Annotated in this window: 52 protein-coding genes and 1 riboswitch (1 of these 53 running past the window's edge); of the genes, 25 read left to right on the top strand and 27 right to left on the bottom strand. The window is 48.8% G+C overall.

What is annotated here, in order from left to right; translation table 11 throughout:
* The 3 genes from trkA to OEY58_15830 all read left to right on the top strand — a co-directional run.
* A protein-coding gene (trkA, locus tag OEY58_15840; GenBank protein ID MDH5326930.1) for a Trk system potassium transporter TrkA crosses the window boundary here: on the top strand, positions 1-1,235 show its 3' portion. It extends 139 nt beyond the left edge of the window; the window shows 1,235 of its 1,374 coding nt (coding positions 140-1,374); its start codon lies beyond the left edge, outside the window; its stop codon occupies positions 1,233-1,235.
* 122 nt (positions 1,236-1,357) lie between these two features.
* Positions 1,358-2,809, top strand: a complete 1,452-nt coding sequence (locus OEY58_15835) for a TrkH family potassium uptake protein (protein ID MDH5326929.1) — start codon at positions 1,358-1,360, stop codon at positions 2,807-2,809.
* A gap of 6 nt (positions 2,810-2,815) precedes the next feature.
* Positions 2,816-3,355: a class I SAM-dependent methyltransferase gene (locus OEY58_15830; GenBank protein ID MDH5326928.1), complete on the top strand. Its 540-nt coding sequence runs from the start codon at positions 2,816-2,818 to the stop codon at positions 3,353-3,355.
* A gap of 149 nt (positions 3,356-3,504) precedes the next feature.
* On the opposite strand, the gene OEY58_15825 is transcribed toward OEY58_15830, so the two are convergent.
* Complete coding sequence (locus OEY58_15825; protein MDH5326927.1) at positions 3,505-4,437, bottom strand: LysR substrate-binding domain-containing protein; 933 nt, start codon at positions 4,435-4,437, stop codon at positions 3,505-3,507.
* Between the two features lie 263 nt (positions 4,438-4,700).
* Between OEY58_15825 and OEY58_15820 the strand changes: the two genes are divergently transcribed.
* The gene (locus OEY58_15820; protein MDH5326926.1) at positions 4,701-5,453 is read left to right on the top strand and encodes a sel1 repeat family protein; all 753 of its coding nucleotides are present in this window, start codon (positions 4,701-4,703) and stop codon (positions 5,451-5,453) included.
* Positions 5,454-5,477: 24 nt separating this feature from the next.
* Here the strand turns inward: OEY58_15820 and OEY58_15815 are convergent, their stop codons facing one another.
* Positions 5,478-6,350, bottom strand: a complete 873-nt coding sequence (locus tag OEY58_15815) for a lysophospholipid acyltransferase family protein (GenBank protein MDH5326925.1) — start codon at positions 6,348-6,350, stop codon at positions 5,478-5,480.
* 179 nt (positions 6,351-6,529) lie between these two features.
* Between OEY58_15815 and OEY58_15810 the strand changes: the two genes are divergently transcribed.
* The 3 genes from OEY58_15810 (at position 6,530) to aroG (ending at position 11,898) form a co-directional block, all read left to right on the top strand.
* On the top strand, positions 6,530-6,949 hold the full coding sequence (locus tag OEY58_15810; GenBank protein MDH5326924.1) for a rhodanese-like domain-containing protein: 420 nt from the start codon (positions 6,530-6,532) through the stop codon (positions 6,947-6,949).
* A 165-nt stretch (positions 6,950-7,114) separates the two neighbouring features.
* Positions 7,115-10,783 carry a methionine synthase gene (metH, locus tag OEY58_15805; GenBank protein MDH5326923.1) on the top strand — a complete coding sequence of 1,223 codons (3,669 nt, stop codon included), beginning with the start codon at positions 7,115-7,117 and terminating at the stop codon, positions 10,781-10,783.
* A gap of 59 nt (positions 10,784-10,842) precedes the next feature.
* A complete protein-coding gene (gene aroG, locus OEY58_15800) occupies positions 10,843-11,898 on the top strand; it encodes a 3-deoxy-7-phosphoheptulonate synthase AroG (protein ID MDH5326922.1) in 1,056 nt (351 codons plus the stop codon).
* 71 nt (positions 11,899-11,969) lie between these two features.
* On the opposite strand, the gene OEY58_15795 is transcribed toward aroG, so the two are convergent.
* Positions 11,970-12,854: a phosphate ABC transporter substrate-binding protein gene (locus tag OEY58_15795; protein MDH5326921.1), complete on the bottom strand. Its 885-nt coding sequence runs from the start codon at positions 12,852-12,854 to the stop codon at positions 11,970-11,972.
* A gap of 313 nt (positions 12,855-13,167) precedes the next feature.
* On the opposite strand from OEY58_15795, the gene OEY58_15790 reads away from it, so the two are divergent.
* Together OEY58_15790 and OEY58_15785 are read left to right on the top strand one after the other, a co-directional pair.
* Positions 13,168-13,701 (top strand): TIGR02281 family clan AA aspartic protease, encoded by a 534-nt coding sequence (locus OEY58_15790; protein ID MDH5326920.1) that lies wholly within the window; start codon positions 13,168-13,170, stop codon positions 13,699-13,701.
* A gap of 238 nt (positions 13,702-13,939) precedes the next feature.
* A complete protein-coding gene (locus OEY58_15785; GenBank protein ID MDH5326919.1) occupies positions 13,940-14,746 on the top strand; it encodes a hypothetical protein in 807 nt (268 codons plus the stop codon).
* A gap of 45 nt (positions 14,747-14,791) precedes the next feature.
* On the opposite strand, the gene OEY58_15780 is transcribed toward OEY58_15785, so the two are convergent.
* Positions 14,792-15,682, bottom strand: coding sequence for a formyltransferase family protein (locus OEY58_15780; GenBank protein MDH5326918.1), 891 nt, complete (start codon positions 15,680-15,682; stop codon positions 14,792-14,794).
* A gap of 480 nt (positions 15,683-16,162) precedes the next feature.
* Positions 16,163-16,585 carry a hypothetical protein gene (locus OEY58_15775; GenBank protein ID MDH5326917.1) on the bottom strand — a complete coding sequence of 141 codons (423 nt, stop codon included), beginning with the start codon at positions 16,583-16,585 and terminating at the stop codon, positions 16,163-16,165.
* A 155-nt stretch (positions 16,586-16,740) separates the two neighbouring features.
* Here OEY58_15775 and zapE point away from each other — a divergent pair, with 155 nt between their 5' ends.
* Both zapE and OEY58_15765 read left to right on the top strand, forming a co-directional pair.
* Complete coding sequence (gene zapE, locus OEY58_15770; protein MDH5326916.1) at positions 16,741-17,814, top strand: cell division protein ZapE; 1,074 nt, start codon at positions 16,741-16,743, stop codon at positions 17,812-17,814.
* Between the two features lie 221 nt (positions 17,815-18,035).
* Positions 18,036-18,461 carry a tetratricopeptide repeat protein gene (locus OEY58_15765; protein ID MDH5326915.1) on the top strand — a complete coding sequence of 142 codons (426 nt, stop codon included), beginning with the start codon at positions 18,036-18,038 and terminating at the stop codon, positions 18,459-18,461.
* A 92-nt stretch (positions 18,462-18,553) separates the two neighbouring features.
* On the opposite strand, the gene soxZ is transcribed toward OEY58_15765, so the two are convergent.
* From soxZ to OEY58_15745, 4 genes are all read right to left on the bottom strand, one after another.
* On the bottom strand, positions 18,554-18,940 hold the full coding sequence (gene soxZ / locus OEY58_15760; protein ID MDH5326914.1) for a thiosulfate oxidation carrier complex protein SoxZ: 387 nt from the start codon (positions 18,938-18,940) through the stop codon (positions 18,554-18,556).
* Positions 18,941-18,945: 5 nt separating this feature from the next.
* Complete coding sequence (gene soxY, locus OEY58_15755) at positions 18,946-19,410, bottom strand: thiosulfate oxidation carrier protein SoxY (GenBank protein ID MDH5326913.1); 465 nt, start codon at positions 19,408-19,410, stop codon at positions 18,946-18,948.
* Between the two features lie 102 nt (positions 19,411-19,512).
* Positions 19,513-20,232: a response regulator transcription factor gene (locus OEY58_15750; protein MDH5326912.1), complete on the bottom strand. Its 720-nt coding sequence runs from the start codon at positions 20,230-20,232 to the stop codon at positions 19,513-19,515.
* Positions 20,229-22,106: a HAMP domain-containing histidine kinase gene (locus OEY58_15745; protein MDH5326911.1), complete on the bottom strand. Its 1,878-nt coding sequence runs from the start codon at positions 22,104-22,106 to the stop codon at positions 20,229-20,231. The genes OEY58_15750 and OEY58_15745 overlap by 4 nt, the downstream gene beginning before the upstream one ends.
* A 473-nt stretch (positions 22,107-22,579) precedes the next feature.
* Between OEY58_15745 and OEY58_15740 the strand changes: the two genes are divergently transcribed.
* Positions 22,580-22,957: a hypothetical protein gene (locus OEY58_15740; GenBank protein ID MDH5326910.1), complete on the top strand. Its 378-nt coding sequence runs from the start codon at positions 22,580-22,582 to the stop codon at positions 22,955-22,957.
* A 113-nt stretch (positions 22,958-23,070) separates the two neighbouring features.
* On the top strand, positions 23,071-23,862 hold the full coding sequence (locus OEY58_15735) for a response regulator (GenBank protein MDH5326909.1): 792 nt from the start codon (positions 23,071-23,073) through the stop codon (positions 23,860-23,862).
* 9 nt (positions 23,863-23,871) lie between these two features.
* Here OEY58_15735 and folA read toward each other — a convergent pair whose 3' ends face one another.
* The 4 genes from folA to OEY58_15715 are packed head-to-tail and all read right to left on the bottom strand — an operon-like array spanning position 23,872 to position 27,320.
* Positions 23,872-24,363, bottom strand: coding sequence for a type 3 dihydrofolate reductase (gene folA, locus OEY58_15730; protein MDH5326908.1), 492 nt, complete (start codon positions 24,361-24,363; stop codon positions 23,872-23,874).
* A gap of 19 nt (positions 24,364-24,382) precedes the next feature.
* Positions 24,383-25,177: a thymidylate synthase gene (locus tag OEY58_15725; GenBank protein MDH5326907.1), complete on the bottom strand. Its 795-nt coding sequence runs from the start codon at positions 25,175-25,177 to the stop codon at positions 24,383-24,385.
* Positions 25,177-26,064 (bottom strand): prolipoprotein diacylglyceryl transferase, encoded by an 888-nt coding sequence (gene lgt, locus OEY58_15720; GenBank protein ID MDH5326906.1) that lies wholly within the window; start codon positions 26,062-26,064, stop codon positions 25,177-25,179. The genes OEY58_15725 and lgt overlap by 1 nt, the downstream gene beginning before the upstream one ends.
* Positions 26,065-26,123: 59 nt before the next feature.
* Positions 26,124-27,320 carry a class I SAM-dependent rRNA methyltransferase gene (locus tag OEY58_15715; GenBank protein MDH5326905.1) on the bottom strand — a complete coding sequence of 399 codons (1,197 nt, stop codon included), beginning with the start codon at positions 27,318-27,320 and terminating at the stop codon, positions 26,124-26,126.
* A 122-nt stretch (positions 27,321-27,442) separates the two neighbouring features.
* Between OEY58_15715 and OEY58_15710 the strand changes: the two genes are divergently transcribed.
* Positions 27,443-29,524 (top strand): thioredoxin domain-containing protein, encoded by a 2,082-nt coding sequence (locus tag OEY58_15710; GenBank protein MDH5326904.1) that lies wholly within the window; start codon positions 27,443-27,445, stop codon positions 29,522-29,524.
* A 46-nt stretch (positions 29,525-29,570) separates the two neighbouring features.
* On the opposite strand, the gene OEY58_15705 is transcribed toward OEY58_15710, so the two are convergent.
* The 7 genes from OEY58_15705 to gcvT form a co-directional block, all read right to left on the bottom strand.
* Positions 29,571-31,280 (bottom strand): diguanylate cyclase, encoded by a 1,710-nt coding sequence (locus OEY58_15705; protein MDH5326903.1) that lies wholly within the window; start codon positions 31,278-31,280, stop codon positions 29,571-29,573.
* Positions 31,281-31,470: 190 nt separating this feature from the next.
* Positions 31,471-32,403: a carbohydrate kinase family protein gene (locus tag OEY58_15700; GenBank protein ID MDH5326902.1), complete on the bottom strand. Its 933-nt coding sequence runs from the start codon at positions 32,401-32,403 to the stop codon at positions 31,471-31,473.
* A 14-nt stretch (positions 32,404-32,417) separates the two neighbouring features.
* Positions 32,418-32,777 carry a diacylglycerol kinase gene (locus tag OEY58_15695; GenBank protein MDH5326901.1) on the bottom strand — a complete coding sequence of 120 codons (360 nt, stop codon included), beginning with the start codon at positions 32,775-32,777 and terminating at the stop codon, positions 32,418-32,420.
* Positions 32,778-32,793: 16 nt separating this feature from the next.
* Entirely contained in the window at positions 32,794-34,257 is a 1,464-nt protein-coding gene (gene gcvPB, locus OEY58_15690) for an aminomethyl-transferring glycine dehydrogenase subunit GcvPB (GenBank protein ID MDH5326900.1), read from the bottom strand.
* A 20-nt stretch (positions 34,258-34,277) separates the two neighbouring features.
* Entirely contained in the window at positions 34,278-35,642 is a 1,365-nt protein-coding gene (gene gcvPA / locus OEY58_15685; protein ID MDH5326899.1) for an aminomethyl-transferring glycine dehydrogenase subunit GcvPA, read from the bottom strand.
* 33 nt (positions 35,643-35,675) lie between these two features.
* Positions 35,676-36,071: a glycine cleavage system protein GcvH gene (gcvH, locus tag OEY58_15680; protein MDH5326898.1), complete on the bottom strand. Its 396-nt coding sequence runs from the start codon at positions 36,069-36,071 to the stop codon at positions 35,676-35,678.
* 44 nt (positions 36,072-36,115) lie between these two features.
* Positions 36,116-37,201, bottom strand: a complete 1,086-nt coding sequence (gene gcvT, locus OEY58_15675) for a glycine cleavage system aminomethyltransferase GcvT (GenBank protein ID MDH5326897.1) — start codon at positions 37,199-37,201, stop codon at positions 36,116-36,118.
* 207 nt (positions 37,202-37,408) lie between these two features.
* Positions 37,409-37,545: riboswitch (glycine riboswitch) on the bottom strand.
* 529 nt (positions 37,546-38,074) lie between these two features.
* Here gcvT and OEY58_15670 point away from each other — a divergent pair.
* The 10 genes from OEY58_15670 to OEY58_15625 all read left to right on the top strand — a co-directional run bounded on the left by OEY58_15670 (position 38,075) and on the right by OEY58_15625 (position 50,075).
* Entirely contained in the window at positions 38,075-40,789 is a 2,715-nt protein-coding gene (locus OEY58_15670) for a hypothetical protein (protein ID MDH5326896.1), read from the top strand.
* A 57-nt stretch (positions 40,790-40,846) separates the two neighbouring features.
* Complete coding sequence (locus tag OEY58_15665) at positions 40,847-41,617, top strand: outer membrane beta-barrel protein (protein MDH5326895.1); 771 nt, start codon at positions 40,847-40,849, stop codon at positions 41,615-41,617.
* 29 nt (positions 41,618-41,646) lie between these two features.
* Entirely contained in the window at positions 41,647-42,270 is a 624-nt protein-coding gene (locus OEY58_15660) for an outer membrane beta-barrel domain-containing protein (GenBank protein MDH5326894.1), read from the top strand.
* 61 nt (positions 42,271-42,331) lie between these two features.
* The gene (locus OEY58_15655; protein ID MDH5326893.1) at positions 42,332-42,832 is read left to right on the top strand and encodes a TlpA family protein disulfide reductase; all 501 of its coding nucleotides are present in this window, start codon (positions 42,332-42,334) and stop codon (positions 42,830-42,832) included.
* Positions 42,833-42,834: 2 nt separating this feature from the next.
* The gene (locus OEY58_15650; GenBank protein MDH5326892.1) at positions 42,835-43,080 is read left to right on the top strand and encodes a DUF4266 domain-containing protein; all 246 of its coding nucleotides are present in this window, start codon (positions 42,835-42,837) and stop codon (positions 43,078-43,080) included.
* Positions 43,080-44,285, top strand: coding sequence for a DUF3570 domain-containing protein (locus OEY58_15645; GenBank protein ID MDH5326891.1), 1,206 nt, complete (start codon positions 43,080-43,082; stop codon positions 44,283-44,285). Before OEY58_15650 ends, OEY58_15645 begins: the two co-directional genes overlap by 1 nt.
* A gap of 68 nt (positions 44,286-44,353) precedes the next feature.
* A complete protein-coding gene (locus OEY58_15640) occupies positions 44,354-44,899 on the top strand; it encodes an AraC family transcriptional regulator (GenBank protein ID MDH5326890.1) in 546 nt (181 codons plus the stop codon).
* Positions 44,900-44,929: 30 nt separating this feature from the next.
* Positions 44,930-46,801, top strand: a complete 1,872-nt coding sequence (locus OEY58_15635; protein MDH5326889.1) for a tetratricopeptide repeat protein — start codon at positions 44,930-44,932, stop codon at positions 46,799-46,801.
* 41 nt (positions 46,802-46,842) lie between these two features.
* The gene (locus tag OEY58_15630) at positions 46,843-49,761 is read left to right on the top strand and encodes a tetratricopeptide repeat protein (GenBank protein MDH5326888.1); all 2,919 of its coding nucleotides are present in this window, start codon (positions 46,843-46,845) and stop codon (positions 49,759-49,761) included.
* Positions 49,762-49,775: 14 nt separating this feature from the next.
* Positions 49,776-50,075 carry a hypothetical protein gene (locus tag OEY58_15625; protein MDH5326887.1) on the top strand — a complete coding sequence of 100 codons (300 nt, stop codon included), beginning with the start codon at positions 49,776-49,778 and terminating at the stop codon, positions 50,073-50,075.
* Positions 50,076-50,105: 30 nt separating this feature from the next.
* On the opposite strand, the gene OEY58_15620 is transcribed toward OEY58_15625, so the two are convergent.
* The 4 genes from OEY58_15620 to OEY58_15605 all read right to left on the bottom strand — a co-directional run bounded on the left by OEY58_15620 (position 50,106) and on the right by OEY58_15605 (position 54,497).
* On the bottom strand, positions 50,106-51,674 hold the full coding sequence (locus OEY58_15620) for an iron ABC transporter permease (protein ID MDH5326886.1): 1,569 nt from the start codon (positions 51,672-51,674) through the stop codon (positions 50,106-50,108).
* Between the two features lie 83 nt (positions 51,675-51,757).
* Positions 51,758-52,759 carry an extracellular solute-binding protein gene (locus tag OEY58_15615; GenBank protein ID MDH5326885.1) on the bottom strand — a complete coding sequence of 334 codons (1,002 nt, stop codon included), beginning with the start codon at positions 52,757-52,759 and terminating at the stop codon, positions 51,758-51,760.
* A gap of 95 nt (positions 52,760-52,854) precedes the next feature.
* A complete protein-coding gene (locus OEY58_15610) occupies positions 52,855-54,090 on the bottom strand; it encodes a sodium:proton antiporter (GenBank protein ID MDH5326884.1) in 1,236 nt (411 codons plus the stop codon).
* Positions 54,091-54,212: 122 nt separating this feature from the next.
* Complete coding sequence (locus OEY58_15605) at positions 54,213-54,497, bottom strand: hypothetical protein (GenBank protein MDH5326883.1); 285 nt, start codon at positions 54,495-54,497, stop codon at positions 54,213-54,215.
* Between the two features lie 251 nt (positions 54,498-54,748).
* Here OEY58_15605 and OEY58_15600 point away from each other — a divergent pair, with 251 nt between their 5' ends.
* Complete coding sequence (locus tag OEY58_15600) at positions 54,749-55,159, top strand: cupin domain-containing protein (GenBank protein ID MDH5326882.1); 411 nt, start codon at positions 54,749-54,751, stop codon at positions 55,157-55,159.
* Here the strand turns inward: OEY58_15600 and OEY58_15595 are convergent.
* From OEY58_15595 to OEY58_15585, 3 genes are all read right to left on the bottom strand, one after another.
* Positions 55,125-55,571, bottom strand: coding sequence for a hypothetical protein (locus OEY58_15595; protein ID MDH5326881.1), 447 nt, complete (start codon positions 55,569-55,571; stop codon positions 55,125-55,127). The genes OEY58_15600 and OEY58_15595 overlap by 35 nt on opposite strands.
* 89 nt (positions 55,572-55,660) lie before the next feature.
* Positions 55,661-56,869: a UbiH/UbiF/VisC/COQ6 family ubiquinone biosynthesis hydroxylase gene (locus OEY58_15590; protein ID MDH5326880.1), complete on the bottom strand. Its 1,209-nt coding sequence runs from the start codon at positions 56,867-56,869 to the stop codon at positions 55,661-55,663.
* Positions 56,866-57,671: FAD-dependent monooxygenase (locus OEY58_15585; GenBank protein ID MDH5326879.1), on the bottom strand; the 806-nt coding region annotated here is incomplete at its 5' end. The genes OEY58_15585 and OEY58_15590, both read right to left, overlap by 4 nt.

Raw genomic sequence — 57,671 nt, 5'->3', positions numbered from 1 at the left:
CTGTGATTGGCCAGGGTGCACACCCGGAAGTGCTGGGGCGTGCGGGAGCAGAAGATGCAGATATGATCCTGGCGGTGACGGACCGCGACGAAACCAATATGGTGGCCTGTCAGGTCGCCTATACCTTATTTCATACGCCGACAAAAATAGCCAGGGTTCGCAGTGTGGAATATCTGGCACACCCACAATTGTTCACCCAGGATGCTTTACCCATTGATGTGCTTATCAGCCCGGAACAGCTGGTTACTGAATATGTGCAACGCCTGATTGAGTATCCGGGTGCTTTGCAGGTGCTGGATTTTGCGGACGGTAAAGTCCAGCTGGTAGCGGTGCGGGCCTATTATGGGGGGCCTTTGGTGGGGCATGAGTTGAAAACCCTGCGCGAACACATGCCGGGTATTGATACTCGGGTAGCTGCTATCTTCCGGCGCGGAACCCCCATTATTCCTGAAGGCAACACGGTTATCGAGGCGGATGATGAGGTGTTTTTTATTGCTGCCAAACGTCACATTCGGGTGGTGATGAAAGAACTGCGGCGTCTGGACCGGCCGGTGAAACGGGTGATTATTGCCGGTGGTGGTAATATCGGCATTCGACTGGCTCGCGCTTTGGAACAGCAATATCAGGTTAAACTCATCGACCACAATCCCGAACGTTCCAAAGAAATTTCAGAGCAGTTGGAAAAGACCATTGTGCTGTTTGGTGATGCTGCGGACGAAGAACTCATGCTGGATGAAAATATCGAACATACGGATGTGTTTTGTGCTGTTACCAACGATGACGAAGCTAACATTCTGTCTTCCATGCTGGCCAAGCGGTTGGGGGCTCGCAAAGTAATGGCCCTGATCAACCGGGCTGCGTATGTGGATCTGGTGCAAAGTGGGATTATTGACATAGCCATTTCACCTCAGCAAGCGACGATTGGATCTTTGTTGGCACATGTGCGTCGGGGCGATGTCTCTGCTGTACACTCCTTGCGACGCGGGGCCGCTGAAGCCATAGAGGCCGTGGCGCACGGCGATCGAGATTCTTCCAAGGTGGTGGGGCGGACAATTGACGAAATCAAATTACCGCCAGGCACCACCATCGGCGCTATTGTGCGCGATAAGGAGGTTATCATTGCTCATCACGATACCTGCATAGAGTCTGACGATCACGTGATTTTGTTTTTGGTGGACAAAAAGCGTATCCCGGAAGTGGAGCGTCTGTTCCAGGTGGGAATAACTTTCTTGTAACTTGGCAGGTGAGCAGTGAACCGAACCGACAATATGCACAAACACAAGCGCGATCACGGTCATCGTTGTGATCGTAACCGGTTCAACGACAATAATATCCGCAAAGGCTACTGCTGGTAAATATGAGACTTCCTGCCATACAAAGAATCATGGGGCTGCTGTTAATGCTGTTTAGCCTGACCATGCTGCCACCGGCGTTGGTTGGTGTGTTATACGGCGACGGGGCAGTTATTCCTTTCGTGACTGCATTTTTGTTTATTTTGATCACGGGTGTGATTTTCTGGTTGCCGGTACGTTCCTATCGGAAGGATTTACGTCTGCGTGACGGATTTATTATCGTGGTGGTGTTTTGGGTTGTGTGGGGTATTGCCGGTTCTATTCCGCTGCTGTTGTCTGAATCGCCTGTGATTTCTTTTACCGATGCCGTATTCGAGTCCTTATCTGCTTTAACCACCACCGGTGCTACCGTGATCACTGGATTGGATGAGTTGCCTCATTCCATTTTGTTTTATCGACAACAACTGCAGTGGTTGGGCGGCATGGGTATTATCGTATTGGCCGTGGCTATTTTACCCATGTTGGGTGTAGGGGGCATGCAGTTGTATCGTGCCGAGACCCCCGGACCCATGAAAGACAGCAAGTTGACTCCTCGCATTACGGAGACCGCCAAGGCTTTGTGGTACATCTATTTGGGTTTGACGGTAGCTTGCGCACTTGCTTATTGGCTCGGCGGTATGGATGTGTTCGATGCTGTTGCCCACAGTTTTTCCACGGTGGCTATTGGTGGTTTTTCCACTCACGATGCCAGCATAGGCTATTTCAATAGTCCGCTCATCGAATCCATTGCTGTGGTGTTTATGTTGCTGGCGGGAATGAATTTCGCGTTACATTTTGTTGCATGGCGCTCACTCAGTGTCAAGCCCTATTTGTTGGATCCGGAAGTTAAAGCCTATTTGTTCATTTTAATTCTGGTGGCTATCGTAACTTCCGCCTATTTGTATATCACCAACACTTACGACACCCTTTACGGCGCTATTCACCATGGAGTGTTTCAGGCCGTGTCCATCGGCACGACCAGTGGATTTAGTACAGCGGAATATTACTATTGGCCCGGGTTTTTACCGGTGCTGTTGTTGTTTACCAGTTTTGTGGGGGGGTGTGCCGGGTCCACCGGTGGTGGAATGAAAGTTATCCGGGTGTTGTTGCTGTATAAACAAGGTGTGCGGGAAATTACCCGCTTGATTCATCCCAATGCGTTGATTCCCGTCAAGGTGGGCGGCAAGGCCCTGTCAGAGCGGGTTATTAACGCGGTCTGGGGCTTTTTTTCTTTGTATGTGGCTTCTTTTGTGATTTTGATGTTGCTGATGTTGGCAACCGGGCATAATCAGGTCACTTCTTTCTCAGCCGTGGCTGCATGCATGAATAATCTGGGGCCGGGTTTGGGCGATGTAGGGGCTAACTATGCCGGTATTAATGATGCGGCGAAGTGGGTGTTGTGTTTTGCCATGTTATTGGGACGCCTGGAAATATTTACTTTGTTAGTCATTATCAGTCCGGCATTCTGGCGGCGTTAACAGCTTGTGAAACAGAACACAGACGCCGCCAATACTAAAGAGAAATGGAACCGTCGTTATGAGGCGGCACAAGTGCCCGGCAAAGCTTGTGCAGTTTTACACGATTACCGTTATTTGCTACCCCGGCAGGAGTCGTCGTGTGTCGTCTTGGATCTGGCTTGTGGTTTGGGCGGCAATGCATTGTATCTGGCGCATCAAGGTTTTGAAACTCATGCCTGGGATATTTCGGAGGCGGCTATTGTCAAGCTGGAACAGGAGGCTCAAACACAAAAACTGACGCTGCATGCTCAAGTGAGAGATGTGTTACAGCAGCCTCCGGAGCCCGGAAGTTTTGATGTAATAGTCGTTAGTCGTTTTCTGGAACGCTCTCTTAGTGAGGCTGTCATGGCCGCCTTAAAGCCCGGGGGGCTACTTTTTTATCAGACCTTTGTGCAGGACAAGGATCCCAGCGTAGGTCCTTCCAATTCCCATTTTTTGTTGCAGCCCAACGAGCTGCGCTGTTTTGCGCCCTGCATGTCCTGGTCTATCACGACCAGGGCAGTATAGGGAATACAAGCTGTGGTTATCGCAACGAAGCGTTATTAGTGGCAAGAAAACCAAATTACGCGCAAGAAAGCCGGAGTTAGGCGCGAGAATGCCGGAATTATGTGGCGGGCAAGCGCAACTTTAGCGGGATAAGGAATGAATCCAGTACTTTAAGAAGAAGTGGATTCTCTATACATAGCTTGCTCCACCACTTCTCGAGTTAATTCCGGTGCCAATTCCGAGATGAGGGTGTATACGTAATCTCGCATATGCCGGCCGCGGTGCAGGCAAATATAGGTGGACCCCGGCTCGAACAAATGTCTGGCATCAATGACTTTGAGATTGTCATCTTCCTTGTCAATGGAAGTTTCCGCCACCAGGCCCACACCCAATCCCAAGCCTACATAGGTTTTGATGATTTCCGAGCTCATGGCCGTAAGGGCGATATTGGTCATTAGGCCTTTTTTGTCGAACGCCGAGTTAATGGAGGATCGGCTCATAAAAGTGTAATCGTAAGTTACCAAAGGGTAAGCGGCTATGGCTTCCAGGGTCAGTGGTTGGATTTTCTGCAAGGGGTGATCCGCCAGGGTGATAACCGCCAGATTCCATTGTTTGTAGGGGAGCATCACCAGTTCGTCCGGCACGTTTTCCGGTGCTGTGGTGATGGCAATATCGGCATTGCGAGACATGACCATATCGGTCAGCTGTTCCGGATCACCTTGGTGGATTCGCATTTGAATGCCGGGGAACTCACTGGAAAATCGACTGATAATGGGCGGCAGGCTGTGATGTGCATATGCCTGAATGGTTGCAATGGACAGGGTGCCTTTGTTTTGATCATTCAGCTGTTCGCTGATTTGATGAATGTTTTCCGTTTCCGTGAGAATGCGTTCGGACATCTCAATAATGGCGCGCCCTACTGGAGTGGTATCTACCAGTCGTTTTCCATGGCGTTCAAAAATCTGGACGTTGAGCTCTTCTTCCAGGAGTCTGATTTGGGTGCTGATTCCGGATTGGGCCGTATGTAACCGTTCGGCGGCGCTGGAGACGTTGAGGCCGCGGCGGGCTACTTCACATATGTATCGAAGTTGTTGTAGTTTCATGGCTTTTTTATATTAATCGGTGATTAAACGGTATATTAGTATTATAGACCCATATAAGCAATAATATAATTTAGTGATGTACTTTTCTACAATCCATATTATGATTTTATCGGTCTTTTTTAAACTGAATAAATACCAACTTATTCTGTGACATAATTCACATCAGTCATTTCCCATATCAAGATCCCCCCGCATACCGTCGACACTAATGATACCGGCAAATAATACCGGTTTCTGCGTGTCAGCATGTTTGGGAGGCTTGTGTGCGTCAAAAAAGTCATTGGGTCAATGTCATTGTTTTTTCATCGCTTTTTTCCTGCGCTTCGGTTGCTGATTACTATGATGAAGGTTTGGTCGCATACACTCGTGGCGATTTTTCCCAAGCACGGTCCCACCTGGAAAAAGCAGCCCTGAAAGGGGATGTAGGTGCTACTCATCTTTTGGCCGAGTTATATGCACAGGGCAAAGGAGGCGCAGTGGATACAAAAAAATCCTTACATTGGCTGAGGCAGGCCGCGAATGCCGGAATGGCATCGGCGCAATTTCAATTAGGACAGCATTATCGAAATCTGAGCGAGTATAACAAAGCCTTTGAGTGGTTTACCGTGGCGGCAGCTCAAGGGTACGTAAATGCCATTTTTTACCAAGCCTTATTAGTGCAGCATGGCCGTGTGCAGCACAGTGACACGGATGCACAACAGTTATTCAGTGTTGCCGCCTCAGAGTTGGATGTCCATGCCCAGAAAGGACATGCCGCTGCACAAAACAATCTGGCGTATATGTACGAAACCGGATTTGGTGTGATTGCCAATCCCTACAAAGCCGTCGCCTGGTATGAGCGCGCCGCCCAACAGGGTCTGGTAACGGCGCAATATAATTTGGGTCGACTGCTGGCGCTGCGTCAGGATTCCAAGGAGGAATCGCAATACTGGATGCAGACTGCCGCTGCCCAAGGCCACAAGGAAGCCCGGGAATTCTTGCAAAGCAAGAGTCAGGGGGTGGCTCTGGTGCAGTAGTGTTTCAGGAAAAAAAGAAGTTCCTTAGTAAGGTCGAGCCTCACCTTTAGGGCGGGTTTTAAAGCGCTTATAAGACCATTGGTACTGAGGCGGACTTAAGGCGATCACTTGTTCCACTCCCCGGTTGATCTGTGTCGCGGCTTGTTGCAGGTCTTTGCTGTAGATGCCATCAGAACAGGGGATAAAATGTAAATGGTAACCTCGGCCCCAGGGTAAGCGTTGCGCCGCTGCGAAAAAGCTTGGGGAGTGAAATTTGGCGGCGAGTCGGGGCAACAACACCATGGTGTTGGTCTGAATGCCAAAAAACGGCGCAAACACCCCTCCGTCACCGGGATCCTGATCCGGCAATATGGCAATAAACTCCTGATTTTTTAATGCTTGATACAATTGCCGTACTCCATTGACGTCTGTCGGTACGGTTTTAGCTCCGAACACTTGTCTTCCTTGTACCGTAGTTTGTTCCAGGCCGTCTAATTTGGGCGGCTTATATAGCGCTGTCATGGGTCCAATAGACGATATATATAAACCTATTAATTCCCAGGCACCGAAATGTGGGGGAACAATAATCACGCCTCGATTTAAACTCATGGCTTCACGTAGCTTATCTTCACCGCTGATGCGCTTGATCCGTTTGATGCCTGATCCGTCCGGGCGCCATAAAATACCGGCTTCCGTGGCGGTTTTTGCCAATTCGATGAGGGAAGTGCGGCAGAGTCGTTTTTTTTGTTGCTGTGATAAGTGGGGATAGCACCAGGTAATATTGGTTGCTGTGATTCTTTTCAGGCGATTGTTGGACCACCACAATATTTGCCCAAAAACCCAACCGCAGCCGTGCGCCAGAGGCAGGGGCATGTAAGAAAAAAACATCAGAAGAAACTTGGACAGAATTGTGCGCATGGTTTGTATTGAAAGGTTTAGTCTGCGCCGTTTTATTGTGTTCAAACCACGCCGTGTGGTTTATAGTTTAACCTGGAACCCAGGGAATTTCTATTCAAACTGGATAAATACAGGGTCCATCCGGTAGGTCGTTGTGGGGGTGCCGGGGTCTGTGAAAGTTAACATTAAGGAACGTCATCGTGAGTGTGAAAAACTTAAGTCCCAAACAAGCGTATGAAATGACTCAAACGGATCCTCGTACCGTTTTGATCGATGTGCGCTCGGAAATGGAATTTTTATTCGTGGGGCACCCTGTGGGCGCGGTTCATGTGCCCTGGATTGATGAGCCCGATTGGGACATTAACCCCAATTTTGTCAAACAGGTACGTCAAGTGATGTTGGGCGGTCTGAGCCATAAGGAAGGTGGTAAGAGCGCTCCGGTCATTCTTATTTGCCGTAGTGGCAAACGCTCACTGGAAGCTGGAGAGGCCTTGCTGGCTGCGGGGTTTACCGAAATCTTCAATGTGGAGGAAGGTTTTGAGGGTGAGCTGGACGATAATCATCACCGCAGTTCCGTCGGTGGCTGGCGTTTCCATAACTTACCTTGGGCTCAGTGTTAGGGGGGCAGGGGTTCAGACCCTGGGGTTGGTCAGGGTTCCAAGTCGGCTTCCGTTCCCGCCATTTCGGTCAAAACTTAAGATTTTTTACCCTTTTAAGCGGCAGGTCTGTGGTTCCGTGGTAGAATAGCGGGCTTTTCTTTCTGTCAATAGGAATTGGAATCGGTAATGGCCAGCATTGAGCAACTCATAAAAGAACGCATACTCATTCTCGATGGTGCTATGGGCACTATGATACAGAAACACGAGTTGGGCGAGGCTGAGTACCGGGGTGAGCGATTTAAGGACTATCCCAGAGAGCTAAAAGGCAATAATGACCTATTGACCCTGACGCAACCGAAAATTATCAAACAAATCCACACCCAGTATTTAGAGGCGGGTGCGGATATTATTGAAACCAATACCTTTGGTTGTACCCGCGTTTCCATGGCGGATTATGGCATGGAAGATTTGGTGGTGGAGTTAAACTTAGCGTCAGCCCAATTGGCGCGCGAAGCCGCTGATGAAGTGGCGCGGCAAACCGGCATTCCCCGATTTGTGGCCGGTGTTCTCGGTCCCACCCCACGCTCTGCGTCCATCTCCCCAGACGTGAATGATCCCGGTGCGCGTAATGTCACCTTTGATCGCTTGGTAGAGGACTATGCCGAAGCGACGGCGGCTTTAGTCAAAGGGAAGGTGGATGTTCTCCTGGTGGAGACCATTTTCGACACACTCAATGCCAAAGCCGCGATTTTTGCCATTGAGCGATATTTTGAGCAGACACAAACACGGCTGCCGGTGATGATCTCAGGTACCATTCCTGACGTAAGCGGACGCACCCTGTCCGGGCAGGTGGTGGAGGCATTCTGGAATTCCGTCCGTCACGCGGCGCCAGTGAGTGTGGGTTTGAATTGTGCCCTGGGGCCCACCGAATTACGTCAATACGTGGAAGAATTGGCAGCAGTGGCAGATGTGCCGGTGAGCGCACATCCCAATGCAGGCTTGCCCAATGCCTTTGGCGGTTACGACGAAACGCCGGAGTCCATGGCGGAGCATATCGGTGAATGGGCACAACAGGGGTTTTTGAATATCGTTGGCGGGTGCTGCGGAACCACGCCGGCCCACATTAAGGCTATCGCCGCAGCAGTGCGCCCGCACACACCGCGCCAGGTTCCGCAGCATAAGCCCCAATGCCGTCTCAGTGGGCTGGAACCTTTGAATATTGACGAGACCAGCTTGTTTGTAAATGTGGGTGAGCGCACCAACGTGACCGGTTCGGCCCGCTTCAAACGTTTGATTCTGGAAGATGACTACGCCACCGCACTGGATGTGGCCCGGCAGCAAGTGGAGAACGGTGCCCAGATCATTGACGTCAATATGGATGAAGCCATGTTGGATGGTGAGCAGGCTATGGTAACATTTCTGAATTTGCTCGCGGCGGAGCCGGATATTGCCCGTGTGCCCATTATGATCGATTCCTCCAAGTGGCCGATTATAGAGGCCGGTTTGAAATGTATTCAGGGTAAAGGGGTGGTGAACTCCATTAGCTTGAAAGAGGGTGAACCGGCATTTATTGAACAGGCTACGCTGGTGAAGCGTTATGGTGCGGCAGTAATTGTCATGGCGTTTGACGAGCAAGGGCAGGCCGATACTCGTGAGCGCAAAGTGGAAATTTGTCGGCGCGCATACCGGATTCTCACTGAACAAGTAGGCTTTGATCCTGCAGATATTATTTTTGACCCCAATATTTTTGCGGTGGCTACCGGTATTGCTGAACACAATAACTACGGTATGGACTTTATTGAAGCCACCCAAGACATCAAGACGATATTGCCCCACAGCAAAATCTCAGGCGGTGTTTCTAATGTGTCGTTTTCTTTCCGGGGCAATGAGCCTGTGCGGGAAGCGATTCACTCCGTATTTTTATATCACGCCGTCAAAGCCGGTATGGATATGGGGATCGTCAATGCCGGTCAGTTAACGGTGTATGAGGAGATTCCGGAAGAGTTGCGCCAGCGGGTTGAGGATGTGGTGCTAAACCGGCGCGAAGATGCGACTGACCGGTTGTTGGAAATTGCCGATCAATTTAAAGGTGAGGGTGGTACCAGAGCGCGCCAGGAAGATTTGAGCTGGCGCGAACTACCCGTCGCCCAGCGCTTGGCCCATGCCTTGGTCAAAGGTGTGGATCTATATGTGGAGCAGGATACAGAAGAGGCTCGCTTGCAGGCTGAGCGACCCATTCATGTGATCGAAGGCCCCTTAATGGATGGCATGAACACCGTGGGCGACCTGTTTGGTGACGGTAAAATGTTTTTGCCCCAAGTTGTGAAAAGTGCTCGGGTCATGAAAAAAGCTGTGGCGCATTTAATCCCTTACATTGAAGCGGAAAAAGACGCCGGTTCCTCCAGCGCCGGCAAAATACTGCTGGCAACCGTCAAAGGGGATGTACACGACATTGGCAAGAACATTGTGGGTGTGGTGTTGCAATGTAATAACTTTGAAGTGATCGATTTGGGCGTTATGGTCCCTGCTGCGAAAATTCTGGACGCAGCCAAGGAACACAATGTGGACATCATCGGCTTGTCGGGTCTGATTACTCCTTCTTTGGAGGAAATGGCTCATATGGCTAAGGAAATGGCCCGCCTGGGATTCAGTATCCCTTTGTTAATTGGCGGTGCCACCACCTCCAAGGCTCATACAGCCGTTAAAATTGAACCTAATTATGAACATCCCGTCGTGTGGGTCAAAGACGCATCGCGTGCGGTCGGTGTGGCGCAACAGCTATTGAGTAACGATTTGCGTCAGGATTTTGTGGCGAAGACTCGCCAGGAATATGAAACGGTACGAAAGAACCAGGCGGGGAAACGGGCTCAAACCCGCTGGCTTAGTCTGGAACAGGCACGGCAGAACAAAGTCGCGCTGGACTGGGGCACCTACAAGCCACCGCTGCCGGCCCAAAGCGGTGTGCAAGTGATCGAAATGCCCCTGGAACAACTTCGACCCTATATTGATTGGACTCCGTTTTTCCATACTTGGGAATTGAAAGGCAGCTATCCCAAGTTGTTGAATGACCCCATCAAAGGGGAGCAGGCTCGGAAACTTTTTGCGGATGCTCAAGCCATGTTGGATCAGCTTATTAGTGAAAACTGGTTACAAGCTCGGGCCGTGGTGGGGATTTTCCCGGCATCCAGTGTCGACGATGACGATGTCGAGTTATATACCGATGATCAGCGTAATGAAGTATTGATGCGCTTGCACCATTTACGGCAGCAGCAGGAAAAACCCGCCGGTAAGCCCAATCGATGCCTCAGTGATTTTGTGGCGCCCCGCGACACGGGTTTGAAGGACTACCTCGGTGCTTTTGCCTTGACTACCGGTTTGGGTATTGAAAAACAGCTGCAAATCTTTGAACAAAAACATGAAATTGACAACGAAATTATGCTCAAGGCCTTAGCGGACCGTCTTGCCGAAGCCTTTGCCGAGTGCTTGCACGAAAAAGTGCGCAAGGAAGTCTGGGGCTATGCAGCGCAGGAGTCCTGTTCCAATGAGCAATTAATTCATGAAGAATACCATGGCATTCGGCCGGCACCGGGGTATCCGGCCTGCCCGGACCACACCGAAAAAGCGCTATTGTGGCAGTTATTGGATGTTGAGAAGAATACTGGTATATCTATTACCGAATCTTATGCCATGATGCCCACCGCCTCGGTGAGTGGATTTTATTTTTCCCACCCACAATCCAGCTATTTTGCGGTGGGCAAAATCAACCGGGATCAGGTTCGCTCTTACAGTGCGCGTAAAGCCATGAGTTTGCAGGATACGGAACGCTGGCTTGCACCGAATTTAGGTTATGAGTAACGGGACTCCCGTTGGAACGTTAAATTATTGATGAATTTATTGACGAAGTAGTTGTGCCAATGAAAAGCAAAAACGAAGATTTACGTATACTAGACATCAAAGAAGTGCTTACTCCTGCGCAGGTGCACCAGCAATTTCCGGTGAGCGAGCAGGTGGTGGATACCGTGGCCGGTGCGCGGCAGCAAATCCACCGTATCTTGCATAATCAGGATGACCGCTTGTTGGTGATTGTGGGGCCTTGTTCCATCCATGACCCGGATGCGGCCATGGATTATGCTCAAAAGCTGAAGCAGCTCAGAGATCAGTTGGATCAGCAGCTCATGGTGGTCATGCGGGTTTATTTTGAGAAACCACGCACCACCGTGGGCTGGAAGGGCTTAATCAATGATCCAAACCTGGATAACAGTTTTGAAATCAACAAGGGGCTGAGTCTTGCGCGGCGTTTGCTCAATGATATCAATAGTCTGGGTATGCCGGCGGGTACTGAGTTTTTAGACTTAATTACACCGCAGTATATAGCCGATCTGGTGAGCTGGGGGGCTATTGGTGCCCGAACCACAGAAAGCCAGTTACATCGCGAGTTAGCTTCCGGTTTGTCCTGTCCTATCGGTTTTAAAAACGGGACGGATGGTACTTTAACGATTGCCATTGATGCGGTACGTGCGGCCAATCGGCCTCACAATTTTCTGTCCATGACCATGGAAGGTAAATCAGCCATTTTTGCCACTTCCGGGAACGATGATTGTCATGTAATTCTGCGCGGCGGACGTGAACCGAACTATGACGCAAAAAGTGTGGCGGTAGCAGCTGCGGGTTTGCAAAAAGCCGGATTAGATGCACGCATCATGATCGATTTGAGTCATGCCAACAGCCGTAAGCAGTTTCAACGTCAGGTGGATGTGGGGCAAGATGTGGCGGCACAAATCAGCGCCGGTGATCAACGCATTATGGGTGCTATGATCGAAAGCCATCTGGTGGGTGGGCGTCAGGATGTGATTCCGGACCGGTCACTGGTGTATGGTCAGAGTATCACGGATGGTTGTCTGTCCTGGGATGATACGATGCCTCTGCTGGAATTGTTTGCCGAAGCGGTGGAAAAACGGCGTCAACGTTAGCCGAGTGGCCACTGCGCCAGGAGGGCGCAACGCAATTGCCAATGTGGCTGGCGGACAATGTGGCTGAGCTACTAGCGAACCCCAAAGCCGTAAATGAGCATTTTGCGCATTAAGGCCAAGCCGTCAGCATAGGGTACCGTGCCGTTGTTGCGAATGATTTCCTGGCCTTCTTCATTGGTGGCGAACTCAATAAAGTCCTGAACTTTTTTAGTAGGTGAAGGGCCGGTGACTAAATAAAGTGGTCGGAATAAACCGTATTTGCCACTGCGTACATTTTCATAGCTCGGCACTCGGCCATCAAAGCTGAGAATTTTTACGTTCCGCTTGCGGGCGCTGCTGACGCCGGTAATACCCATGGCAAAGCGGTCCTTTTCAATCGCCTTTTCCAGTGGAGTGGATGAAGCGACCACGTATTCGGTGTCAAATTGCACTGAGCTATCGCGGAATAAATACTGGCGTATGGCGTAACCGACGCCGGATATGCTTCCTTTCCGGACATACAAATGTATCGGGGCATTGGGTCCCCCAACATCTTTCCAGTTTTTGATCTTTCCGGTATAAATTTTACGAATTTGATCCTCAGTGAGATTGTTCACCGGATTGGTTTCATTGGTAATAATGGCCAGAGCATCCCAGGCGACCGGGTGTAGAGTGGCGTGCATCTCGGAACTGTTCTCTTCCGGCAATGTCATGCGGCAGGTTCCACCCATGTCAATGCGTAAGCTGACCGTGTCACGTATGCCTTTTGTAGCGCCACCGCCGTCCAATACCACTTTTATACTGGTTCTGGTTTCGTAAGCGGTTGCCAATTCGGCCATAAAAGCTTTTTTGGTAATACCGCACCCGGCCCAATGGATAACATTGTTGATACTTTCTGCATGGAGTGCCGGGGTCAGCAGCACGGTCATGATTGCCGCACAGTGGCAAATCAAGGCCTTAGGGTAACTCTTAAACATTAATGTCCTTTCGCGGTTTTCTTGCAATACTTGATAATAATTATAGGATAATCGATCAACCTTTTTCGGTTGATTACGTAAGGAATGTTGGGATTCCTCTAACAATTTACGTAGGATTAGCCTTATTATAAAGACAGCATGGTTAAGCTGCAAACAAATCCGTAAACCCGTAATAAACCAAGTGTTACTGAGGGTTGTGACGGCGATTGCATAGTAGCTTGGGAATGTTGCGAGATTATCACAGTCATAATCAGCAGACCAAGCAGGGCAAACTTTTGTTTCAGCAGTGACCAAAACCGGGTACGCGCATTTTATGAGTACAGAACCCTCAAACCCCAATAACAACGCCACCAATTCCAACGATACCAGTCGAATTGGCTTGGGCATGATGATGCTTATGTGGTTGGTGTTGTTATCCCTTTTTAGTGCCTATTTTTGGTTTTGGAGTGAATCGGAACGCAATCCCAATCAAAACGTGGCAAACCGGGTAACTCAGCAGGGGGTACGTGAGGTGGTATTACAGCGGAACCGTTTCGGCCATTACGTCGCCAATGGGGAGATCAATGGTCATGGAGTGGAGTTTATGTTGGATACCGGTGCTTCTGATATCTCTATTCCAGCTAATGTGGCGGCGCGACTGGGTTTGAAACGTGGCGCTGTGATGACATATCAGACAGCCAAAGGTCCGGCTCAAGTTTATTTAACGCGGTTGGATAGCGTTGCCTTAGGGAATATCGTGCTCAACGATGTGCGTGGCAGCATTAATCCCAATGTTCAGGAAAGCAGTATCTTGTTAGGTATGGCCTTTCTTAAACAAATGAGTTTAGTCAAAAAGGCGACACGTTGACTCTGCGTCAATAGTCGTCGTATTTATACCGGTTCCGTTCGGCGGATTTTGGATACCTGGTTTGTTCCCCGTGATTTGGACCTATGTTTGACTCTGGGTAAATTTTAACCTGGAGTGGAACAATACTTGCTTTATTAACGTTAGCTGCTATGTGCCTTACCGCTGTTAAATCGGGTGAGTCAAATACAGTAGGTTAAATACAGTTGGTTAAATACGGTAAATTCAAGTGGGGTCACATATGACACTATATTTGAACTCGACGAATGTGAACGAGATCACGGAGGCGCTGAACCGGGCCTGCGGTAACGTATTAGCCGCATATGAAACCTCCACCGGCAGTTTTAATATGCATGATGCAGAGCTTCGGCCTAACCAGATCGCCGAGGCGTTGGAGCAGTTTGTGGATATCATGCAAATGATCGAAGTGGACTACACCAGCAAGATTCTTATTAATCATTCCCCGGAAAGATTTCGTATCAATTTTGATGAAGGTTTGGAACAAAGTACGCTGGACAAGACAGAGTTGTCGGAAATCGGTAACTACGGTCTGGAGCTAATGCAAAATCTGGGCGAATGGGCCGAGCAACTGCAATTAAGTGAAGAAAAGTTGCATTTGCATACGATCATGGTAGTTGTGGCGCTGTGGATTGCGCGACGCGGTGGATACTTAACCAATTTAGATACTGTGGTGGACACCTTGGCATCCATGGCAAACGCTTGCTATGAGCCCTTGATTTTGTCTGAATTGAGCGATGTCATGGGTGAGCTGATCAATGCGGTGGCTCACGAAATTCGCGGAGGCGATAACAGTTATGCTCATGCCTGGCGTGTTCTCAATATTAACCGCGGTATAATTGCGGCGCGAACCCACGACCTGGCGATAATGGAACCCGTCTTTAATGAGTTGATTGCCAATGTTCCGGAAGACGCACCTCGGTTTTTTGAGCAGAACTTAACGCAAATGGATGAGTTGAACTATCCTGCCGAGGTGAAAAGTTTGTTGTGTCAATACTTTCAGCATTGTGTCGCACCGGTGTTGCATTAGCCAGTTACTATTTGTAATTACTTTCCGTTCGGATTCTGTCCAGAATCAATTGTTGTCAGATTTATGTTCGCGTGCGACTAAAACTCCTTGGCTAAATTGTATTTTCAGAATATTTCCCTCTCGCTCAATGGTTTGTTGCAAATGCTCCTGAGGCTTGCAGTCCAGAGCTCGAGAAAGTTGTATAGATGTCTGCAAGTTGCTTGTCCGACCTGAGTCTTTTAGCTTGAGTGAGTAGGGGTGGGACCAGTGAGTGGTGCCGCTCATGAAGTTGAAAGCGTGTTGTGCGGTCCAGGATAAATCCAATTCAAAATCCACGGCCGTGGGTGCAGGGTAATACGAGATCCCATGAGTTTGGGCAATTGGGGTGAAATCCTGCGGTCGAGTCAACACGGCAGACAGCAGTTCGACGCCTTGCTTACCAATTTTCTCGCTAATATTGTCATGAGAGCAATCGAAAGACAGGTCGACGGTACTTTGTGCCAGTAGAGCGCCGGCGTCCACTTCCGGTTCCAGGAAGTGCAGGCTTATACCAACTGTATTAGCGCCGTGACGCAGTTGCCAAAACACCGGATGAGGTCCTCGGTACCCGGGCAAAAGTGAGGGGTGTAGATTGAGGGCGGCAACTTGTGCCATGTTTATCAGTCGCTGCGGTAATAGATAAGGAAAGCAAGCGGTTACCAGAAAATCCGGTGCCTGCCGCCAGAAAGTGTTGCAATTGCCCTGTTCGAGTTTGGATATTTCAAGCTTGAAAGTTGCAGGGTCGGGAATAGTCGAGATCCGTATATTCAGTCGGCGGCATTCCAGTTCAACTCGATGGTATTCACCGGCGTTCAGTACAGGGATATCCATAAAGTGCTGAGCTGAGGGTTTGGCTAATATTACTTGATCTATACGAATACCCTTAGCCAACAGAGATTGCAAAACGGCCATGGACATAACGGTTTCAGATAAAAAAAGACACAATGTATTTGGCATGGTTTGGTTTGTAGTGAAACTGTTTCCGTTGAGCTACTTATTAGAATCACTATTTAAAATGTGGTCTTGGGAGTGTAAAAACCGCAACTTTAAACCGGGAACTAGGTGCTTTTTGCATCTGTTTACATCTATGTTACGTTTCTTGGGTTTATCTGTATCAAGTTTTTCACCTATTAGACGATACGGGTAAATAGTAGCCGCATTCGTGCGGGTACGACTAGATGTAAGGAGGTTGTAGCGCAAAAATTATCACTACGCAAATACATTATTTACATATTCCAGATAAGCTGACTAGGCTTATACAAGACTTGCAAATTTTATAAATATCTAATGTAGCGTAAGTATATCACTGGGTATACTGGACAGCCTGCTTCAGTAGAAGCAGGCTGTTTCCTTGTCCCGGTCCTTCTTTTCGATTTTTTCTATTTATTCTATTCCGAATTAGTTTTCCATATTTTGGATCGCCGTAATTTCCTCTTGGCTGAAGACTTCACTCCATTGGTCTTTTGCCAAACCATTACTTGGCATCAGGGCCAGTTGCTTCAAGTCTTTGAAGTGTTGCGTTCGGTGCTCCGGGGCGGTTTGTCCCAAAGCGGAAAGCGTTTTTGCGTAATCAAAACCGGCTTGAGCAAATACTTTTTCTACGAATTTGCGTTTTCCTTTGGGGTTTAAACCTCCAGGTGATACCGGAAGTTCCGCCTTGACTTCGTTATAGGCGGTTGCCAGTTTTTGCAAGGTGGGTTCGCTGTTTACGGGCGCGGGGGGGGCGCTGTTATCCGTGCAAGCGCCAAGAATCATGGCCAGGGCCAACAATAGTGCCACAATTACAGCCGAATGGTGCCTGAGTTGCTTTCTGTAGACCACGTGGTTTCCCCGTTTGTTACTGGAAGCGCAGAGTTTATCCCTAAGCTGCTCCGGCTGGCAAATTCTCAACACAACAAATATGCAAAATATGACCGCTTGGGTAAAGTTTTATACGCCGGTACCCGCTATTGCAGCTGGAGGTGCAGTGAATTCCCATGGGTTTGTCAGACTTATACCATGCTCAGATCGAACAAAACGGCTATACCCTGGATGAGGGGCAAAGCTTAATTGTTGCTGCCTTGGAGCGATTGTCTGAAAAATTAGGCGCGGACCCAGGTTATACCGGGTCAATTTGGGGGGGCGTGCTATCACAGTTCCTCTCCTCTCCCAAACAACCGTTGCGAGGTTGCTATATTTGGGGCGGTACCGGCCGTGGGAAGACCTGGCTTATGGACTTGTTCTACCATTCCTTGGGAATATCAGAAAAACGCCGAAAACATTTCAGTGTCTTTATGCAAGAAGTGCATCAGTCCCTGGCACAATTAGGTCGTGGTAGGGAACCCTTGACGACGATTGCCGCTGATATTGCCCATCGTTGCCGGGTTTTGTGTTTGGACGAATTTCATGTAACCGATATCACGGACGCGATGTTAATGCGAGGCTTGCTCCGGGAACTGTTTCGGCGTAACGTGGTTTTGGTGGTTACATCCAATCTGGCACCGGATGAACTTTACAAAAACGGCCTGCAAAGGGAGCAGTTTGTTCCTGCCATCGAATTAATCAAGCAACACACGCATGTGATTAATTTGCAAGGTGATCGGGATCACCGCTGTAGCTCCCTGCTCAATCGCCCCTCCTATTTCATTACCGGAGAAGTGAGCTATCATGACCTGCGGGAATACTTGTACAGGCGTTATCCTGAGCAAACTTTAGAGGACACGGTGCATCTGAACGGTCGTAACATCGCGACGCTGTATTTGAGCCGACGCTGTGTGTGGTTTGATTTCCATTCTATTTGCGGCGATGGGAGAGCCACATCAGACTATTTGCAGCTGGCTAATCAGTTTGACTGCATTGCTGTCACCCACATACCCACATTGACCCAAAGCATGGAAGATCTGGCCAGGCGCTTTGTTCACCTAATTGATGTGTTGTATGACGCGCAATGCCATGTCATCATCGGTGCTCAGGTCATGCCGACCCATTTATACCAGGGCCGCCTGCTGCAGCATGAGTTTCAAAGAACCGCCAGTCGCCTGCAAGAGATCGCTGTTCAGGAGCGCTTGTAGTTTTAGCGCTTGTAGTTTTAGCGCTTGTAGTTTCAGCTAAAGCTCATGGAGAGCATTTTCTGGAAACTTTTACCTCTGTCAAAAACAGCTGCCGATTTTGTGGGCACTATGCACTATCATAATGTAAATGCCCGATACAAGCAGTTTTCAGTCCTGCACGTTTTCCTGGAAAAATCACAGTCCCTGTTTTATAGTGTTCTGCCTTAAAGAGGGGAAGGTCAATGGATGAGAAAGACACACAACAGGCGATTGATGCCTTTAAGCTTCGACTGAATAACAATCCGGATGATTTGGAAGCCGCTTTAAACTTGGGGAATCTGTTTTTCGATAATCGCGATGCGGCCCAATCCATTGTGTATTACAATGTGGCATTGCGTATCAATCCTGACATGCCGGGTGCAATGACTGATTTGGGTACCATGTACTGGCAGAACGGTGATGTTTCTCTGGCTGAGCGTTGTTTCAGGTCTGTGGTGAAATCCAATCCCGGCTACGGCAACGCCTATATCAATCTGGGATTACTGTTGTCTCGGGCCAAAATGGAGCCTGTGAAAGGTAAGGCTTGTTGGCAGGAGCTGGTGGATAAATATCCGGATCATCCCGCATGTAAACGGGCAAAAGAGTTGCTCGCAGATACATTAAATTGAAGCTCTGATTAAGGCTGTTGTTCGGGATAAAAAGAGACCGGCAAGAGCGACTTGCCGGCAAACGAGGAAGAGTCGTTTGAAAAGCAGCTCAATTATACTGTTACTGATTTGCTGTCAGATTGTCCCAGATTGTCGACCCAACTGACTGTGATGTTGTCACCACGGCTCACTTGATTCACGACAAAGGAAACAAACGGGTTTTTTGACACCGCTACCCCCCAGATGGCTTTAAATACCGTTATGCTGTTGTGCGTGCAATCCACTTCCCGAATGAAATGGACCGGTATTGTCGCGCCTGATTTGTCTTTACGTAATCCGGTTTCCATTGGATGTCGGATCAGGACTTTTACCGCTGTTTTACTACCTTGATTTTTTGTGCGAATTCGAATGCTCATGACAAAGACTCCATTGATTGCAGGTTGCTTGGATTGAATAAAGTTGGTGCGAACTGTGACTGCCGTGGATTTACGTCGGCACATGAGGTTTAACCGGGTCCGCCGCAACCGCCAAGAGTCACTTTTATAAATCGACTGTTGGTGTAGAGTTTGCCATTTGCTTTCACAACAGCAGTAACTTTGGATTTTTTTGCAAGCTTGATTCGTGTGGCGACATCACCGCTGTTCCCGGGTGAAATAAGAAATTGTGCGGCTAAAGGATTGGGGTTCTCGTCCACCAGTATGCTGACAGATTCCACACCGGTCAATTTGGTTTTGATGCTGACGGGCACTACTGCACCATTTTCGGCAATATCGGGTGCTTTAATGGTGATGGCTGCGCTGTCCTCCATTTTGGAGCTGCCGTAGAGTTTTTCTATAACAGAGGTTATGTCTTTGCCACCGAAGGCTTGAGTAGGCCACTGAGCCCATGCGTAGTTTCCTGGCAGAAATAGACCGGCGAGGCTGCAACCGGCGGTACTGGCTATGAATTTGCGTCGGGTAATCGTATTCATGGTTTTTCCTCACAGAGTTGGTTTTTGTTTACTGTGATGAAATCATAGGATGAACGACGCAGCGATGAGTCACGCTAAAATCAAACTACCGTCATGTTTTTGTCATTCGTCCACTTCGAAACGGTAGCCCACCCCCCGCAATGTGACAATGCGCCAACTGCTCATGGTTGACGCGTTGAGCTTTTTGCGCAGGCTGGATATAGTGTTGCGAACGGCGCCCTGTACGACAATGATGTTTTCACCCCAGACTGAATGAAGAATGTCGTCGTAAGTCAGAGCGCAATTCACATTTTCAAGAAAGTAGAGCAATAAATCATACTCAATTTTGGTCAGCTCCACAGTATGGTCGCTGTCATTGCTAACCGTTCGTGCTTCATAGTTGATGTGATAGCCCGGTAGTCTGGTCGCCGTGGCGCTATTCAGCGTGGGGGTAGTAGAGGTGCGTCTACGCAAAAGTGCGGCGACGCGGGATAGGAATACACGCAATTGATAGGGTTTGACAATATAGTCATCGGCTCCGGCACTGAAGCCCTGCACCATGTCATCTTCCCGGTCTTTGGCGGTAAGCATGAGGATCATGGATTGTACTTTGGATTCGCGCCATTGTCTGCACAAAGTGAAACCATCGTTATCCGGTAACATAATGTCCAGCACAATGAGGTCGAACTCATAGCGTTGTACGTAATCCGTTGCTTTGGCCCCGGTTCCGGTTGAGACAACGTCATAGCCTTGGTCTTCAAGGTTGTCGCTTACGGCCAATCTGAGATTTTCATCATCTTCCACGACTAGAATTTTTGCCGGGCTGTTGTTGTTTGTTGTCATGCGATTTCCTGTTCGGGTGCGGGGAATATCAGTTTGAATGTGGTTCCTTCGGTACCGGATTTAAATACGCTGATGTCACCCCGGTGAAGTTGCAGTATTTTTTTGCAGATGGCCAGTCCCAGGCCGGTACCGGAAACTTCTCTGTGTTTATCCCCCATGCGGGAGAATTCGTTAAAAATTTCACTTTGATCAGTCGCTGCGATACCTACTCCGTTATCGGAGAAATATACGACGCTCTCGCCTTTGGCTGTGGTTTCAGAGCGAATCTCGATATCCACTGTGTCGCGGTCGTTGTATTTACAGGCATTGTTGACCAAATTGCGGAACAGTATTTTAATCAGTTCTTCGTCCGCTTGTGTTTCAGTCTGAGTCGGGCCGTTCATATCAATGCTTAAGGGTTTGTTGGTATATTGAATAAACTCCGGAGTCAGTCCGGAAACCACGGCGTCAATGGAAACGGTAGAGGTTCTTAAATTCCAGGAGTCCTTGGTTAGTCGATTGAATGACAGAATGTTGTCCACCAGTAAAGACATATTGTCGATGGCGTGAATGATACGCTTAGGATAGTCTTTGACAAGGTCACTGTGTTCTGTTTTGCGTTGTATGGTTTCTGCAAGCACCCGAGCAGATGCCAAGGGGGTTTTTAACTCGTGGGAAACCGTGGCGACAAAATCAGCTTTGAGCGCCAGGTATCGATGTTTTCGGTATAAGATCAACAGGACCAGGAAAGCGATACTGCTGATGAGTACCGCAATGGTAAGCAATAACAGAGTTTTCAACCAATAGCGTTCCTTAGCGGCCTTCAGTTTGCTTCGTAAGATCGGGGTATGAACCGATAATGATAGATGTTCCAGCTGGGCAGTGTGCGCATTTTCCGGTAATTGCAGCGTGTCCTGTTCTTGCAATAATCCTGAGGATTTCATATTGGCTTCAATACGTTGAACAATCACATTACTGTTGACTATGGTGCCCAGGTGGTCTGTTCCCTCATAAGGTTCTATATACCATTGTAGGTTGGAATTAGCAGCAGAAATCAAAACCGGGCGTTCATACAAGCTTACATCGATGCCAAGTAAAGGGTTGTTATTGTTGGCTTGAGCCAGAAAGTCTTCGTAGGGTATCTCAAATCTTTTCGATACTGTCAAGATGCGGTTTTTTAGGAAATCAAACTCTTCCTGAGTGAATTCGTTACGTTTTGCGATTAGAGCGCGTTGCAGACCGTAATTACCATAGGCTTGCTCGATAATAGAGCCTGTGCGCAGCATATTACTCACCAAAGACTTTTCCGGGGTACTGAAAGCCAAAAGATAGTCCAGCAGAGCCATCATATAGGGAATGTCTTTGTCTCCCGGTAGCGGCTTGACGTTGCGTCGAAAATTGATTTCGCGAAATTCCCAGCGAATATTGGTAGAGTCGTGGCTCTCTACAGCCAGTTTGAAACGGCTTAAACCATCGCGCAATCGCAACCAGGGTTCCGGGTTTTGGGTCGCGAGATCAATGGGATCGGCCGCCATCAGCTCTTCGTAAAGCGCAATTGCCTGTTGGTTGTTTTCCCTCTGGGTGTATACAGCCGGGCGCGGTAGTACTTGGGACTGGTTCTTAAAGTACAGGACGCTGTCACTGGGGAGCAGGGGGTCACGTAAGACGTTTTCCAAATTGATCTTGGTAAATGCCAGCTGTTGTGTCAGAGATTGCCTAAAAGCCTGAACGGCGTACTGCTCCAGGGTCTCATGGCGCGATAGAACTTCGCTGGTGGCGTCAGAATATTCACGGCTGAATATCGTGTGCAGGCTACTCAGTCCCCAGAGCAGTAGTACCGTGCCGGCAAAGGCGGCTATAAGGGCGGGTATTTGTTTTTGCTTTGGCCAATCCATGTAATTTTAATTATCGTCAAAGGTATAAATAGCATAGAAAACATAGGCTACCGTTGCTTGAAAACTTGTCACCGGGCAGCCATGGTTTTGTCATTTTTCCGTCACTGTGTCGCTTCAGTGAATATACGGAATGCAAAGAACTTAGGCAAATGGGGTAGAGTTGCCGTGAATGGCTTAATTGATGCTTAAAATCCAGTATTGTGTCGGGTTTTAACGAAATGGAAGATGTTTTTAAAAACATAAGAATATCAATCGGATGGATGTTAGGTTACAAACAATTGGCAATTCAAGTTGGCAAATTTGCTGAGTTTGACCAGAATTAATAGGGAAAAGTGCCGTTAACATCACTAAGGCCACTATGTTTTACCGGTATGAGGGAAGTGGAGAGTTATTTCCTCGGAAGTGGGCTCACAAGTTCAGTTCCAAGGGTTTGGCTCGAATCTTGTTTCTCTTATAGGTAAAGGAGACATGTGATGCAACGGTTGCGACTTTCAGTGTTTGGGCAACAGATCAACGTTTTGTTTGTGCTCGTTGGTCTCAATATGGTTTTACCGGGTTTAGCCCTATCCTACGGCTTTGTTCCCAGTAATAGTGAGCAGGAAGCTTGTTTTGCTAAGGCTATGATAGGCATGGATTCGGTAATTAATTCCCGCCTGGGCGTTCCGGCGGAACACGCGTTGGATTTGTCATTGCTCAATCGAGAAGCCAAGGTGGCAAAATACGATTCCGAGTTGCTCAATGTGATATTGGCGGCCTATCTATGGGAAAATTCTCCGCACAGCTACGCCGTCAACGTCTTTTATGATTGCGCCCGAAAACATACCTATCAACAGCAAGCCAAACACGAATAACTGACAAACATTTTACAAAACCCGGGTGTCGCTCCCGCCGTTTTGCTAAAATAAACCGATACAAAGCCGATAGCAAATCTGGAATGCTATTTTAATTTGGTAAGGATGATGCCATGTCCAATCTCACCATTAGCGACATCTATGTTTTGTTGGTCGAGCCATCAAAAGCGCAACAGCGGATCATCGATGGTTATCTGGACCAACTGTCCATAAAAAACAGAACCTGGGTGAGCACGGCCACCGAGGCGTTGGAACGGATGGCCTCACACAAGCCGGATCTTCTGGTCAGTGCTATGCATATGGAGGATATGACCGGTACCGAGCTGGTACAAACGGTTCGCATGGATGCCAAATTCAACGATGTGCCCTTTATGCTCATTTCCAGCGAAACCAACTATCGTTATTTAGAGCCGATTCGACAGGCCGGCGTGATTGCCATCCTTAAAAAACCCTTCTCATTTGAGCAGCTGAAAAAAGCCGTGGAGTCTACTTTGTATTACATAGACCCCGATGATATCAGTACGGAAGACTTTGTTGCTGATGAGTTACGTGTTCTGGTTGTTGATGACAGTTTTACTGCGCGACGACATATTAGTCGGGTTTTGAACAATATGGGTATTGTTAATATCCAGACGGCGGAAAATGGTAAAGAAGCTTTGGATCTGGTAGGTAAGCAGTATTTTGATCTATTGGTGACCGACTACAATATGCCGGAAATGGATGGTGGAGAATTGGTGGAGTTGGTCCGCTCCGGCAGTCAGCAGGCCTCCATTCCTATATTGATGGTGTCCAGTGAGACGGATACCAGCCGAATTGCGTCGGTACAACAGTCCGGTGTCTCGGCAATCTGCGACAAACCGTTTGAGTTCCAGACCGTCAAGGAGTTGATCCAAAGAATTGTCTAGTCGTTTGTCTTACCGACGCTCGAGTATGATAAACGTATAAGGAAATTGATTTTTCTCATCAGCCTGATGTTCTTCCCGCAACACCTCACCCCACGTCTGGGTATCAAATGCAGGAAAGTGTGCGTCCCCTTGCACATCGGCGTGTACCAGAGTCATATACAGTCGTCCGGCCAGAGGCAGCGCCTGTTGGTAGATGGAAGCGCCACCTATCACCATGATCTCTTCCGTATCTCCCGCCAACTCAATTGCCTGTTCTAATGAACCGCATACATTGGCATCGTCTGCTTTATAGTTCGCTTGACGGCTGACAATAATATTGGTTCGTTGTGGTAAGGCCTTGGAGCCGAAGGATTCATAGGTTTTACGGCCCATGATAATGGGTTTGCCCAGAGTGTGCTGTCGGAACCATTTCATATCGCCGGAGAGTTTCCAGGGCAGACGGTTTTCGATGCCGATCACACCGGCATCGCTCATGGCCCAGATCAGGGAGACGCGGCTCATGTTAAAGCGTTCAAATCGATTACACCGCCACCGGTGCTTTGATGTGGGGGTGGCATTGATAGTTAATCAATTCAAAGTCTTCAAAAGAAAATTCAAAAATGGAATGGATTTTGGGGTTAATACGCATTTTCGGAAGAGGGTGCGGTTGCCGAGACAATTGTTCCTCGGCCTGATCCAGATGATTCAGATACAAATGAGCATCTCCCAGAGTATGAACAAAATCACCGGGTTTTAAATCGGTAACTTGCGCCAACATCATAGTCAGTAAGGCGTAGGACGCGATATTGAACGGTACCCCCAAAAAAATATCGGCGCTGCGTTGGTAGAGTTGGCAGGATAATTTTCCTTCCGCAACATAGAATTGAAAAAATGCATGGCAAGGGGGCAGGGCCATTTTTTCCAGTTCTCCCACATTCCAGGCGCTGACAATAATGCGACGACTGTCGGGGTTGGCCTTAATTTGGGTGACGACTTGGCTGATTTGATCGATGGTTTGTCCGGATGCTGCAGGCCAAGAGCGCCATTGATGGCCGTAGATAGGGCCAAGACTTCCGTTTTCATCAGCCCACTCGTCCCATATAGAGACATTGTTATCATGCAGGTATTGTACGTTGGTGTCGCCACGCAGGAACCAGAGTAACTCATGGATGATGGAGCGCAGGTGTAATTTTTTGGTCGTGACCAGGGGAAATCCTTGGGAAAGGTCAAATCGCATTTGGTGACCAAATACGCTCAAGGTGCCTGTACCGGTGCGATCTTCCTTTTTAACTCCCGTTTCTTTCACATGCCGCATCAGGTCCAGGTATTGTTGCATCAGTGACTACCTCTTTTGCCTTGTTGTCCTTGGTTTTTTGCCGCCTGCTGAGCTGATTTTTCTTCGGTCTGCGTGACTGATGCCGTCGCAGAATGACCATCGTTGTGTTTATAGGCCCAGACAATAAGTCCTGCCCCCAGTAAAATCATGGGGAAGGATAGCAGCTGTCCGGTGGTAAGCCAGCTGAAAGCAATAAACCCGCCCTCACCCATGTGAGCGTCGGGTTGGCGTACAAACTCCACCAGAAAGCGAAACAAACCGTAAAACAAAGAAAACATACCACTAACCGCCATCACCGGGCGGGGCTTGGCAGAGTAGAACCAAAGGATGAGAAACAGGATGATGCCTTCCAGAAAAAACTCGTACAACTGGGAAGGGTGCCGAGGTTGTGATCCACCACTGGGAAATACCATGGCCCAAGGTACATCGGTGGTACGTCCCCACAATTCACCGTTGATGAAATTTCCCATTCGACCGGTTGCCAGACCAATCGGGACGAGTGGGGACACAAAGTCCATAATTCCGAAAAAGCTGCGTTGCTGTTTCTTTTTTAGTAGAGTCATGGCGACCAATACACCCAGGAAGCCTCCGTGAAAGGACATGCCGCCTTCCCATACGCGTAGGATCATAATGGGGTCGGCAAGAAATTTATCCAGACTGTAAAACAGGGTATAGCCAATGCGTCCGCCAAGGACCACGCCCATGGCGCCGTAGAAAATCATGTCGGATACTTGGTCTTCGGTCCAGCCGGAGCCTGTTTGACGGGCGCGTTTAACGCCTAACCACCAAGCGCCGGCGAAACCGAATAAATACATGAGTCCGTACCAGTGGACTTTGACGGGACCGAGATGAAATGCGACCGGGTCAATATTTGGAAATGTAAGCATAGGCGGCAAGTGTATCATGGGAAAGGGCGCTCCGGAAATAATCCGCCCTTACCCCGGTTTCAAGCGCTACGGTCAAACAATACGCGGCTGGTATAGCATTTAAGGTAATTGGTTTCGGCTATGGCGGGGTGTGCCGGATGATCCGGTCCTTGGTGGCCCTGTTCAATGAGACAGGCTTGGCGGTCAAGGTGACGAGCGGCTTTTTGAATAACGTCCACCAGTTCTTCTGATTTGAGATGAAAGGAACAGGAGGCGGATATTAATAGACTGTCTTTTTCTAATAATTGCATGGCAGACTGATTGATGCGCCGATAGGCATTGAGTCCTTCCGAATGGTCTTTTTTGCGTTTAATGAAAGCCGGTGGGTCTAAAATGATGACGTCAAATTTTTGCTGTTCATGTTGCAGCATTTTTAAGGCTTCAAAAGCATCCCCCTGGATGACATCCAGCGTCACATTGTTTAATTGCGCGTTACGTTCAATCCAATCGCAGGCAGTGGAGGATGTTTCCACGCAGGTAACTTGGCCCGCACCTGCTGTTGCGGCCTGTACGCCCCATGCACCCAGGTAACTGAATACGTCCAGAACGCGTTTGTCTTTGACCAATGATCGCATATGGTGACGATTGATACGGTGATCATAAAACCAGCCGGTTTTTTGCCCTCCCAGAGCCGGTGCTTGAAACCGGGTTTGGTTTTCCTCAATGTCCAGGGTTTCCGGTGTTTGGCCTAGAACCGTTTCGGTATACAGCGTCAGGCCTTCGGTGCTGCGCATGGGGGCATCATTGCGCAGTATAATGCAGTCACAAGCGGGCCCCAGGACTTTACTGCAAGCGGCCACAATATGGTCTTTGTGTTTTTCCATGCCCGCTGTGCTGATTTGGACCACTAAAGCCCGGTTAAATCGGTCGATAATCAGCCCCGGTAGTCCGTCGGCTTCACCGTACACCCAGCGATAGTAGGGAGTGGAAAAAAACCGTTGTCTCAACGTTAGGGCGATTTTGAGGCGATGGGTGATCAGTGATTGGTCAAGTACGGTGTCCGGTTTGCGGCTGATCATGCGAGCGCATATGAGGGTATTGGGGTTGACATAGGCGCTGCCAAACGGCTTGCCGCGGGCATCGGTTACCACCACTGTCTCGCCTGGCTCAAAAGATTTTAATGGTGTTTTTTGTGTATCGACTTCGTTACTGTATATCCACACATGGCCGGCCTTGAGTCGCTTCTCTTCGTTTTTTTTCAATGCCAGTGTTGCCATGGTGTTGCTCCCGTAGTGCGGCTAAATTGCTGATTTGTGGCTATAATGCGCCATGGGCCTTTATACCGTAAACACCGGTTCAGGTTAAGTGTTTTCAAGCGTTTTCATTCAGGACGAATCCCATGCAGGACTGTCTACAAACATCCAACCAAATGGCCGGTCAGACCAGCCCCTACTTGTTGCAACACCAGCACAATCCGGTGCACTGGTTGCCCTGGGGTGAACAGGCCTTGGCGTTGGCGCGTCGCTTGGATAAGCCGATTTTGTTGTCTATAGGTTATTCAGCTTGCCATTGGTGTCATGTGATGGCGCATGAGTCTTTTGAAGATGAAGCGACTGCTGAATTGATGAACCGCCTCTACATCAATATTAAAGTGGATCGAGAAGAGCGCCCGGATCTGGACCGGATATATCAAACGGCACACCAGATACTGTTGCAACGCGGCGGTGGTTGGCCATTAACGGTGATATTGACTCCTGAGCAAATTCCTTTTTTTGCCGGAACCTATTTTCCCAAAGATCCCCCGCGCCGGGATTCCGCTCACCAAATGCCCGCATTCGCTCAGGTGCTGCAACAAGTGGAGCAGTTTTATCGCCAATACCCTGAGGAGTTGCAGCAACAAAATCAACAGGTGCTACAACTGTTACAGCAAACGGTTGCGAGTACAGTGCAGCCCTTGGAAGATCTCAATGCGTCGCCTTTGGATATGGCCTATAAGCAGTTGGCACAGAGTTTTGACGAGGTTCACGGGGGGTTTGGAAAAGCGCCTAAGTTTCCCCATCCCAGTAATCTGGAGCGCTTGTTACGGCAAGGAGCGGCTGAAGAGGGCACGTCTCAGGCGATGGAAATGGTTAGAACCAGTTTGCTAAAAATGGCGCGAGGCGGGTTGTTCGACCAGTTGGGGGGTGGTTTCTTTCGCTATTGTGTGGACGATGCTTGGACCATTCCCCATTTTGAAAAAATGTTGTACGACAATAGTTCTCTATTGGGTTTGTACGCTTGGATGTATGCGGTAAGTGGCGATAGTGAGTTTGCACAAGTGGCACATAAAACCGCGCGCTGGGTATTGGAACAAATGCAAAACGAAGCGGGTGGCTACTACTCCAGCCTGGATGCGGATTCAGAAGGCGGAGAAGGGGCGTTTTACGTCTGGAAATTAGAACAATTGACGACGATCCTAAACGAATCAGAATATGGTTTGGTGCGGCGCCTCTTTGGTTTGGATCAAGCGCCGAATTTTGCGTCCGCGTGGCATTTGGTGCAGCGGCAAACGTTGGCTCAAGTGGCGGCTGAATTGTCCTTAACTCAGTCTCAGGCTGAGCAAGTTTTGGCAACCGCATTGAATAAGATGGCTCAGGACCGCGGACAACGTCCACATCCGGGGCTGGATGAAAAAGTGTTAACGGCTTGGAACGGTCTGATGATTAAGGGGATGGCGGTTGCCGCCGGCGCGTTGGATTGTGAAGAGTACTTACGGTCGGCCCAACAAGCCGTAGATTTCTTAAAAGAAAACTGTTGGAATCAGGGGCGTTTGTTGGCTTGTTATAGCCAAGGGCAGGCTCGCCTCAGAGCTTATTTGGATGATACGGCGTTTTTAATGGATGGTTTGCTGGAGTTACTGTGTCTGCAATGGCGGGATCAAGATATGCGCTGGTTAATACAATTGGCGGACACCTTGCTGGAACATTTCGAAGATACTGCGGGCGGTTTCTTCTTTACTGCCAATGATCACGAAACCCTGATACAACGTCCCAAAGTGTATATGGATGAAGCCATACCGGCCGGCAACGGGGTTGCCGCCAAGGTATTGTTACAGTTGGCAGCCCTGACCGGTGAGCAAAAATACCAAACTGCCGGGCAACGGGTGCTGCAAAATGCGTGGGAATCCATACAACGGCTACCATTGGCGCATTGTGCAATACTAACTGCTCTGCAGGAGTATTTATATCCGCCTGCGTTAGTCGTTATTTGTGGCAAAGCCGAGCCCATGCAATCCTGGCGTCAGCAACTGGGCCACAACGCGCAACGTTGGGTTGTATGCGTTCCGGAGTCTGCTCAATTTCTACCGGGAACTTTAGCGTTGAAACAGCCGGGCGAGCAGGTTAAGGCGTATGTGTGCGCTGCCGGGAGCTGTTCATTGCCGATCACCGATCTTCAGGCACTATTGGAGCGTTTGGACACTAGGGAACCTCTAGCTCCTTGAATGGCAGGTTATGAGGACTAAACCAGGAATTAATCAGAGGTTCTCCCTAGTTCTGTCCCAACACCATGACCTTGTTGCGGCCACTGTTTTTGGCTTGGTACATGGCTTCATCCACCTTGGTGAATAGAGTTTTCAGATCCAGGCCGGGTGAGCTGATGTCAAAGGAATACAAACCAATGCTTACGGTGACGGAGAGCGATTGGTTTTCAAATTGAAATTTCTCTGCGGCTATTTCGGCCAAAATATTATCGGCCCGTTCTCTGGCAATTTTTTCATCCGCTCGAATCAACAGAATAAATTCGTCACCGGCGTATCGAGCGGCCAGGTCACTTTGACGCATATTATGGTCGAGTATTCGGGCAACTTTACTCAGCGCCATGTCTCCGGCTGCATGGCCATAAGTGTCATTGATTTGTTTGAAATGATCCAAATCCAGCAATAGCAGGCTGGCACGGTCCCTATCTCCTTGACGTCGGGAACACAGCTTGGCAATGGTTTGCTCGAAGTGATATCGATTGGCTAAACCGGTTAAGTGATCGCTGCGTGCCAGCTCATTCAGTTGTTCGTTGGCCTGTTGTAAGTTATGGGTGGCGGCGTCGATTTTGTGTTGCAGGCCTTCATTCAGCTTTTGAATTTCCGCCCGGGAATGGCTTAGGCCCTGAATCGCGTCGCGGAAGGTTTTGGCCAGTTGTTGGATTTCCTTGGGGGCGGACAAAGTTTCCGGAAGGTTGTGTTTGAAACCGTCAGAGGCCAGCTTTTGTGCTGCTTTTGCCAGTTTTTTCAACGGGGAAGTGATCCAACGTCCCAGGTAAATAGCGGTCACAATGGCTAACAACAGGCCCATTAAGGCCCAACGAAATTCTGCATACAGAATCGTGCGGACTTGTGCCTGCATTTCCGTTTTGGGCTGGGGCACCATAATGCCCCATCCCAGTTCGGGCACGCTGGTATAACCGGCAACCATATGGCTTTTTACAAATGGCGAAAAGAACTCTGTAACCCCGGTTTTTCCCGCCATCATTTTCTGAACGATGTCCAGATTCGACAGGCTCTTAATCTGGGTTTTCATCCAGTCCGGATTGGGGTGCGCCAGCACTTGGCCCAGGTTATCAACGATGGCCGAGTGTCCCGCTTTCCCAAAACGAATAGCAGCACGTAATTTTTCGATCGGTTCCAGCTTGAGCTCGCCCACCAGAATGTGGCTGGGCACTCCGGCACCGCTGTACAAGGGCGTGGCGATAAATACGCTGGGTTGACCTGTTAGCGGGTTAATCCGTACCGGACTGACACTGGTTTGGTGGTGCAATGCCTTGCCGACGAAGGTATGGTGGGTGAACATGTTGTCTTTTAAAACCTGACGGGGACGATATTCGGTGATGTGATTGAGAACGTACTGGGTGTTATCCAATAGAAACAAAGCAGTTAAACCTTCGGAGTACAATAGGGATTCATAGAGCAAATGTTCAGTGGCTTCTTTGTTGGGTTTTTGCAGCAGTTCTCTAATACGTAAATGTTCTCCCGTCAATGCCAGCACGGCTTTTTGATTTTTGACATAGATGGAAATGGGGTTGGCCAGATTTTCGGCCAGCAATTGGTGTTTTTCGCGAACTTCACGCCAGGCGTTATCCCAGGCAGCGTTATAGACTTTGATTCCGAATATTGTCACCGGCAGGCAGGCGACAAGCCCGAAGCAGAGTATTAACAGAACGTTAATCGATAGACTAAACGGCGCTTTCTTGTCGTCTTGAGTAGGCAAGCGTCCCTCCTGGCTGGGGCTTTAGTTCATGGTTTTGCCATAAATAATGTCGGCCGTTGCAGACCAAAAGTGAAGTTTTTCCGTTGCTTAGGAGGATCGGCCGGGGTTACTCATGCCGGGGCTTTGGCGGAGATTATTAAGAATTACAGGGGTCTATGGAGCTTGCCGGCGGCAAGCTCCAACGCTGGGGTTACAGGCGGCGATCAAAGCTATCCTGGAAACGTTCTTCAAACTCCGCCAGGGTGAAACTGTGATTTTGAGTGCCGGGTTGCTCAATTTTGATGGCCCCCATAAGTGAAGCGACACGACCTGTGGTTTCCCAGTCCATATCGTTCATCAAACCGTATAAGAGGCCGCCGCGGAAGGCGTCACCGCAACCGGTAGGGTCGGTGATTTTATGGGTTTTGGCGGTGGGAATGTCAATACGATGGCCGCCGGCGTAAATGTGGGCCCCTTTGCTTCCCAGAGTGACGACCAATGCCTCCAACATGGAGGCCATTTCATGCAGGGATTTGCCGGTACGTTCCTGCATTAATTGGGCTTCGTAGTCGTTACAAGCAGCCCAGGTGGCTTGTTCCAGAAAATTGATGATGTCTTTACCGTCGAACATAGGCAGTCCCTGGCCGGGGTCGAAAATAAAAGGAATATTATCGGCGGCAAATTGCTCCGCGTGTTGAATCATGCCGTCACGCCCATCCGGAGATACGATACCAATTGACACATCACTGGCATCGCTGACTTTGTTTTCATGAGCACGGCTCATGGCACCGGGATGAAACGCTGTAATTTGGTTGTCATCCAGGTCGGTGGTGATAAAGGCCTGGCCGGTGTAAGTATCTTCCAGGACTTTAATATGCGTCTGATCCAGTTGGCATTGTTCCATCCAACGGGAATAGGGGCCAAAATCGTTGCCAACCGTTGCCATGGGCAGTGCCTTGCCGCCGAGCAGATTAAGATTGTAGGCAATATTGCCGGCGCAACCACCGAATTCCCGGCGCATGTCCGGTACCAGGAAGGAAACATTGAGCATGTGCACCTTGTCAGGCAGGATGTGATTCTTGAAGTGGTCGTGAAACACCATAATGGTGTCGTAGGCATAAGAGCCACAAATCAGAGCGGACATAGAGGTTCCTTCTTTTAAGTCAATAGGATAGCTGCCCAAATCAGGGCCACGTTCAACAGGCTCAGCAGCACCGCGGCGGAACCGATGTCTTTAGCGCGACCGGACAGCTCATGCTGTTCGCCGCCAAATCGGTCCACCGTGTTTTCCACTGCGGAATTGAGCAGCTCTACTATGAGAACCAATAGCAGACTGCCTGTCAACAAGGCTTTTTCCACGCCGGTATTGCCCAGCCACAAACCCAAAGGGCCCAGCAACAATGCCAGGGCGCATTCCTGGCGAAAGGCGGCTTCGTGTTTAAAGGCGGCCTGTAGACCTTGCCAGGAATAACCGGCCGCTTTAATGATGCGGGTGAGGCCCTTGTTTCCAGGTTTCATAAAGACGTTACTGGCTTCACAGGGTGTTTCCGGGTTTCCAGGCTAAGTTCAGTTCGCGGGCGGCCTTGACGTCATCCAGACGTTTTACCGGTAAGGTGTAGGGTGCGCCTTTCACAAACTCGGGTTTTTCACGGCTTTCCTGGGCAATGCTCACCATAGCATCAATAAACCCGTCCAAGGTCTGCTTGTCCTCCGTTTCCGTGGGTTCGATTAACAAACACTCGGGAACGATTAAGGGAAAGTAGGTTGTGGGTGCGTGAAAACCGTAGTCCAACAGCCGTTTGGCGTAGTCCATGGCATTGACGTTTAACTCTTTGGCTTCCTTTTTCAAGGTAAGAATAAACTCATGAGTTGCGCGACGTTGTGGCAGGGCCATGGTAAAGCCGGCTTGTTTCAATTTTGCCATCATGTAGTTGGCATTGAGGGTAGAGAACTCGGCGATGCGAGTCATGCCTTCACGTCCTACCAGACGAGCGTAGATGTAGGCACGTAGTAGCACGCCTGCGTTACCCATGAAAGCGGATAAGCGTCCGATGCTCTTGGGGTAGTCTTTTTCAGTGAGCCAGTGATATTTGTCGCCATCACGAGCAACGATAGGGATGGGCAGGTAGGGAAGCAGGCGTTCATTGACGCCAACCGGACCCGCTCCGGGGCCGCCGCCACCGTGTGGAGTGGAGAAGGTTTTGTGTAGATTCATGTGGATAACATCAAATCCCATATCGCCCGGTTTGACTTTGCCCAGGATGGCATTGAGATTAGCACCATCGTAATATAGCAAGCCGCCGGCGGCGTGCACCAGTTCCGCAATGGTTTTAATATCGCGTTCAAATACTCCCAGTGTGGATGGATTGGTCAGCATAATCCCTGCGGTTTGCGGCCCCAGTGCTTGTTTCAAGGCTTCTATGTCCACATCACCGTTATCATCGGTGGGGATTTCACGGGTTTTAAAGCCACACATGGTTGCAGTGGCCGGATTGGTGCCATGGGCTGCATCGGGAACCAAAATCTCGGTGCGTTGCCGGCCTTCGTTGTTTGCGTCATGATAGGCGCGAATCATGGCGACCCCGGCAAACTCTCCTTGGGCTCCCGCCATGGGGGTCAAAGAGACGGCTTTCATGCCGGTAACATCTTTTAAGATTTCCTGTAAATCATACATACAGGCTAAAAAACCCTGGCTGTGTTCCAAGGCGGCATAGGGATGGCGTGCCAGAAACCCCGGCAGCATGGCCAAAGAGTTGCATGCGCGGGGATTGTATTTCATGGTGCAGGAACCCAGCGGATAAAACTGGGTGTCGATGGAAAAATTCTTTTGCGATAACCGGGTATAGTGCCGGACTACCTGCAGTTCGGAAACCTCCGGCAGACGCGGTTTTTTCTTGCGTCGCAAATTTTCCGGAATGGCGCTGGTATCCCGTGGTTCCAGCGGTGCTTGCGCCGTATTACAGCGATTGTTTTGTGATTGCTCAAAAATTAACATAATCGTTTGCCTACTGTCTTTGTTTACGCAGGATTTTCGATGCTTTGCCTTAATGCATTGGCAAAATCATCCAAATCCTGTTCGGTTTTGGTTTCCGTAGCGCAAACCAGGATGGTGTTGCTCAAATCGGAATAGTCTTGCTCCAGAGCATAACCGCCCAGGATGTTACGTTGTGCCAGTTGTTGTAGCACAGTGTCTGCGGCTACCGGTAAACGCAGGGCGCATTCATGGAAGATGGGTCCTTGAAACAGTCTTTCCACACCTTTAATGGTGCACAGTTTTTCCACCAGTAATGCCGTGTTGTGCATGCTATGGGCGGCCACTTGTTCCAAGCCGTGGGTTCCCAGTAAAGCCATGTACATAGTCGCAGCGGTGGTCATCAAGCCCTGATTGGTGCAAATGTTGGATGTGGCTTTGGAGCGACGAATATGTTGTTCCCTGGCCTGCAAAGTCAGGGCATAGCCTTCCTTGCCGTCCAGGTCTACCGTCTTACCAATGATGCGACCTGGCATTTGCCGCACCAAGGCTTGGGTGCAACACAAAAAGCCAAAATAAGGCCCACCTGAGGACAGGGGAATGCCCAGGGGTTGGCCTTCACCGCAAGCAATATCGGCTCCGTTTTCACCCCATTCACCTGGTGCGCTGAGCAATGCCAGGGCGGTTGGGTTGACCTGAGCGATGACCAGGGCGCCATGACGGTGGGCCCAGTCGGTGAGTTCATCCACTTGCTCCAGTTGTCCGAAAAAGTTGGGCTGAGGAATCACCAGGGCGGCAAAATCCCCCGGCTCCGCCGGCAGATCATTGATGCTGGTGGTGCCATTGCGGTTATCAAAGGCCAGAGTTTCCAGGGTGATTTTTTGGTTAGTGACAATGCTATGAGTGACTTTCCGGTATGCCGGGTGCAGGCTGTCGGCGATGAGAATGCGCCGGCTTTTGGATTTGCGATTAGCGCGCACGGCCATCAGCACCGCTTCGGCTAAGGCGGAAGCTCCGTCATACAGGCTGGCATTGGAAACATCCAGTGCCGTCAGTTGTGTCAGCATGCTTTGAAACTCATACAACAGCTGCAAAGTTCCCTGGCTGGCCTCTGCCTGATAGGGGGTATATGCGGTGTAGTATTCGCCCCGTGTGGTTAATTGCCAAATGGCGGCTGGAATATGATGTTCATAGGCGCCTGCCCCCATAAAGCAAAGTGGCGTGCCATCCTGTGATGCGCGTTGCGTCATCAAACGGGTGACCTGCATTTCGCTGGCACGCAGGGGGACCTGCTGTAATCCCGCACTGCGTAGTGCAGCCGGAATTTCGTCAAACAAGGCTTCGATGCTATCGGCACCGATGGTTTCCAGCATGGCCTGGATTTCGGTTTCAGTGTGAGGGATAAAGGGCATAGTTTTACGTCTTATTTCGGTTAATAACAGTGATTAATGTTGTTCTGAGTCAGCAAGTTCCTGATAGGCAGCGGCGTCCATCAGTTCGTCAGCTTCCTGGGCGTCTTCCGGTTTAAGTCGGAACAGCCAACCGTCACCAAAGGGGTCTTTGTTTACGGTTTCAGGAGCATCGGTCAGGGCTTCATTGACTGCAGTGATTTCGCCGGCAACGGGGCAATACACATCGGAAGCCGCTTTTACCGATTCCACCACAGCGCAGTCCTCGCCCGTGCCGAAGTTGGTGCCTACATCAGGCAGTTCGATAAAGACCATATCACCTAACAAGTCCTGGGCATGTTGGGTGATACCCACCGTGACTTCTCCATTGCTTTCGGTGCGAACCCATTCATGGGTTTTGGTGTATTTGAGTTCTTCAGGTGTTGTGCTCATGTTGATTTCCTCTTTGAATCTAATGTCTACAATCGTGTTTTGTATTACTGCTGCTCCAGGCAGGATTTGCCAAAGCGAACGAAGGGCGGTTTTACCACCTCTACCGTGAGATTTTTTTTACGAATTTCCACTTCGCAGGTGTTTCCGGTAGCAGCCGGCACCCGCGCCATGGCGATGGCAAACCCTAATGTGGGAGAAAAAGTCCCGCTGGTAATGCAGCCTTCTCCAGCTGCGGTCAGCACTTTTTGCTGTGGCCGCAACACACCTTTCTCTTTCAATACCAGACCTACCAGTTTAGAGGCTGTATTACCCCGCTGTTTTTCCAGTTCGGCACGGCCGATGAAGTTCCGTTCGGCCGGTTCCCAGGCAATGGTCCAGCCCAGGGCTGACTCCAGAGGTGAGGTGGTCTCATCCATATCCTGTCCATACAAGTTCATACCCGCTTCCAGTCGTAAAGTGTCGCGAGCGCCCAGGCCAATGGGTTTAACCCCATGGTGTTCCAGCGCTTGCCAGGCATCGGCCGCCTGGGTATTGGGCAATATGAGTTCATATCCGTCTTCGCCGGTGTATCCGGTTCGGGCAGCGAAATAATCACCGCATTGAACCGCAAAAAATGGTTTTAGTTCTTTGGCAGGGTCCAAAATTGGGCCTAAGGCCGCATGGGCCTTATCGCGCGCATTGGGGCCTTGCACCGCGATCATGGCAAGATCAGTTTGTTCTTGTATTGAGACTTGGAAGGCTTCGGCTTGTTGTTGTATCCAGGCAATATCTTTTTCCCGGGTGGCTGCGTTGACGACCATGCGAAACCAGGTTTCGTGCATGAAGTAAACGATCAAATCGTCAATCACTCCAGCCTGAGGATTGAGCATGCAACTGTAGAGGGCTTTGCCGGGAATGGTTAGTCGGTTGACATCGTTGGCCAGTAAGTAGGCGAGAAACTCACGGGTGCGATCACCTGTGAGGTCCAGCACGGTCATGTGAGAGACATCGAACATGCCTGCGTCTTTGCGGACTTGGTGATGCTCTTCAATTTGGGAGCCGTAGTGAATAGGCATGTCCCATCCGGCAAAATCCACCATTTTACCGTTTTGTCGCAAATGTTGCCGGTACAACGCCGTTTGTTGGCTCATGATTGCTCCTTGTCCTAACTGTCAGTTGTGCTAAATATTTGCGCAACATTTATGTGCGCTAAAATAAAAAGGGCGGCAACTCAAATCGCTTCGTTAGAAAACAACGAGTTGCCGCCCCTCTGTCTTTAGTACCTGAGAGTTAAGCTCGGGATTGTTCTTCGAGCTGCCCCTTCGGTGGATCCACGAAAGGATCTCTCTCCAGAGTCAACGGTTGCTATGGTTCCTGGTGCCTGAGCGATTCCGGACGAGTTGCGCCTTCGGCGGTAGGTTTGAGCCTTCAGCTGGCTAAAGCCCTTTTAAAGCCTTTAACGAGTAAAGAACCTACTCTCTCCCACAGCAACACTAATGCTGAGCGCATAATATACCTCGACAGGCATTCAAATCCAAGTAATTACAATAGGATAGTTGTTGAGACCGGGGATTGAGTCAGCTTTATCCACAAAATGTGAATTATACCATTGATCTGCATACGAATAATCCGTATGCTTGGAAGCAGATATATGGAGGTCAATTGAGGAAGAAACCGACTTCCATTTCCAGTTTGCAGATTTTGCCGTATTCCAAGCAGTCAGTTTACCCGTCAACAGTCAGGGAGGACGGTTCACACCAGCCATGGGTTCCCCATGGATCCGACCGCAAGAGTTCCGGCAAACTTTTGCAATCATTGAGAAGGTGGTCACAATATTGCATTTTGCTTGCGCGTTGGATGCAGGGCAGGCAAAACCAAGTGTTTATATTGTGACTTGCATCGCAATCAGGCCCGCGCATACCGGCTAGTGTTTATCCCGATGAGTCGATATTTCGACACCAATTCGGAGATCATCCGGTTACTATTTTGTGCGGGCTCGGTCTGAGTGGACTCCCGGGGGTAGCATGCAAGTTAGAACAATTTATCGTTATGCGCTTATCGTTTTTCTCAGTATAGCGTTGTTACTGGGTTGCGGGCAGGAACAAAACCTGGAATTGCTGGGTAATTTCAGATTGGATGTTCCCATTGCCTATGTTAAACGTCCATTGGATGACATCGATAATGGTCAGGATCCATTTAACGCCATCCGTTATAAACCCGGTGGCCATTTATTTATCCGCGAGTTTGCCGCCAACGATTCCCGGGAATTTAATGTCACCGCGAATATTCCTTTTTATCCCAATGATCCAAATCCCAACAGAGTAAATCTACTGGCACCTGTTATGAACGGGAATAATGTGGTGCGTCAGGCGGGGGATGTGGCTACGCCGGATGTTTCTTTTGACGGTAAGCGCATCGTGTTTGCCGCTAAAGAAGGAGATTATACCAACCCCCCTCCAACTGGGCAGCCTAAGTGGGATTTGTGGGAGTACGTCATTCCTGAAGATGGGGGTATTGAAGACGGAACTCTACAGCGTTTGATTTCCCTGGATACGGTGGCTATACGGGGTAATGATTTTGATCCTGCTTACTTACCCGATGGTCGGGTGGTTTTCAGTTCTGATCGAGTCAGCGGTAAATCAGATGTTGTTCTGGTTTTGGAAGGGATCAGCGTGGATACGACACCGCTGATTACAGAGCGGGTTAACGAACCGACGGCCAATTTGCACATTCTTAACCCCCGTGACCAGGCTTTGGAGCAGATTTCTTTTAATAATAGCCATGAGTTGAACCCCAGTGTGTTGAGTGACGGTCGTATCGTCTATTCCCGCTGGGAACAATTTCGCGGTCAGAATTTTGATTTGTTTGTGGTGAACCCTGATGGGACCGGTAACAACATATTGTATGGCGGCCACAGTCATGATCCTGCCGTCAGCGATGATGTTTTTTTGAACGCCAAGCAGACACAAAACGGCCAATTGGTGGCCAACATCATGAACGTGCAGGATACCTTTAGCGGCGGTGATCTAATACGAATCGATTACGTAAATTTTGCAGATATCGATCAGCCACGTGACAACTCAACAAGCGACGAAACTGCAGGCCAGATATCATTAACGGGAAACCAGGTGACCCGCGGAAGCGGCTATTCCCGCCGTGGTCGCTATACCACACCGTTTCCTCTTTGGGACAATACGAACCGACTACTGGTGTCCTGGGCACCTTGCGAATCCGAGGATGTGAACGGAAATCGTCGTCCCTGTGCTCTGCGTGGGGTAGATTTAAGTGACCCGGATTTTGCGGCTCCCCCGGCCTATGGGGTTTGGATATTTGACGCCAATACCGGTGCCCAGCGCAATATTGTGCTACCCGAAGCGGGAATGACCATTACCGATCCGGTAGCCTTGGTGGATCGCGTGACCTTGGGGAATTATCCGGAAACGGTAGCAGACCAAGTAAGCAGTGAAGTTTTGGATAACAATATGGGCTTAATCAAAATACGCAGTGTTTACGATACCAGCAACTTGGCTTTGGTCGGGAATGGTGCTTTGATGGGGGATGAACGATTGCTTTGTAACACGGCCAGCTGCGGTGCCGCCGGTGCCCAGGTGGATATTCCCGCCATGTTGGCGTTGAACTTACCTCAGCGTCCCGCGGTACGGTTTGCCAGAATTGTGCGCGCTCCCATCATTGTGGCGAACCAAGGTACTGTGCGTAATATGCGCGAAATCAGCGGTTATCAACAGGTAGAGGCGGATGGCTCCGTGGTGATGCGAGTGCCGGCGAACTGGCCTTTTGCTATCGAGTTGACCGATATATATGGGCGTAAGTTCCGTAGCCACAATAACTGGCTGCAAGTTAAAGCCGGTAAAACCGTGGAATGTGTCGGTTGTCATGAAAATCACTCTAAGGCGGCGCCCATGTATCTGGGAACCACCGGTGCCGTGCCCAATGCCGACATGAATGCGCCGGTGCCTGTGGCGCAGACTTTGGCGGAAACTTTGCATCAATGGAATATATTATATGCTGATCTGGATCAGGGCTTGGCCTTTAAGGACTATTGGCGTGATCCTATGGGAACGGAGCTTCCAAGTACGGATACTACGTCATTAAATTATCAAGTGAGTTATGCGACACTGACAACTGCAGCGCCTGTGGATATTAACAACTGCATAAGCAATGTTTGCCGTACAATCATTGACTACGAAACCCATATTCAGCCCCTTTGGGAACGTGATCGTGACCCGGATCCGGTGCTTATCAGTGCATGTGTTACCTGCCACGCTGAACAGGATGCTTTGATGGCGGCGCAAGTGCCTGCAGGGCAATTGACGCTGACTCGCGGTGGCAGTACGGCCAGTATTGAAGTCGATGGCGAAACCGGGTTTGCATCTTATTATGAATTGCTGGACGATGATTTTGTCAGGGTGGTTGTGGGGACAGCTTTGGTTCGTCTGACGTCTCCCAACACAGTGAACGGCGTGACCACGCTGGATCCAGTGCCATTGGTGGATAATAGTGATCCCATCGCCGATCCTATCGCCAACGGTGGTGATGGTACGGTAGATCGTGATCGTCATATTCGTCCTTCCAATAACTCGCGATTAGATGGACCGTTCTTTGCAAAAATGACATCGGGCGCCGGAACTGTGGACCATAGTATGATGCTGGAACCTATCGAGATGTTACTGATTCAAGAATGGGTTGATCAGGGAGCTCGGTACTCTAACATTCCGTAGCGGAATGACCGCAGGGCGGGCATAAACAAAGTGACAGGAGTTATATTGAATTCTGGTATGAAACCGCCTGTTATCCAGGTTTGGTTCTTTGCGTTTTGCTGGATCTGTATGATGCTGGGGGCGGCACACGTTGCTGCGGCGACCGATGATGCGGCGAGTTATCCCCGGGTTATCGTCGCAGAGCCGTTTATAGAGCTGCATACGGGAGCAGGGAAGGGTTATCCTGTGTACCATGTGGTGGATCGGCATGAGTGGGTGGAAGTGCTGGTGCGTCAAGGCGATTGGTTTAAGGTTCGGGATCGTTTGGGTAAGGAAGGATGGGTGCTGATTGACGAAATGGAGAAAACCCTGTCTGCGCCCGGCGTGACCACTCAGTTCGAACGAATTAAAAAAGAACATTTTGGTGCAAGAACCTACGAGGGAGGTATTAACTTTGGGGATTTTGAAGGTTCCGCCATTATGGGAGTATATGCAGGTTTAAATTTTAATGACAATCTGGCAACGGAATTGGAAATATCCAAAGCAACGGGCCAATTTACCGAAACTTTGGTGGCACGGATAAATATTTTGTCTAACCCTTTTCCTACCTGGGACAGCGCGCCTTTTTTTACTTTGGGTGGTGGCTATATGCGCAACAAACCAAAAAGTTCCTTTGTCTTTGCTAATCCCACCAGTGATTTGTTTGCCAGTGTGGGTTTGGGTTATAGGCAATACATGAGTAAACGGGTTTTTTTTCGGGCAGATGTTAAACAAAACATAGTTTTTATCAGCGACAACAATAATGGAGATTTTCTGGAATGGAAAATCGGGTTTTCCTTTTTCTACTAGTTTTAACTTTGGGGTTCTCATTGGGGAATGTGTCAGCCGCTGAGGCGGATGGTGCAAACATAACTGAGGAAACCTCCGGTGATGCCGAGGCTCCATTGGAAGAGCCTTTGATAACCCCGACCGTTAAACGCAACAAGATTAAATTGGCGCGTATCGATACGGAAGATTTTCTCATTGGAATATTTGGGGGTTCTTATAGCATTGAGGACTTCGGTGTTCACCCGGTTTATGGTGCCCGTGTGGGTTTGTTGTTAACAGAAACTTTTTTTATCGATGCCACCATGGGTTTTTCAAAAGCAGGGCCTTCTTCTGCGGAAAAGCTGTTTAATTTTGATTTACTCACGGAACAGGAGCGAGAGCTGGTGTATTACGACGTCAGCGTCGGGTACAACCTGTTTCCGGGTGAAGCATTTATGGGTGACGATACCGCCTTTGTTACCACCTTATATGTGAGTGTAGGCGCCGGATCCACACAGTTTGCGGGAGATGACTATTTTACTCTGGTAGGGGGTATTGGCTATCGAATTGTGTTAACCGATTGGATGGCGGCACAAGTGGATTTTCGGGATCATATTTTTGAGTCTGATATTATGGGAGATGCGGAAATCAAGCATAATATTGAATATACCATAGGCGCGAGTTGGTTTTTCTAAACGCTGCCTGGCTGACTATAAAGGCATAAAAGGTAAACAAGTGAATTATTCTGCACAACAAATGAAAAAAATTATCCAAAATTTGTTGATGGTTGTATTGGCGGGACTTGTGGTGTTGCCGGTCGCTGCCGAAATCAAACCCTTGAAAGAAGCACCTGATTTTACGTTAAAAAGCAATCAGGGAACTAATATTCGCTTGAGTGAATTAAGAGGTGAAGTGGTTCTGATTAATTTTTGGGCATCCTGGTGTGGGCCTTGTCGTGATGAAATGCCTTTGCTTAATGATATCTATCTTAAGTTTCGCGATAAGGGTTTCAAGCTGCTGGGTGTGAATGTGGAAGAGGATTTCCGTAAAGGCAAAATCATGGTGCGGGATTTGAAAATCGTGTTTCCAATTTTGCTGGATTCGGAAAATACTGTCAGCAAAAAATTTGACATCGACGCCATGCCAACAACTGTTCTCGTGGACCGGGACGGCAATATCCGGTACATACATATGGGGTATCTGCCAGGGTATGAAGACGAATACCTGAAGCAGGTTAGAGAGTTGTTACAGGAATAGTTATGGCCAGTACGTCAAAGTCATTTAACAAGATGCGTGTTGCAGTTATTACTCTGCTGGTATTGGTCTTAAGCGCTTGTGGTTTAGAACCTTGGGTGAAACCGTATGAACGCGCTAATTTATCCGATCCCATCATGAGTTTTTCACGTAATCCGATTTCAGATTCCTATTTGAATCATGTGTATCAAGCCAGGGAAGCGGCTCGTGGCGCCGAGCTTGGACAAGGCGGTGGTTGCGGGTGTAACTGATGAAATACCTTTGCAAGGAAAAATCCAAGCCAGTCAGGCGCTCCCCCTTATGGGTGATGTTACTGGCGGCCCTATTATGCAGTTTGCCTTTGACAGCAGCCATTTTGCCTGAGGATCAAGTCGATAGTTTATATCATTCCTATGAAGGTGGTGGAGTATCTATCAACGGACCTTCTGTCACTGCACGTAGTGAGGTTGGAAAAAACACCTCCATGTCTGCTCATTATTATGTCGACTCCATTAGCAGTGCCTCAATCGATGTAGAAACCTTTGCCAGTCCTTATACTGAAAGGCGGGAAGAATACAGTATCAGTATGGAGCACATAAATGACAATTCCAATGTGAGCCTGGCCTACACGTCCAGCGAGGAAAGCGATTATGTGGCGGGTAGTTATCACCTGGGGATAAGTCACAGTATTTTTGGTGATCTGACGACGGTTTCACTGGGTTATTCTCGCGGTTTTGATTCGGTACGACGGAATATTTACGATACATCGGGGCCGGTAAAATACAAGCAGGGCTCAGCAATCGTGGGATCGGTGGATCGGCACCAATTTCGGTTCGGCGTAACGCAAATATTAAGCAAAAACCTTATCGCTAACCTGGGATTAGAGGTGATTACCGACGAAGGGTACTTGAATAATCCTTACCGAAGTGTATTTTATCGAGATGCCAGTTTGGCGGTATTAACAACCACGGAGCAGTATCCTGGTACTCGAACCAGTAGTGCCGTGTCGCTACGGGCCCGATATCATTTGCCCTGGCGGGCAGCCATGAAATTCGAAGTACGCTCTTATACCGATTCCTGGGACATTCGGGCCAATATGTTTGACCTGGGTTTTACTCAGCCCCTGGGACAAACGCTCATTATGGATTTTCATTTTCGGCAATATTCTCAGGGTGCTGCTTCCTTTTATAGCAACTACTTTGATTCTAAAAAAGTGTTTATGGCGCGTGACAAGGAATTGAGCTCATTTAGCAGTACCACAATAGGCGGCGGCGTTTCTTACGAGTTTATGAATCAAGGCTGGTGGAAATTCGACAAGGGTACGGTTAATACATCGTTGGATTTGGTTCGTTTTGACTATGACAACTATCGTGATGTCCGGGATGTGAGCCTGGCCGACGAATCTCAAATAGTCAATGCGCCCCGGTACAGTTTTACCGCAAAAATATTACAAATCTATATGTCTTTGTGGTATTGAATGCTGTTATTTGAGACTTAAGCAACCGGGTTTTTTTGATTTAATATGAATGGTCGGAGTGTAAAACAGTGAGTAATAAAATCAAATCAACATTGCGCCTTTCACTGGTTCTGGCGCTAAGCATGTTGGCAGTGAGTTCCGCGCTGGCAGCGGACAATTCCAAAAAAGCGCAAACTTTAGACGGTAAAGTTCAAGCTTTGAAGAAAGAAGTGTTGGAATTGAATAAGGAACTATTCATTCTGGAGGAAGAGTTGTTGTTTCCAAGCAGTACCCAAGTCGCTGTATTTTTGTCAGCGGATGTAGGTAATTTTTTTCGTTTGGACTCGGTGCAGCTGAAATTGGATGATAAAGTAGTGACCAACTACCTCTATACCAAGCAGGAAACCGATGCTCTGGGACGAGGAGGCGTGCAACGATTATGGATGGGGAATGTAAAGAAGGGGCGTCGCGAATTGGTGGCTACGTTTCGTGGTCCGGGTCCCAATGGGCGGGAGTATAAAAGAGCTACCACGTATGTGTTTCAAAAATCGGCGGGCACCAAATATATTGAGCTGAAAATCACCGATAGATCTCAAAAGTTACAGCCGGAATTTGTGGTTAAAGAATGGGAGTAAGGAGCTGAATACAGGGGCGGCTCTAGAGTTATGACTAAATCAATAATAGAAAAAACAATCAAATACTGGGGTATATTGTGTTTGTGTGTATTTATCTCGTCTGTACACGCGGAGTATTTTGATAAAAAAGAATTAGTGGTTGAAGACCCTTATTTTGGTGACGTGCTGTACGAATTTTATAACGGTAGTCACTTTGATGCCATCGTCAAACTTCAAGTGGCTCAAGATTTGGACAAAGTCCCCCACCATAAGCGTGACGTCGACATTTGGTTGGGTAGTATGTATTTGTCCTATGGTATGCATGTGGAAGCCGAAAAGGTATTTCGGCGGCTGACCAAACAAGGGATCTCTCCGGAAATACAGGATCGAGCCTGGTATCAAATTGCCAAGGTACGGTATCAAAAAGGTCTTTTTGAGGATGCTATCCGTGCTCTGGAGGAAATTCAGAAGGACATCCCAGACGAGTTAATGGGTGCCACGCAGCTGCAAAGAGCCAATGTGCTCATGGCACGTGGAGAGTACCAGCAGGCAGTACAAATGCTTAGTAAGTTTCCGGAGCGGGGGCAGTTTTCCCAGTATGTAAAATACAATATGGGAGTTGCTCTGTATCAGAGTCGACGGGAAGTGGAAGGTACGGATTATCTGGATGCCGTGGGGCGTCTGGAAAGTAACTTGCCGGAGCTGAAAGCGTTACGCGATAAGGCAAATATGGCCCTGGGGTTTGCCTTGTTAGCCAATGACAGTTACTCGAAAGCCAGAGCGTTTTTTCAGAGAGTCCGGCTTAGCGGCCCGTTTACTAATAAGGCATTGCTGGGTTTGGGTTGGAGCGAGGCATTCCAACAGGAATACCAGGCAGCCCTTGTGCCTTGGACTCGTTTGGCAGCGAAAGAGCGTTCGGACGGTGCAGTGTATGAAGCACTTCTGGCGGTTCCCTATGCATATGAGCGGTTGCAGGCTTACCGGCAATCCTTTGATGCCTATCAATCGGCCATCGCAATTTTTGAGGAAGATACGCAAAAGTTGGATAATGCGATTAAGGTGGTCAAAACCGGCGCCTTGTGGAAAAAGTTATTAAGCAATATTACCGAGTATGAAAATAAGATCAGTTGGGAGTTGTCGGATTTACCCAATAATGTTGAGGCGAGATTTTTGTACAATTTAGTGGCAACTAACAGCTTTCAGCAATCTATTGACAGCCTAAAACATTTACAATATTTGAAAAGCACATTGCGGAATCGGTCCTCGGATTTGGAGACGTTTCGCTACATCCTGAAAAGCCGAAAGGAAAATTACGAAAGCCGCCTGCCACAACTGGCACCGGAGAAAAATAATCATCGCGTCGCCGTGTTACGTGACGAGAGAAACTTTTACAAAGAAGAGTTGGATCGAATCGAGAGCGAAGGGGATTTGCGGGCACTGGCTACTCCGGCAGAGCGGATCTCAATCGGTCGTTTGGATAAAATTCAAGATTTCCTTCGACGTAACAAATCAATAATGCCTAAGGATCAGTACAACCAAATGGCGGACAAGTTTCGCTTGTACAGCGGATTGCTGGAGTGGAGCATTGGCACAAACATTAAACCGCGTTTGTGGAAATTCAAGAGAGCATTAAGGGATTTGGATACGGAGCTTAATAAAACCATTACGCAGCAAAAAACTGTGAAGCGGGCCAAGGTGATGGCGCCGCGGCAGTTTGATGGGTACAGCAAGAAGATTGACAAATACAAGCGCCGTGTAACGCGTTTGGATAAAAGGGTAGACACTTTGATTGTTGCGCAAAAAGCGCAATTACAACAACAAGTGATTAACGAATTGAACTGGCTCAAGCAGCGTTTGCGGGGTTATCTGGATCAGGCCCATTTTGCGGTGGCGCATTTGCAAGATTTGGGTTCCAACCAATAGATGAGCGGGTGGGTTGGATAATGACAATACGGGGTAGGAAGATGGCTGGTGTTGAGTTCAAAACTGGCATAACGGGCGCAAAAGCGGCGCTGCAAATGATAATGCTGACTGTGGTGCTGATGGCAGTGCTGACGGCTTGTAAAAGTACCGGTGGTAAGAAAGAAGCCACTCTGGGGTCATTGTCTCAGGATGTTATTTTAGTAAAAGCGGAACCTTTGCCTCAAGCATCAGTACAGGAGGCCCGGCTCAGTTATCAACGTTTTTTGGAATCCACAGACAACCAGGAATTGCGTGCAAGAGCCATGGAGCGGCTCGCGGATTTGCAGTTAGAGCGTCAGCAGGAAAAACGTTCTGTTGCCGAGGAACGCAAGGTATTTACACCAACCACGAGTATCAACCAAAAAACGATTCCCAAACGCGAGCACGTGGAACCGGGGTTGAACAACAGGATGGTGTCTGCTGACGATGAAAACTATCAAAATGTTGCGGGTCAGTATGAAGAACTTATCAATCGTTTTCCTCATAGCAAAGATAATGAACGTATACTGTATCAGTTGGCCCGGGCATACGATTTGACCGGAGAGTCGGAAAAAGCTTTGGCGGCTTTGACTCACTTGATTCGGGATTTTCCTGAAACCAAGCGCATTGAAGAAGTGGAGTTTCGCCGTGGTGAAATTTTGTTTTCGTTGCGAAAATACAAAAAAGCTGTACAGGCCTACCGTGCCATTTTGCATAATCGACAGTCTGAATATTATGAGCGGGCCTTGTACAAACAGGGTTGGGCGCAGTTTAAGCTGAATCGCCTCGATGAGGCTTCGAAATATTTTTACCGCTTGCTGGATTATCATTTTCAAAATGGTAAACAATATGAGCAGTTCACTCGTAGTGAAAAAGAGATTTTAGACGATACTTTTCGCGTCGTCAGTTTGTCACATTCATATCAACAAGGGTCTGAATCCATTCAGCGTTTTTCACGTAAGTTTGGCCAAAAACCTTACGAGCACATATTATACGAACGTTTAAGCGAGTTGTATTTGCGGCAGGATCGAACCGAAGACGCCGCGGCCACTTTAAAATCCTACACGGCGCGTTTTCCAAGTTCCGTGCAAGCACCATTATTTTTTGTAAAAGTGATAGAGATATTTGAGAAGGGTGGATTTCCCAAAGCGGTCACTGAGGCCAAGGAAGAGTTTGTAAGTCAATACGGCATTGGCAAGCCCTTCTGGTCGCGCCAAGACAGGGAATTACTAGGGACTATCAGCCCGCATATCAAGAAAAACATTGAGGATTTGGCGGAGCACTACTTGGCTTTGGGTCTCAAGGATAGCGGTGTGGGTAATTTGAAAAATGCTATTCATTGGTATAGAGAATACATTCGTTCTTTCCCGCGGGATCAGAAAGCGGCGGAGATGAATTTTCTACTGGCGGAAAGTCTGCTTGCAGTGGGGGATTACGGTGCTGCCGCTTCGGAATTTGAAAAGACTTCGTACAATTACAGCGCGTTTGATAAAAGTGCCGAGGCGGGTTATGCCGCCATACTTGCTTACAAAAAGCAATTAAGTGAAATGCGCGATGATCGGGCGCGACAAGATAAGCAAATGGAAATTATCACCGCGTCTTTGAATTTTTCTGATCACTATCCGGAGGATAAGCGCGTACCGACGGTTTTGCTTAAGGTGGCGGAGGATTTCGTCAATTTAAAACAATATAAAGATGCGATTACGGTGGGGATGCGCCTGACAAAGCTGAAAGAAAAACAGCCGGGAGAGCATAAAAAACTGTACTTGAAGTCCTGGGCAATATTGGCGGCATCCTATTTTGAGTTGAAAGACTATGAGGCAGCGGAAAGCGCCACCCTAAAGCGTTTAGCCTTGGGTGAACGTAATGACCCTGATCGTAATGACCACATTGAGCGATTGGCTGCGGCGGTATATCAGCAGGGTGATGCTGCACGGCAAGCCGGTGATGCAGAACTGGCAGCGAAACATTTTTTACGCATTGCCGATCTGGCGCCGGGCGCTTCCATCCGGGTAACCGCAGAGTACGATGCTGCAGTGGTGCTGGCAAAGTCGGAAAACTGGGATAGATCGATCCCCGTGTTTAACCGGTTTTTGCAGTTATATCCTTATCACGAGTTTGCGGGTAATATCACCCGGTATCTCGCCTTGGCTTATGAGAAGACTGGAAAATTGACCAATGCAGCGGCAGTGTATGTGGATATTTATCGTAGGGAGAAAGATCCGGAGAAAAAACGCCTGATGATCCTGCAAACCGCCGATATGTATGAAAAAGTCAAAAAAATAGACATGCTGGTAGGGATATATAAAGAATACATCTCTTTGTTCCCAGACCCTACAGAAGAGGCAGTGGAAACTCGGTTGAAACTCGCGGACATATATAAAGCACAGTCGAAGTTGAATAAACGCCGTTATTGGTTGAATGAGATTATTACTGCGGATAAAGATGGAAAAAGCACAGAACGTACACGCTTTCTCGCCGCCAATGCAACCCTGGAACTGGCGGAGCCCACGTTCAAGAAATACCAAAACGTTAAATTGGTACTACCTCTAAAAGAAAACCTGAAAAAGAAGAAAAAGTTGCTGAATTTGACCATAGAAGCTTATACCAACGCTGCAAACTACGGTGTGCAAAAGATTACCACCGCATCGACTTATCGCATTGCCGAAGTTTATAGGGACTTCAGTAGAGGCTTGTTTGATTCAGAGCGGCCTAAAGGATTAAGTCCGGAAGAATTGGAAGAGTACGATTTATTGATTGAAGAACAGGCATATCCATTTGAGGAAAAAGCCATCAAGATTCATGAAACCAACACAGGTAGAGCTTCTGATGGTGTGTACGATGAATGGGTGGAAAAAAGTTTTTCGGCTTTGAAAAAATTGAATCCGGTAAGGTATGGTAAGACCGAGCGCAGTGATGTGTATGCGGTTAACATGAACTGATTGGGGTAGATGATATGAGGTCAATGGTGGTGAACCCGTTTAAATCCGTTTCGATTATTGTGCTTATTTCCATTGCTGGGCTAGGCTTGCCTGTAACGTTGCAGGCAGAAACACGTATCGAGTTGGAGGAGATCAAGGTTCGGGGGGCTACTGAATTACCCAAAGTGTTGTATATAGTGCCGTGGAAAAAAACCGAGATGGATACTAAACCGGTGGAGCTTAATACCATGGTAGAAGAAGTCATGTCACCTGTGGACAGAGATGTACTACAGCGGCAAGTGGAGTTTTATGAGAAGCACGAACTCGGGCAGTAATATATCGCAGTAACAAATCAGCTGATCCGGTCACGTCTTTTGGTTATTTTTCATCAAAACCCAAATTATAGGTAGTGTGCCAACGACAAGCATCAGAGCGGCCGGAGCTGCCAGCTCCAACATTTCCTCGCTGGCCTCTATCCAGATACGCACAGGCAAGGTATCAAAACCCGTAGGACGCAATATGAGAGTGGCGGGTAATTCTTTCAAAGCGTCGATAAAGACCAACACCCAGGCTGTGGCCATACCGGAACGTATCATTGGTAAAATCACCAACCACAGGTTTTCCAGGGGGCCCGCCCCTAGGTTTCGACCCGCTTGCTCTATGGACGGTGTCAGTTGTTGCAAGGTGGCATCTTGAGACTGTACCGCCAGAGGTAGAAATCGTACCACCAGAGCCAGTATTAATGCCGTCATCCCTCCGTATAGCACGGGAAGCTGGGCCAGTATAAAGCTAATAATGCCCAGGGCGATAACCGGACCGGGCAACACAAATCCTACACTGGAAAGTTGTAGGATCAGGCTGCTGCCCATGGATCTCTTTCTGGCATTGTAGAATGCAATAGGAAAGGCGCAGATCACCGCCGCCGTTGCTGCTAATATAGCTACGGTGATTGAGTTGGTGGTATAGGTCCAGAATTCCCTGTCAATGGCATCCTGCAACCAGGCATCCAGGCTCCAGTGTAACATCCACGCCAGTGGCAGAATAAACGCAAACAGGGTGATAAGACCCAACCAAAACCAAATTAATACGGTGACGGTGGTGGACGTTTTTTGAGGTATATGGCGACGGGCCTGCCGAGCGCTGTAGTAGCGTTGCTGGGCTCGGAAAAACCGCTCTGTCACCAGAAAGGTGAGGCTGAGCAGTACCAGAACCATAGACAACCCGGCGGCTCCTTGGTAGTCAAAACGGCCGCTCATTTGTAGATAAATACTCAGGGTAAATGTTTGGTACTGCAGCATGCTGACTGCTCCGAAATCAGACAAAACATGCAGCACGGCTACTGCCAGACCGGCGGCGATAGCCGGGCGTAACAAGGGCAAATTGATTTGAAAAAACACCTGCAATTTGTTGGCGCCTTGAATCCTGGCCGCTTCCTCCAAAGTGCGAGTGGAGTGCGACAATGCTGAGCGGGCCATCAGGAACACATAGGAAAATCCAGCCAAGGACAACACCAGGGTGGCGCCGCCTATATTGTAAATATCAGGAGTCGCTGTATTTGCCCCCATTATGAAATGCCAGAAACGGCCGAGCCAACCGTCGTCTTCCAGGATGCTGGTGTAGATATGGGCAAATACGTATGTAGGGATGGTGAGGGGCAGAATCATAAGCCATGCAGCAATTTCCCGCCCCGGAAACTCATAGCGGGCTATCCACCACGCAGCACTAACGCCTAAAATGAAACATCCAATAGCTACCAAGAGCGCTAGTGCCAGAGTGTTCCAAAGCAATTCCGGCAAGCGTTTAGACCATAACCCGGCCCATTGGGAGGCATCCAGTTGCAGGCTATTGTAGATTACAAACAGCAACGGTATGGCCGCCAGAAATACTACGGCGATGGCAGTGATGGCCAAAGGGCCAAGTTTTTTGTTAGTCATTTCGTTACAACATGCCTGAGCAATTGCCCGTAAGAGCAATCGCTCCATAAAATTTTCGGCTAAATTCTATAGCAGATACCTGCCTATGGCATGCCCACCGCCTCCAGAAGATCAATGGTTGCATTGCGCTGAGTACCTAATTGGTACATGGGGATGTCGGCTACTTTGTAACTCCCGGCAGCGGGTACTTCGGCGCTTGCCGCTACACCCTTGCGAGTAGGGTATTCGCGATTCTCTTCGGCGAATTGTTGCTGTCCCTGCTCGGACACCAGGTATTCAACCAGTTTCTGTGCCAGTTGTTTTTTCTTGCTGTGTTTGGAAATGGCAATTCCCGCAACATTCCAGGCGACACCCATACCGTCTTTACCCTGATCAGGAATAAGAACGGAGACAGGATCTTTGGGGTGTTTAGCCAGATGCCGATAGACATAGTAGTGGTTGACCAGTCCAATGCTTTTCTTACCGGAGGCAACCGCTTTGACGATTTTGCTGTGTTTGTCAAAAACCTTGCCGTCTACATTGGATTTCATGCCTTCCAGCCAAGCTTGGGTTCTCTTTTTGCCCGCTGCCAGCATATAGACGGTAGCTCCGGCTATATAGCTTTCGTTGGTGCTGTTGGTAATAGCCAGTTTGTTTTTAAACTCCGGCTTTGCCAGGTCAAACACCGACTGGACAGCTTTGGCTGATTTGCTTTTGCTGTTCACTACTAACACCCGGGCACGTGCCGACAGACCCACCCAGGTTTTGTCTTTAGCGGCGTAGTTGGACGGTATGGGTTCCAGAGCACTGTCCGGCAATATGGCAAACAGGCCAAGATCACTGCCTTTTTGCAATGTACCCGCGTCATTACTGAGAAACAGGTCAGCCTGGGTGCGCTTGCCTTCCGTGCGGAGTTTGTTGAGTAGACCGGTGGATTTTCCGGAATGCAATTGGACTTGGATACCGGTTTCCTGGGTAAAGTGTTCAATGACGGGTTTGACAAACTTGTCACTACGCCCGGAAAACACGGTCAGAGTATCGGCAGCATGGGCAAGGTTGCTCCCGATTAGGGAAAGTGTAACGGCAAAAAATTGACGCATATTCATTTCAGGCTTCCTTCAATTTTGCAATCTTAATCTAAATGATAATCATTATCATTTAGAAATGCAAACCCTTATTTAAAATATTGATTAAACAGCCCTTATCGGACTGCCTTTTTTACTAAAGCCCCAATTGTAAGTCCTTGAACAGAAATGGAAAAAATGACTATTGCGTAGGTGATGGCCAGAATAACATCACGTTCGGGTCCAGCAGGGATGGAAAGAGCTAAAGCCACAGAAATACCTCCGCGCAATCCTCCCCAGGTGAGAATTTTGATCACATGAGGGCTGAATTCTTGTTTCATACGCAAAATATTGATGGGCACGCCCACGCTGATAAAACGAGCCAGCAGGATGAGTGGAATGAGGATCAACGCCGCAATAAAGTGATTCTGGGTAAAGCTCAGGATCAACACTTCAAGGCCTATCAGCACAAACAGAACGGCGTTGAGGATTTCGTCCATTAACTCCCAAAAGGTGTCCAGGTGTTCCCGGGTTTTTTCTGACATGGCGAAATTGCGGCCGTGGTTGCCAATGAGAAGACCGGCTACCACCATAGCAATGGGGCCGGAGACATGGATGGCACTGGCCATGGCGTAGCCCCCCATGACCAGAGCCAGAGTGAGTAACACTTCGACTTGATAGTTATCCACACTTTTGATCATTTGATAGGTACCATAACCGATTAGCAGGCCAAATACTGCACCGCCGACGGCTTCTTCCAAAAACAACAAGGCGATGTGCCCGGCATCCGCTTGTTGAGCGCCGGTGGCTATTCCCAGTAGAACGATAAACACGACGACAGCCACACCGTCATTAAATAAGGATTCTCCCGCAATCTTCATTTCCAGTGATTTGGGAGCTCCAATGTTTTTTAGTATACCTAATACGGCGATGGGGTCTGTGGGGGAGATCAAGGCGCCAAATAACAGGCAATACATAAAAGATATCTGCATCCCCAGCCAGGACAAAACGTAGAAACTGATGCCGCCCACAAGAAAGGTGGACGTAAGGGTGCCAATGGAAGCGAGGCTGGCGATTACCCATTTTTGTTTGGCCATGTCATTAATGTTGACGTGCAAGGCACCTGCGAATAGCAAAAAACTCAGCATGCCGTGCATAAGCGTTGTATTGAAATCAATTTTATTCAGTAGTTGCCGCGTGTGTTCCGCCGTGCTAATCACGTTGAAATTCCCCAACACGATTAAAACTAAGGAAAAGAATAATGCGATGAGCATCAATCCTATGGTGGTTGGCAGTTTGATATATCGATAATTGATATAGCTGAAAACCGCAGAGACAGTAATCAAAAGTGCAGCAATATTAAGAATTTCCATGATTTTTCGTTTTATTTAGCGGTAGTTATTCAAAGTTTATCAGGCCAGGTAAAACCGAGGGAGCATTATAAACTGATCCGGGGGTAACTGCCTAATCCGTAACGATTAGGTCAGGTGCTGTATCAGCTGTGGTTGCTGCTGTAGTGGATGGCGTAGTTGATGGTGATGATATAACAAAGCATGCTGCCAAAATGGGTTCCCATTAAGGCGTTAAAGGGGCCGGCAGGTGATGGAAAATGCCCTTTTATATAGCACAGCCCCAGCCCGACCACCGATATCAAAGTAAAGGACAGATTAAATCCCGCTAAAAACAATACTATGCCCGCAAATTGCGGGTGCAACAATAGCACGGCTGCGCTGAAAATCAGACTGGCAATATGGGTAAGGCTTACAGGTAATGTTTGCATGGATACTGTGTAAGCAACCTATGTGCCGGGTTTTAGCTGTACCTCGGCGTGGTACAGGCCGCCTGTGGCTGTCACAGCAAGTTTGCACTGCTGTGACAATGTGGTTTGTCGATAAAAGTTTCTAATATTTAGTTGGTTATGGTGTCGAGCGTGGTAATGGGACGCGGCTCATGGTTTAAAGTGGCAGGTAAACTGCTATTACCAAAACATAAAACAAGAGATGGAATTAAGCGGAGGATTAGATAATGGGAATGGATTCCAAACAGCAGTCAAAAATCGTAACGGTGCGTAGCCCCAATACCGTTCATACCCAACAAGGGTTACCTTATTTCGTCGGTTTGTCTGAGGATACTGCGGGGACTAAAGGCATATCTATGAATTTGGTGGTCATACCGCCGGGGGCAACTGCCAAAGCACATATTCACAAAACCTTCGAGACAGGCATTTATGTTCTGGAAGGCCGGGTTGAAACCCGGTATGGCGATAACTTAGAGCATTCGGTCATCAACCAGGCAGGGGATTTTGTGTTTATTCCGCCGGACTTGTTGCATCGGCCGACCAACCTAAACGCCGACGCTCCAGCCAAGGCCATAGTAGTGCGTAATGACGCCAATGAGTTTGAAGATGTTATCGTCCCTGACGATTTTGCGGAAGCCTGCTAGTTGAATCATTCGTTGTGTGGGTGTTGTATAAAGCGGTAATGCGGTAAAGCGGTAAAGCGGTAAAGCGGTAAAGCGGTAAAGTGGTAAAGTGGTAAAGTGGTAAAGTGGTAATGCGGTAATGCGGTAAAGTGGTAATGCGGTAAAGTGGTAATGCGGTAAAGTGGTAAAGCGGTAAAGCGGTAATGCGGTAAAGCGGTAAAGCGGTAAAGCGGTAAAGCGGTAAAGCGGTAAAGCGGTAAAGCGGTAAAGCGGTAAAGCGGTAAAGCGGTAAAGCGGTAAAGCGGTAAAGCGGTAAAGCAGTTTGGCGATATGTTGTATTGATGTGAGACGGGCAGTATCGGTTGTATGCAGTATCTGTAGTTAAAGAAGTACCCAAGGTAGTAACTGTAGTGATGTGAAGTACGGTGGTCACCGTCTACAAGCAGCGCAGGGATGCGCGATTTTACCAGGATGGTTGCTTGTAGGCGGTGACTATTGTGCTCTTTTCGTGCATGGCTCCTTTTATTTGTGGGAGGCCAACTCCGGTAGATCCCCGCTCAATCCCATAGCGTGACGAATAATCCGGTTTTTTAACGGTGTGGCTGCATCCGCCGCATTTAAGCCCCAGTTTCTTGCCAGATGCAATAGAGCGTTGTTATTGCTGAACAGGTATTTGAATCCGCTCATTGCCGCTTGCATGCCGTGGTTTTCCCCTTTGCGCCAGCGCTCGTAGCGCCTTAAGGTTTTATAGTGGGAAAAGCCGTTTGCTTGTGTGATGACCTGGGCCAAGGCGGTGGCGTCAGCCAGTCCCAGGTTGACTCCCTGTCCGGCCAAGGGATGTATGGTATGGGCGGCATCACCGATCAGTGCGAGGTGAGGTAGTACATACTGTTTCGCGTGTCGACTCATCAGTGGAAATGTTGCCCTGGGGCCCGATTCCACAATGGGGCCCAGTTTGTTCTCAAATGCTTGTTGCAGTTCTGCGTTAAAATCCTGCGTTTCCATTTCCATTAGAGCGTTGGCGTGATTTGGGCTGGTGCTCCAGACAATGGAGCTGTAACCCTTGCCCAGAGGCAAAAAGGCCAGGGGTCCGCTGGGTCGAAATATTTGCCAGGCCGTTTCTTTGTGAGGTTGTTCCGTGCGTACCGTGCAGACGCAAGCGGTTTGATGATAATCATGTTGTGTTTGAGATATCCCTGCTTGTTGTCGTACCCAGGACTGAGCTCCGTCAGCGCCAACGATCAAAGCGGTACGCAGGGTTTGTCCGCTTTCCAAACCCACTTCATAGCCATCCGAGAGTTTGCGCAATTGTTGTGGGCGATCAGGGCAAAATAGGGTGATGCAGTCTAAGGATTCCGCTTTGCGAAACAAAGCCCATTGCATGACCCGATTTTCAATAATGTGGCCGAGAGTGGCTTCTCCGATCTGTGCGCTGTCAAAATGGATGGCGCCTGAGCCGCCGGCATCCCAGACAAACATTTCTCGAAAGGGACAGATGCGTTTGGATTCCAGTATCGGCCATACATCCAGATTGCGAAAAATACGCTCGGAGGCGCGAGTGATGGCGCTGACTCGCAAATCGAAATCGGTATCCATTGGTTCTTGCGGTTGTTGTCCTTCAACCAGGGCGACGGAGAGTCCACTGGAATTCAAGGCGCAGGCCAGGGTGGTGCCCACCATGCCGCCGCCGATTATCACAATATCGAAATGATGATGTGATGGCGAATTCATAAGGGCAGGCCTCTAGCCAGCCTGGGTAATCGTCCTGCGACTCCCATGGTGTGTTTGCTAAATTGGCGTTTCAGCGGTGGAAGTAAGTCCATGCCAATCAGTCCGAGGTTACGCGCCAGGGACAAGGGCTTGAAACGGTTGGAAAAAAGCCGTACTAAAGTGTCTGTCAGAGTGATAATGTGATTTTGGTCTTTTTGGCGCCATTGTGCATATTGTTTCAGGGTTTCCAAAGAGCCTATATCCTGGTCGTTGTGCCGGGCGTCCACAATCACTTGGGCTAATGTGGCCACATCACGCAAGCCAAGGTTAAAACCCTGGCCTGCAATCGGATGCAGGGTATGGGCTGCATTGCCAATCAATGCTATTCGGGGGCGAATTTGTTCACAGGCCTGAGTCAGACGCAAAGGGTAGGCTTCACGCTTTCCGGTTTTAATCAATTGTCCCAGACGATTACCGAATGCCTGTTGCAGTTGCTGCAGGAAGTCGGTGTCTGGCAATGCCATCACGGCCTCCACATCTCTTTGATTGTGAGTCCATACCAGGGAGTAGCGTTCAACGCCCATGGGTAACAACGCTAACGGACCTTGTGGGGTGAAGCGTTCATAGGCTGTATGAGCTTGAGGGTGGGAGCAACTGATATTCGCAATGACAGCGCTTTGGTGGTATTCCCGCTGCTTGACCTCGATGTTGCACAGGGTTCTTACTGAGGATTGGCCGCCGTCGGCGGCAACCAGGAGTCGGGTTTTCACGGATTGACCATTATCCAGCTTGAGGTGTGCCATGTCATCGTTCCGTTTATAGC

Source organism: Gammaproteobacteria bacterium (assembly GCA_029882975.1).
Classification (GTDB): Bacteria; Pseudomonadota; Gammaproteobacteria; order SZUA-152; family SZUA-152; genus JAJDNG01.
This window is presented reverse-complemented; position numbering and strand designations above follow the sequence as displayed.

Excerpts from the sequence above, each read along its gene's own strand:
- OEY58_15650 (MDH5326892.1), top strand. The coding sequence starts at position 42,835 with ATGGCCAGTACGTCAAAGTCATTTAACAAGATGCGTGTTGCAGTTATT.
- OEY58_15645 (MDH5326891.1), top strand. The coding sequence starts at position 43,080 with ATGAAATACCTTTGCAAGGAAAAATCCAAGCCAGTCAGGCGCTCCCCC.
- OEY58_15825 (MDH5326927.1), bottom strand. The coding sequence starts at position 4,437 with ATGAAACTACAACAACTTCGATACATATGTGAAGTAGCCCGCCGCGGC.
- soxY (MDH5326913.1), bottom strand. The coding sequence starts at position 19,410 with ATGAATACGATTACCCGACGCAAATTCATAGCCAGTACCGCCGGTTGC.
- OEY58_15615 (MDH5326885.1), bottom strand. The coding sequence starts at position 52,759 with ATGAATATGCGTCAATTTTTTGCCGTTACACTTTCCCTAATCGGGAGC.
- OEY58_15815 (MDH5326925.1), bottom strand. The coding sequence starts at position 6,350 with ATGCGCACAATTCTGTCCAAGTTTCTTCTGATGTTTTTTTCTTACATG.
- OEY58_15835 (MDH5326929.1), top strand. The coding sequence starts at position 1,358 with ATGAGACTTCCTGCCATACAAAGAATCATGGGGCTGCTGTTAATGCTG.
- aroG (MDH5326922.1), top strand. The coding sequence starts at position 10,843 with ATGAAAAGCAAAAACGAAGATTTACGTATACTAGACATCAAAGAAGTG.
- OEY58_15785 (MDH5326919.1), top strand. The coding sequence starts at position 13,940 with ATGACACTATATTTGAACTCGACGAATGTGAACGAGATCACGGAGGCG.
- OEY58_15780 (MDH5326918.1), bottom strand. The coding sequence starts at position 15,682 with ATGTCCATGGCCGTTTTGCAATCTCTGTTGGCTAAGGGTATTCGTATA.
- soxZ (MDH5326914.1), bottom strand. The coding sequence starts at position 18,940 with ATGTGCCGACGTAAATCCACGGCAGTCACAGTTCGCACCAACTTTATT.
- OEY58_15590 (MDH5326880.1), bottom strand. The coding sequence starts at position 56,869 with ATGAATTCGCCATCACATCATCATTTCGATATTGTGATAATCGGCGGC.
- OEY58_15635 (MDH5326889.1), top strand. The coding sequence starts at position 44,930 with ATGACTAAATCAATAATAGAAAAAACAATCAAATACTGGGGTATATTG.
- OEY58_15620 (MDH5326886.1), bottom strand. The coding sequence starts at position 51,674 with ATGACTAACAAAAAACTTGGCCCTTTGGCCATCACTGCCATCGCCGTA.
- OEY58_15655 (MDH5326893.1), top strand. The coding sequence starts at position 42,332 with ATGAAAAAAATTATCCAAAATTTGTTGATGGTTGTATTGGCGGGACTT.
- OEY58_15600 (MDH5326882.1), top strand. The coding sequence starts at position 54,749 with ATGGATTCCAAACAGCAGTCAAAAATCGTAACGGTGCGTAGCCCCAAT.
- OEY58_15715 (MDH5326905.1), bottom strand. The coding sequence starts at position 27,320 with ATGGCAACACTGGCATTGAAAAAAAACGAAGAGAAGCGACTCAAGGCC.
- gcvT (MDH5326897.1), bottom strand. The coding sequence starts at position 37,201 with ATGAGCCAACAAACGGCGTTGTACCGGCAACATTTGCGACAAAACGGT.
- gcvPA (MDH5326899.1), bottom strand. The coding sequence starts at position 35,642 with ATGCCCTTTATCCCTCACACTGAAACCGAAATCCAGGCCATGCTGGAA.
- OEY58_15670 (MDH5326896.1), top strand. The coding sequence starts at position 38,075 with ATGCAAGTTAGAACAATTTATCGTTATGCGCTTATCGTTTTTCTCAGT.
- OEY58_15765 (MDH5326915.1), top strand. The coding sequence starts at position 18,036 with ATGGATGAGAAAGACACACAACAGGCGATTGATGCCTTTAAGCTTCGA.
- OEY58_15605 (MDH5326883.1), bottom strand. The coding sequence starts at position 54,497 with ATGCAAACATTACCTGTAAGCCTTACCCATATTGCCAGTCTGATTTTC.
- OEY58_15735 (MDH5326909.1), top strand. The coding sequence starts at position 23,071 with ATGTCCAATCTCACCATTAGCGACATCTATGTTTTGTTGGTCGAGCCA.
- OEY58_15725 (MDH5326907.1), bottom strand. The coding sequence starts at position 25,177 with ATGCAACAATACCTGGACCTGATGCGGCATGTGAAAGAAACGGGAGTT.
- OEY58_15700 (MDH5326902.1), bottom strand. The coding sequence starts at position 32,403 with ATGTCCGCTCTGATTTGTGGCTCTTATGCCTACGACACCATTATGGTG.
- OEY58_15695 (MDH5326901.1), bottom strand. The coding sequence starts at position 32,777 with ATGAAACCTGGAAACAAGGGCCTCACCCGCATCATTAAAGCGGCCGGT.
- lgt (MDH5326906.1), bottom strand. The coding sequence starts at position 26,064 with ATGCTTACATTTCCAAATATTGACCCGGTCGCATTTCATCTCGGTCCC.
- folA (MDH5326908.1), bottom strand. The coding sequence starts at position 24,363 with ATGAGCCGCGTCTCCCTGATCTGGGCCATGAGCGATGCCGGTGTGATC.
- OEY58_15630 (MDH5326888.1), top strand. The coding sequence starts at position 46,843 with ATGGCTGGTGTTGAGTTCAAAACTGGCATAACGGGCGCAAAAGCGGCG.
- OEY58_15750 (MDH5326912.1), bottom strand. The coding sequence starts at position 20,232 with ATGACAACAAACAACAACAGCCCGGCAAAAATTCTAGTCGTGGAAGAT.
- OEY58_15610 (MDH5326884.1), bottom strand. The coding sequence starts at position 54,090 with ATGGAAATTCTTAATATTGCTGCACTTTTGATTACTGTCTCTGCGGTT.
- zapE (MDH5326916.1), top strand. The coding sequence starts at position 16,741 with ATGGGTTTGTCAGACTTATACCATGCTCAGATCGAACAAAACGGCTAT.
- gcvH (MDH5326898.1), bottom strand. The coding sequence starts at position 36,071 with ATGAGCACAACACCTGAAGAACTCAAATACACCAAAACCCATGAATGG.
- OEY58_15790 (MDH5326920.1), top strand. The coding sequence starts at position 13,168 with ATGAGTACAGAACCCTCAAACCCCAATAACAACGCCACCAATTCCAAC.
- metH (MDH5326923.1), top strand. The coding sequence starts at position 7,115 with ATGGCCAGCATTGAGCAACTCATAAAAGAACGCATACTCATTCTCGAT.
- OEY58_15710 (MDH5326904.1), top strand. The coding sequence starts at position 27,443 with ATGCAGGACTGTCTACAAACATCCAACCAAATGGCCGGTCAGACCAGC.
- OEY58_15625 (MDH5326887.1), top strand. The coding sequence starts at position 49,776 with ATGAGGTCAATGGTGGTGAACCCGTTTAAATCCGTTTCGATTATTGTG.
- OEY58_15740 (MDH5326910.1), top strand. The coding sequence starts at position 22,580 with ATGCAACGGTTGCGACTTTCAGTGTTTGGGCAACAGATCAACGTTTTG.
- OEY58_15665 (MDH5326895.1), top strand. The coding sequence starts at position 40,847 with ATGAAACCGCCTGTTATCCAGGTTTGGTTCTTTGCGTTTTGCTGGATC.
- OEY58_15745 (MDH5326911.1), bottom strand. The coding sequence starts at position 22,106 with ATGGATTGGCCAAAGCAAAAACAAATACCCGCCCTTATAGCCGCCTTT.
- OEY58_15795 (MDH5326921.1), bottom strand. The coding sequence starts at position 12,854 with ATGTTTAAGAGTTACCCTAAGGCCTTGATTTGCCACTGTGCGGCAATC.